Annotated in this window: 66 protein-coding genes (2 of these 66 running past the window's edge); 33 read left to right on the plus strand and 33 right to left on the minus strand. The window is 46.3% G+C overall.

Going from position 1 to position 54,865, the window contains the following annotated elements; all coding sequences use genetic code 11:
• Positions 1–251, minus strand: partial view of an ion transporter gene (locus ICN27_RS06155; protein WP_216269376.1) — the beginning only. 1,396 nt of this gene lie to the left of the window's left edge; 251 of the gene's 1,647 nt are visible here — the first part of the coding sequence; it begins with the start codon at positions 249–251; its stop codon lies beyond the left edge, outside the window.
• Positions 248–808 (minus strand): hypothetical protein, encoded by a 561-nt coding sequence (locus tag ICN27_RS06160; RefSeq protein WP_216269377.1) that lies wholly within the window; start codon positions 806–808, stop codon positions 248–250. Before ICN27_RS06160 ends, ICN27_RS06155 begins: the two co-directional genes overlap by 4 nt.
• A gap of 104 nt (positions 809–912) precedes the next feature.
• Here ICN27_RS06160 and ICN27_RS06165 point away from each other — a divergent pair, with 104 nt between their 5' ends.
• Positions 913–1,092, plus strand: coding sequence for a hypothetical protein (locus tag ICN27_RS06165; protein ID WP_215307544.1), 180 nt, complete (start codon positions 913–915; stop codon positions 1,090–1,092).
• A gap of 37 nt (positions 1,093–1,129) precedes the next feature.
• A complete protein-coding gene (locus tag ICN27_RS06170) occupies positions 1,130–1,786 on the plus strand; it encodes a putative quorum-sensing-regulated virulence factor (protein WP_215307546.1) in 657 nt (218 codons plus the stop codon).
• A gap of 19 nt (positions 1,787–1,805) precedes the next feature.
• Here ICN27_RS06170 and ICN27_RS06175 read toward each other — a convergent pair whose 3' ends face one another.
• The 4 genes from ICN27_RS06175 to ICN27_RS06185 form a co-directional block, all read right to left on the minus strand.
• Positions 1,806–2,348 (minus strand): TIGR00645 family protein, encoded by a 543-nt coding sequence (locus tag ICN27_RS06175; protein ID WP_215307548.1) that lies wholly within the window; start codon positions 2,346–2,348, stop codon positions 1,806–1,808.
• Between the two features lie 159 nt (positions 2,349–2,507).
• Positions 2,508–2,639, minus strand: a complete 132-nt coding sequence (locus ICN27_RS10440) for a hypothetical protein (RefSeq protein WP_255535042.1) — start codon at positions 2,637–2,639, stop codon at positions 2,508–2,510.
• Positions 2,640–2,823: 184 nt separating this feature from the next.
• On the minus strand, positions 2,824–4,125 hold the full coding sequence (locus ICN27_RS06180) for a Y-family DNA polymerase (RefSeq protein WP_215307550.1): 1,302 nt from the start codon (positions 4,123–4,125) through the stop codon (positions 2,824–2,826).
• Positions 4,122–4,610: a LexA family transcriptional regulator gene (locus ICN27_RS06185; RefSeq protein WP_216861253.1), complete on the minus strand. Its 489-nt coding sequence runs from the start codon at positions 4,608–4,610 to the stop codon at positions 4,122–4,124. The genes ICN27_RS06180 and ICN27_RS06185 overlap by 4 nt, the downstream gene beginning before the upstream one ends.
• A gap of 196 nt (positions 4,611–4,806) precedes the next feature.
• Here ICN27_RS06185 and ICN27_RS06190 point away from each other — a divergent pair, with 196 nt between their 5' ends.
• Positions 4,807–5,874: a tartrate dehydrogenase gene (locus ICN27_RS06190; RefSeq protein ID WP_216269378.1), complete on the plus strand. Its 1,068-nt coding sequence runs from the start codon at positions 4,807–4,809 to the stop codon at positions 5,872–5,874.
• The gene (locus ICN27_RS06195) at positions 5,871–6,821 is read left to right on the plus strand and encodes a tripartite tricarboxylate transporter substrate binding protein (protein ID WP_216269379.1); all 951 of its coding nucleotides are present in this window, start codon (positions 5,871–5,873) and stop codon (positions 6,819–6,821) included. Before ICN27_RS06190 ends, ICN27_RS06195 begins: the two co-directional genes overlap by 4 nt.
• A gap of 95 nt (positions 6,822–6,916) precedes the next feature.
• Here the strand turns inward: ICN27_RS06195 and ICN27_RS06200 are convergent, their stop codons facing one another.
• Positions 6,917–7,747 carry a tetratricopeptide repeat protein gene (locus tag ICN27_RS06200; protein ID WP_216269380.1) on the minus strand — a complete coding sequence of 277 codons (831 nt, stop codon included), beginning with the start codon at positions 7,745–7,747 and terminating at the stop codon, positions 6,917–6,919.
• A 132-nt stretch (positions 7,748–7,879) separates the two neighbouring features.
• On the opposite strand from ICN27_RS06200, the gene ICN27_RS06205 reads away from it, so the two are divergent.
• Entirely contained in the window at positions 7,880–8,080 is a 201-nt protein-coding gene (locus ICN27_RS06205; RefSeq protein ID WP_216269381.1) for a hypothetical protein, read from the plus strand.
• Here the strand turns inward: ICN27_RS06205 and ICN27_RS06210 are convergent.
• Entirely contained in the window at positions 8,042–11,569 is a 3,528-nt protein-coding gene (locus ICN27_RS06210) for a UvrD-helicase domain-containing protein (RefSeq protein WP_370624489.1), read from the minus strand. The two genes, ICN27_RS06205 and ICN27_RS06210, sit on opposite strands and share 39 nt — an antisense overlap.
• The gene (locus ICN27_RS06215) at positions 11,566–14,559 is read right to left on the minus strand and encodes a PD-(D/E)XK nuclease family protein (RefSeq protein WP_216269382.1); all 2,994 of its coding nucleotides are present in this window, start codon (positions 14,557–14,559) and stop codon (positions 11,566–11,568) included. Before ICN27_RS06215 ends, ICN27_RS06210 begins: the two co-directional genes overlap by 4 nt.
• Positions 14,560–14,700: 141 nt before the next feature.
• Here ICN27_RS06215 and trxA point away from each other — a divergent pair, with 141 nt between their 5' ends.
• From trxA to ICN27_RS06240, 5 genes are all read left to right on the plus strand, one after another.
• Positions 14,701–15,027, plus strand: a complete 327-nt coding sequence (trxA, locus tag ICN27_RS06220) for a thioredoxin TrxA (protein WP_062309025.1) — start codon at positions 14,701–14,703, stop codon at positions 15,025–15,027.
• 212 nt (positions 15,028–15,239) lie between these two features.
• Entirely contained in the window at positions 15,240–16,502 is a 1,263-nt protein-coding gene (rho, locus tag ICN27_RS06225) for a transcription termination factor Rho (RefSeq protein WP_046330324.1), read from the plus strand.
• Positions 16,503–16,660: 158 nt separating this feature from the next.
• Positions 16,661–17,005 carry a type B 50S ribosomal protein L31 gene (locus ICN27_RS06230; protein ID WP_215307558.1) on the plus strand — a complete coding sequence of 115 codons (345 nt, stop codon included), beginning with the start codon at positions 16,661–16,663 and terminating at the stop codon, positions 17,003–17,005.
• A gap of 96 nt (positions 17,006–17,101) precedes the next feature.
• A complete protein-coding gene (locus ICN27_RS06235; RefSeq protein ID WP_216269383.1) occupies positions 17,102–18,829 on the plus strand; it encodes a glycosyltransferase family 39 protein in 1,728 nt (575 codons plus the stop codon).
• 3 nt (positions 18,830–18,832) lie between these two features.
• Positions 18,833–20,224: an MATE family efflux transporter gene (locus ICN27_RS06240; RefSeq protein WP_216269384.1), complete on the plus strand. Its 1,392-nt coding sequence runs from the start codon at positions 18,833–18,835 to the stop codon at positions 20,222–20,224.
• A gap of 15 nt (positions 20,225–20,239) precedes the next feature.
• Here ICN27_RS06240 and ICN27_RS06245 read toward each other — a convergent pair whose 3' ends face one another.
• The 5 genes from ICN27_RS06245 to ICN27_RS06265 all read right to left on the minus strand — a co-directional run bounded on the left by ICN27_RS06245 (position 20,240) and on the right by ICN27_RS06265 (position 23,077).
• Positions 20,240–20,728, minus strand: a complete 489-nt coding sequence (locus ICN27_RS06245; RefSeq protein WP_215307564.1) for a glycine zipper family protein — start codon at positions 20,726–20,728, stop codon at positions 20,240–20,242.
• Positions 20,729–20,763: 35 nt separating this feature from the next.
• Positions 20,764–21,249 carry a hypothetical protein gene (locus ICN27_RS06250; RefSeq protein ID WP_216269385.1) on the minus strand — a complete coding sequence of 162 codons (486 nt, stop codon included), beginning with the start codon at positions 21,247–21,249 and terminating at the stop codon, positions 20,764–20,766.
• A 109-nt stretch (positions 21,250–21,358) separates the two neighbouring features.
• Positions 21,359–22,405, minus strand: a complete 1,047-nt coding sequence (locus ICN27_RS06255) for a tripartite tricarboxylate transporter substrate binding protein (RefSeq protein ID WP_255535045.1) — start codon at positions 22,403–22,405, stop codon at positions 21,359–21,361.
• Entirely contained in the window at positions 22,350–22,913 is a 564-nt protein-coding gene (locus tag ICN27_RS06260) for a disulfide bond formation protein B (protein ID WP_216269386.1), read from the minus strand. Before ICN27_RS06260 ends, ICN27_RS06255 begins: the two co-directional genes overlap by 56 nt.
• 5 nt (positions 22,914–22,918) lie before the next feature.
• The gene (locus ICN27_RS06265; RefSeq protein WP_216269387.1) at positions 22,919–23,077 is read right to left on the minus strand and encodes a DUF5993 family protein; all 159 of its coding nucleotides are present in this window, start codon (positions 23,075–23,077) and stop codon (positions 22,919–22,921) included.
• Positions 23,078–23,151: 74 nt separating this feature from the next.
• Between ICN27_RS06265 and ICN27_RS06270 the strand changes: the two genes are divergently transcribed.
• Positions 23,152–23,925: an enoyl-CoA hydratase/isomerase family protein gene (locus ICN27_RS06270; protein ID WP_216269388.1), complete on the plus strand. Its 774-nt coding sequence runs from the start codon at positions 23,152–23,154 to the stop codon at positions 23,923–23,925.
• Between the two features lie 31 nt (positions 23,926–23,956).
• On the opposite strand, the gene ICN27_RS06275 is transcribed toward ICN27_RS06270, so the two are convergent.
• The 5 genes from ICN27_RS06275 to ICN27_RS06295 all read right to left on the minus strand — a co-directional run bounded on the left by ICN27_RS06275 (position 23,957) and on the right by ICN27_RS06295 (position 27,588).
• Complete coding sequence (locus ICN27_RS06275) at positions 23,957–25,003, minus strand: alpha/beta fold hydrolase (RefSeq protein WP_255535046.1); 1,047 nt, start codon at positions 25,001–25,003, stop codon at positions 23,957–23,959.
• A gap of 36 nt (positions 25,004–25,039) precedes the next feature.
• The gene (locus ICN27_RS06280; protein ID WP_216269389.1) at positions 25,040–25,732 is read right to left on the minus strand and encodes a fumarylacetoacetate hydrolase family protein; all 693 of its coding nucleotides are present in this window, start codon (positions 25,730–25,732) and stop codon (positions 25,040–25,042) included.
• Between the two features lie 79 nt (positions 25,733–25,811).
• Positions 25,812–26,084: a SemiSWEET transporter gene (locus ICN27_RS06285; RefSeq protein ID WP_216269390.1), complete on the minus strand. Its 273-nt coding sequence runs from the start codon at positions 26,082–26,084 to the stop codon at positions 25,812–25,814.
• A gap of 4 nt (positions 26,085–26,088) precedes the next feature.
• Positions 26,089–26,481, minus strand: coding sequence for a cytochrome c5 family protein (locus tag ICN27_RS06290; RefSeq protein ID WP_216269391.1), 393 nt, complete (start codon positions 26,479–26,481; stop codon positions 26,089–26,091).
• Between the two features lie 81 nt (positions 26,482–26,562).
• Entirely contained in the window at positions 26,563–27,588 is a 1,026-nt protein-coding gene (locus ICN27_RS06295; protein ID WP_216269392.1) for a substrate-binding domain-containing protein, read from the minus strand.
• Positions 27,589–27,663: 75 nt separating this feature from the next.
• Between ICN27_RS06295 and ICN27_RS06300 the strand changes: the two genes are divergently transcribed.
• Genes ICN27_RS06300 through ICN27_RS06310 form a run of 3 tightly spaced genes read left to right on the plus strand, consistent with a single transcriptional unit; the run spans position 27,664 to position 29,599 of the window.
• Positions 27,664–28,485 (plus strand): substrate-binding domain-containing protein, encoded by an 822-nt coding sequence (locus ICN27_RS06300; RefSeq protein WP_216269393.1) that lies wholly within the window; start codon positions 27,664–27,666, stop codon positions 28,483–28,485.
• Positions 28,486–28,490: 5 nt separating this feature from the next.
• A complete protein-coding gene (locus ICN27_RS06305; RefSeq protein WP_216269394.1) occupies positions 28,491–29,366 on the plus strand; it encodes a substrate-binding domain-containing protein in 876 nt (291 codons plus the stop codon).
• Positions 29,367–29,374: 8 nt separating this feature from the next.
• Positions 29,375–29,599, plus strand: a complete 225-nt coding sequence (locus ICN27_RS06310; protein WP_046330336.1) for a molybdopterin-binding protein — start codon at positions 29,375–29,377, stop codon at positions 29,597–29,599.
• A gap of 89 nt (positions 29,600–29,688) precedes the next feature.
• Here the strand turns inward: ICN27_RS06310 and ICN27_RS06315 are convergent, their stop codons facing one another.
• Positions 29,689–30,270 carry a hypothetical protein gene (locus ICN27_RS06315; RefSeq protein ID WP_251370797.1) on the minus strand — a complete coding sequence of 194 codons (582 nt, stop codon included), beginning with the start codon at positions 30,268–30,270 and terminating at the stop codon, positions 29,689–29,691.
• Between the two features lie 176 nt (positions 30,271–30,446).
• On the opposite strand from ICN27_RS06315, the gene ICN27_RS06320 reads away from it, so the two are divergent.
• The 4 genes from ICN27_RS06320 to ICN27_RS06335 all read left to right on the plus strand — a co-directional run bounded on the left by ICN27_RS06320 (position 30,447) and on the right by ICN27_RS06335 (position 33,317).
• Positions 30,447–30,878, plus strand: coding sequence for a GNAT family N-acetyltransferase (locus ICN27_RS06320; protein ID WP_216269395.1), 432 nt, complete (start codon positions 30,447–30,449; stop codon positions 30,876–30,878).
• 16 nt (positions 30,879–30,894) lie between these two features.
• Positions 30,895–31,314 carry a YbgC/FadM family acyl-CoA thioesterase gene (locus tag ICN27_RS06325; protein WP_216269396.1) on the plus strand — a complete coding sequence of 140 codons (420 nt, stop codon included), beginning with the start codon at positions 30,895–30,897 and terminating at the stop codon, positions 31,312–31,314.
• A gap of 21 nt (positions 31,315–31,335) precedes the next feature.
• Positions 31,336–31,914, plus strand: coding sequence for a hypothetical protein (locus tag ICN27_RS06330; protein ID WP_216269397.1), 579 nt, complete (start codon positions 31,336–31,338; stop codon positions 31,912–31,914).
• A gap of 107 nt (positions 31,915–32,021) precedes the next feature.
• A complete protein-coding gene (locus ICN27_RS06335) occupies positions 32,022–33,317 on the plus strand; it encodes a DEAD/DEAH box helicase (RefSeq protein WP_216269398.1) in 1,296 nt (431 codons plus the stop codon).
• A 39-nt stretch (positions 33,318–33,356) separates the two neighbouring features.
• On the opposite strand, the gene mmsB is transcribed toward ICN27_RS06335, so the two are convergent.
• Positions 33,357–34,238, minus strand: a complete 882-nt coding sequence (gene mmsB, locus ICN27_RS06340; RefSeq protein ID WP_216269399.1) for a 3-hydroxyisobutyrate dehydrogenase — start codon at positions 34,236–34,238, stop codon at positions 33,357–33,359.
• 84 nt (positions 34,239–34,322) lie between these two features.
• Between mmsB and ICN27_RS06345 the strand changes: the two genes are divergently transcribed.
• Positions 34,323–34,616: a DUF1330 domain-containing protein gene (locus tag ICN27_RS06345; protein ID WP_215307590.1), complete on the plus strand. Its 294-nt coding sequence runs from the start codon at positions 34,323–34,325 to the stop codon at positions 34,614–34,616.
• A 57-nt stretch (positions 34,617–34,673) separates the two neighbouring features.
• On the opposite strand, the gene ICN27_RS06350 is transcribed toward ICN27_RS06345, so the two are convergent.
• Complete coding sequence (locus ICN27_RS06350) at positions 34,674–34,862, minus strand: hypothetical protein (RefSeq protein WP_173942993.1); 189 nt, start codon at positions 34,860–34,862, stop codon at positions 34,674–34,676.
• A 235-nt stretch (positions 34,863–35,097) separates the two neighbouring features.
• On the opposite strand from ICN27_RS06350, the gene ICN27_RS06355 reads away from it, so the two are divergent.
• The 3 genes from ICN27_RS06355 to ICN27_RS06365 are packed head-to-tail and all read left to right on the plus strand — an operon-like array spanning position 35,098 to position 37,221.
• The gene (locus ICN27_RS06355) at positions 35,098–36,693 is read left to right on the plus strand and encodes a rhodanese homology domain-containing protein (RefSeq protein WP_216269710.1); all 1,596 of its coding nucleotides are present in this window, start codon (positions 35,098–35,100) and stop codon (positions 36,691–36,693) included.
• Positions 36,694–36,698: 5 nt separating this feature from the next.
• A complete protein-coding gene (locus ICN27_RS06360) occupies positions 36,699–36,995 on the plus strand; it encodes a hypothetical protein (RefSeq protein WP_216269400.1) in 297 nt (98 codons plus the stop codon).
• Positions 36,985–37,221, plus strand: a complete 237-nt coding sequence (locus ICN27_RS06365) for a TIGR02450 family Trp-rich protein (protein ID WP_215307594.1) — start codon at positions 36,985–36,987, stop codon at positions 37,219–37,221. The genes ICN27_RS06360 and ICN27_RS06365 overlap by 11 nt, the downstream gene beginning before the upstream one ends.
• 45 nt (positions 37,222–37,266) lie before the next feature.
• Here the strand turns inward: ICN27_RS06365 and ICN27_RS06370 are convergent, their stop codons facing one another.
• Complete coding sequence (locus ICN27_RS06370; RefSeq protein WP_215307595.1) at positions 37,267–37,794, minus strand: hypothetical protein; 528 nt, start codon at positions 37,792–37,794, stop codon at positions 37,267–37,269.
• Positions 37,795–37,908: 114 nt separating this feature from the next.
• Between ICN27_RS06370 and ICN27_RS06375 the strand changes: the two genes are divergently transcribed.
• Positions 37,909–38,298 carry a group II truncated hemoglobin gene (locus tag ICN27_RS06375; RefSeq protein ID WP_216269401.1) on the plus strand — a complete coding sequence of 130 codons (390 nt, stop codon included), beginning with the start codon at positions 37,909–37,911 and terminating at the stop codon, positions 38,296–38,298.
• Here ICN27_RS06375 and ICN27_RS06380 read toward each other — a convergent pair.
• The 4 genes from ICN27_RS06380 to ICN27_RS06395 are packed head-to-tail and all read right to left on the minus strand — an operon-like array spanning position 38,295 to position 41,951.
• Positions 38,295–39,272: a tripartite tricarboxylate transporter substrate binding protein gene (locus ICN27_RS06380; protein WP_216269402.1), complete on the minus strand. Its 978-nt coding sequence runs from the start codon at positions 39,270–39,272 to the stop codon at positions 38,295–38,297. The genes ICN27_RS06375 and ICN27_RS06380 overlap by 4 nt on opposite strands.
• 32 nt (positions 39,273–39,304) lie before the next feature.
• Positions 39,305–40,522, minus strand: coding sequence for an aminoacetone oxidase family FAD-binding enzyme (locus tag ICN27_RS06385; RefSeq protein ID WP_216269403.1), 1,218 nt, complete (start codon positions 40,520–40,522; stop codon positions 39,305–39,307).
• Positions 40,523–40,536: 14 nt separating this feature from the next.
• A complete protein-coding gene (locus tag ICN27_RS06390; protein WP_215307602.1) occupies positions 40,537–41,052 on the minus strand; it encodes a hypothetical protein in 516 nt (171 codons plus the stop codon).
• 41 nt (positions 41,053–41,093) lie between these two features.
• Positions 41,094–41,951: a TIGR00730 family Rossman fold protein gene (locus ICN27_RS06395; RefSeq protein WP_216269404.1), complete on the minus strand. Its 858-nt coding sequence runs from the start codon at positions 41,949–41,951 to the stop codon at positions 41,094–41,096.
• Positions 41,952–42,148: 197 nt separating this feature from the next.
• On the opposite strand from ICN27_RS06395, the gene ICN27_RS06400 reads away from it, so the two are divergent.
• Entirely contained in the window at positions 42,149–42,358 is a 210-nt protein-coding gene (locus ICN27_RS06400; protein WP_215307606.1) for a hypothetical protein, read from the plus strand.
• 72 nt (positions 42,359–42,430) lie between these two features.
• Positions 42,431–43,246 (plus strand): ABC transporter substrate-binding protein, encoded by an 816-nt coding sequence (locus ICN27_RS06405; RefSeq protein ID WP_255535049.1) that lies wholly within the window; start codon positions 42,431–42,433, stop codon positions 43,244–43,246.
• A 4-nt stretch (positions 43,247–43,250) separates the two neighbouring features.
• Here ICN27_RS06405 and ICN27_RS06410 read toward each other — a convergent pair whose 3' ends face one another.
• Positions 43,251–44,666 carry an MBL fold metallo-hydrolase RNA specificity domain-containing protein gene (locus tag ICN27_RS06410; RefSeq protein WP_216269405.1) on the minus strand — a complete coding sequence of 472 codons (1,416 nt, stop codon included), beginning with the start codon at positions 44,664–44,666 and terminating at the stop codon, positions 43,251–43,253.
• A 62-nt stretch (positions 44,667–44,728) separates the two neighbouring features.
• On the opposite strand from ICN27_RS06410, the gene ICN27_RS06415 reads away from it, so the two are divergent.
• Both ICN27_RS06415 and ICN27_RS06420 read left to right on the plus strand, forming a co-directional pair.
• Positions 44,729–45,610 (plus strand): NAD(P)H-hydrate dehydratase, encoded by an 882-nt coding sequence (locus ICN27_RS06415; protein WP_216269406.1) that lies wholly within the window; start codon positions 44,729–44,731, stop codon positions 45,608–45,610.
• 6 nt (positions 45,611–45,616) lie between these two features.
• Positions 45,617–46,597 carry a DMT family transporter gene (locus tag ICN27_RS06420; protein WP_216269407.1) on the plus strand — a complete coding sequence of 327 codons (981 nt, stop codon included), beginning with the start codon at positions 45,617–45,619 and terminating at the stop codon, positions 46,595–46,597.
• 21 nt (positions 46,598–46,618) lie between these two features.
• Here the strand turns inward: ICN27_RS06420 and ICN27_RS06425 are convergent, their stop codons facing one another.
• From ICN27_RS06425 to ICN27_RS06435, 3 genes are all read right to left on the minus strand, one after another.
• Entirely contained in the window at positions 46,619–46,876 is a 258-nt protein-coding gene (locus tag ICN27_RS06425) for a protein tyrosine phosphatase (RefSeq protein ID WP_216269408.1), read from the minus strand.
• Between the two features lie 91 nt (positions 46,877–46,967).
• Positions 46,968–48,116, minus strand: a complete 1,149-nt coding sequence (locus ICN27_RS06430; protein ID WP_215307615.1) for an aminotransferase class V-fold PLP-dependent enzyme — start codon at positions 48,114–48,116, stop codon at positions 46,968–46,970.
• Positions 48,117–48,220: 104 nt separating this feature from the next.
• The gene (locus ICN27_RS06435) at positions 48,221–49,129 is read right to left on the minus strand and encodes a DMT family transporter (RefSeq protein ID WP_216269409.1); all 909 of its coding nucleotides are present in this window, start codon (positions 49,127–49,129) and stop codon (positions 48,221–48,223) included.
• A gap of 146 nt (positions 49,130–49,275) precedes the next feature.
• Between ICN27_RS06435 and ICN27_RS06440 the strand changes: the two genes are divergently transcribed.
• The 4 genes from ICN27_RS06440 (at position 49,276) to ICN27_RS06455 (ending at position 51,610) form a co-directional block, all read left to right on the plus strand.
• The gene (locus ICN27_RS06440) at positions 49,276–50,421 is read left to right on the plus strand and encodes an alpha-hydroxy acid oxidase (protein WP_215307618.1); all 1,146 of its coding nucleotides are present in this window, start codon (positions 49,276–49,278) and stop codon (positions 50,419–50,421) included.
• Between the two features lie 130 nt (positions 50,422–50,551).
• Positions 50,552–51,223, plus strand: coding sequence for a hypothetical protein (locus tag ICN27_RS06445; RefSeq protein WP_216269410.1), 672 nt, complete (start codon positions 50,552–50,554; stop codon positions 51,221–51,223).
• Positions 51,220–51,411, plus strand: a complete 192-nt coding sequence (locus ICN27_RS06450; protein WP_046330353.1) for a hypothetical protein — start codon at positions 51,220–51,222, stop codon at positions 51,409–51,411. The genes ICN27_RS06445 and ICN27_RS06450 overlap by 4 nt, the downstream gene beginning before the upstream one ends.
• A 22-nt stretch (positions 51,412–51,433) precedes the next feature.
• Positions 51,434–51,610, plus strand: a complete 177-nt coding sequence (locus ICN27_RS06455) for a hypothetical protein (RefSeq protein WP_170217000.1) — start codon at positions 51,434–51,436, stop codon at positions 51,608–51,610.
• A gap of 42 nt (positions 51,611–51,652) precedes the next feature.
• Here the strand turns inward: ICN27_RS06455 and ICN27_RS06460 are convergent, their stop codons facing one another.
• Both ICN27_RS06460 and ICN27_RS06465 read right to left on the minus strand, forming a co-directional pair.
• The gene (locus ICN27_RS06460; protein ID WP_216269411.1) at positions 51,653–52,753 is read right to left on the minus strand and encodes an alkene reductase; all 1,101 of its coding nucleotides are present in this window, start codon (positions 52,751–52,753) and stop codon (positions 51,653–51,655) included.
• A gap of 78 nt (positions 52,754–52,831) precedes the next feature.
• Positions 52,832–53,779, minus strand: a complete 948-nt coding sequence (locus ICN27_RS06465) for a hydrogen peroxide-inducible genes activator (protein WP_215307624.1) — start codon at positions 53,777–53,779, stop codon at positions 52,832–52,834.
• A 180-nt stretch (positions 53,780–53,959) separates the two neighbouring features.
• On the opposite strand from ICN27_RS06465, the gene ICN27_RS06470 reads away from it, so the two are divergent.
• Together ICN27_RS06470 and ICN27_RS06475 are read left to right on the plus strand one after the other, a co-directional pair.
• Positions 53,960–54,127, plus strand: coding sequence for a rubredoxin (locus ICN27_RS06470; RefSeq protein WP_215304339.1), 168 nt, complete (start codon positions 53,960–53,962; stop codon positions 54,125–54,127).
• Positions 54,128–54,175: 48 nt separating this feature from the next.
• Positions 54,176–54,865, plus strand: partial view of an NAD(P)/FAD-dependent oxidoreductase gene (locus ICN27_RS06475; protein ID WP_216269412.1) — the 5' portion only. Its footprint extends 477 nt past the window's final position; only the first 690 of its 1,167 coding nucleotides appear in the window; the start codon lies at positions 54,176–54,178; its stop codon lies off the right edge, out of view.

Consider the following 54,865-nt stretch of genomic DNA (forward strand, 5'->3'; position numbering starts at 1 on the left):
AAGACGTATTCAATCGAAAAGATAGCCAGCGAGACCACATCGAAAATATGAAAGAGGTGTTCGCGAGTTTCATAGAACACCGGAATATGCTCAAGCACTAAACCTGCCATATTCAGTACGATCATGTACGTAATAAAGCGCTCGAACTGGTTGCAATAATTTGCTTTAATGTGGTGATTAAACAATAAATCAAATATCCGCTTACGGATGTATAAGTTCAAACTAGATAATGAAATCGACTGGAGATTCATAATTTAAATTCTCCAATTCTGATGAGGTAAAAACCGGTATCACAAAGACTGAGGCGAATTTGCAAGCCGCTGACGAGCCGCTCCCCAGGCTCCAGTGGAGATGCCCCGGGAGGACCTGCCGGATTGGGGGTCAGTTTTTCAAAGACGAGAGCTCCGCTATTGAGCAGATCTGTTTTATTACACTTAGCTGTATACGCTGGGCCAGCCGGATTTAACAGATTGACATAGCTCTCAAAGGGGCCTTTGGCTGCAAAAAGTGCTTCAACACAATTTTTCCAGTGATTTGGCTTGACGCCTTTAATCAATTTTTCATCTTCATCGATGGGGGTGCATGCCGCAGGTTCAATGGGCTCATTGGCTTCGTTCTTGCTGGCAAGAGCCTCAAACCAGACAATGATCTCTTCGGCATTGTTTTGTGATGCTGCCACCTTCGCGGCATTTTGATAGTTTCCTATTCCGAGATAGATCACTAGAAGCACGTTGGCTATTACAGCCAAAATAAAGAAATAGTCTGAGACGCGCATGTCTCGAAATAGAACTTGGATATTCTTGCCCAATACGCTCTCCCAGCTTTTCTTTAGTTAAACGCGACTATCTTGCCGCTTTTAATTACTGTATATTTAGATTTTGAATTAATAAGACAGCCACTCGGGGATTATCAATGTTTTTCCAAACGCTTCTGCAAAGTTTAATCAAGAAAAAGAAGGTCAAACCAGCTGAGCCTACTCAAGAATTATCCCCAATGGCTCAAAACATACTGCAAAAACTGGCTGAACACGATAAAAACAAGGGTTTATCCCCGGATGATGCTAGTAAGTCAGGACCCCCAGGCAATCAGTAGCTAGCCTGGCTTTAAGCCATTCTCTTTGAAGAATTTTATGTCTCAAGCCATTATTTTCGATGTTGAAGCCACCGATAAGACGGATGCCGTCATTATTGAAGCCGCCGCTTTAGATGTCACTTCAATCAATCCATTATCTGTTGGCAACCCTTGGGTGCAACGGTATAACCCAGGCAAGCCAATTAGCTTAGGTGCACTGGCAACCCACCATATCTTGGATGAAGAGTTAGTCAATTGCCCTGCTAGCAGCTCTTTTAAATTACCTGCTGGCACCAAGTACATCATCGGTCATAGCGTGGATTTTGACTGGGAGGCCATTGGCAAACCCGAAGTGAAACGCATCTGCACCCTTGCCCTAGCTCGCAGTCTTTGGCCTGATCTCGATAGCCATACGCAAAGTGCCCTGCTCTATTACTTTGAACGTTCGACTGCTAGAGAGCAACTGCGTGATGCCCATAGTGCATTAGCGGATGTGTGGATTTGCTCCAAGATACTTGGGCAGATTATTGAGAAGCTCAAACCCGCTTCTCTGGACGCTTTATGGGAAATGTCTGAGAAGGCTCGTATTCCGACGATCATGCCTTTTGGCAAACACAAAGGTGAATTGATTAGCCAGGTGCCGTCAGACTATAAGCAGTGGATGCTACGTCAGGACAATGTTTCTGAATACCTTCGCAAAGCATTGCAGACTTAAAGCTTCGCTTCTGATTGCCTTAGTGCTGCTTATGTGTTGAGGTCACTAGCTTTTCTGTATACGCAATCGCTACTGCTGAAAATACAAAGGTCATGTGTATGACGGTTTGCCATAGTAAGGTTTTTTCATCGTGTGAGGACGCATTAATAAAGGTCTTTAGCAAATGAATTGATGAAATTCCAATGATGGCTGTTGCTAACTTCACCTTGAGCACACCGGCATTGACATGCGATAACCACTCAGGTTGATCTGGATGATTCTCCAGCTCTAACCTAGAAACAAAAGTTTCCCAACCGCCGACGATAACCATCACCAACAAATTAGAGATCATCACCACATCAATCAAGCCCAACACAATGAGCATGAGTGCAGTTTCTGTCATGCTTTTCTCTGACATCATGCTAATTAGATGGGCCAACTCCAACCAAAACTGCCATACATAAACGCCCTGGGCAACAATCAGGCCAATGTAGAGTGGCGCCTGCAACCAGCGGGACATAAATATCCAGCGTGGCAGTGGGCGTAATTTCTTATCTATGTAGGTTTGCTTATCATCGATCATGTTTGGATTTTATCCATATTTATGACTTTTTTATAATCTCATTACACATATCTTGTGTAGGGGGATTCTGATGACTCCCGCCTTGACTAGGGAATAAGGAATCCGTGATTTCCTTATTCCCCCTCTAGGCAGCTGCTGCTTTTTTACTGTTGCTTTTTCTTACTGATACTTACGGCTAAATACTGGAGTATTGCTACGCTCATTGCGCTTCGTATTTTTCAATACTGCGCAGTAGGACAAAACCATAATCACTGCGAGTGAGATGCCGTTAAAGTTATTTAATAGTTCCATTTGATTTCTCCTGGTGTTGATTTACGTTAATAAGGTTTTGTTACTATTGTTGATGACTGTTTTGTTTCTATGTATTCAGAATATGGGCTTACTAGCTCACGAAATGAGCTAGTAAAATTAGATTCATTATTTGTTGTTTTTTCTTCATTTGTTTCATCGTTTTTTTCATTTTTTTGCTTGCGCTTTAGCGCACTACCGGCAACTCATCCCACTGCGTGGTGTAGTTCGGCGACCGGTTGCTTGATCTCATTTGCCAATCTTGCTTCGTTCCAGATGCTGCAGTTTTAATGGCGGCATTACCAAAGCGGCTATTAATAGAGTCCATGGCCTTCATAAGTCCCGCGGACTTGCCTTTGACTTCCATGTCATCAAATAGGGATTGCTGCATCGTCGGCTTATCAGCCAAGAGATTGAGGATGACTCCTGCTTTCTTGTACTTAAAGCCTGCTTTGTAGATTTGCTTCAAACCTTTTAATGCAGCGCTAGTCAGCGTTAAGGTGTTATCACTAGGATCACTCAGCACTACTGTGATGCTTTGATGATGTTGTGGCTCAAATGGTTTATGCGGGTTAGTTTGCACAAAGATCGTCAGCGCGCCCGTGACTGACTTCTGACTTCTAAGCTTCTCAGCACCTCTTGCGGCATGAGTGGCAACAGACTCAGACAAATCTTCCATTGAAGTCACTGGCTTACCAAAACTTCTTGAGGAAATGATTTGTTGCTTAGCTGGTGCTACTTCTTCTAACTGCAGGCAAGATACTCCGCGCAACTCATAGCAAATACGCTCGATCACAACGCCAAACTGTTGACGCATAGCTTGTGGCGAGATTTGTACTAGATCAAATATGCTATTGATCTTGAGCTCTTTGAGTTTCTTGGCAGTCTTGCCGCCGATACCCCACACCTCACCTACTGCTGTCTCGGCCATCCACTGATAGAGCGCTGCTTTAGGCATGGAGCTGATGTCACACACGCCAGCAAACTGAGGGTGTTTTTTTGCCAAATGATTTGCTAACTTGGCAAGCGTCTTACTAGCCCCAATACCGACGCATACTGGCAAGCCTGTAGTGTCTTTAACATCTTGCTTAATAATTTGACCCAAGCTAGTGGGATCAGCATATTGCTTGAGCACTGTCTCGATTTGCAGAAAGCTCTCATCAATACTGTAGACCTCTAAATTGGGTGTGAACTTTCTTAAGACTTCTACTACCCTGCCACTCATATCGCCATACAAGGTGTAGTTTGATGAATAGGCTTGAATACCATGTTGCTGAGCCAGATCTTTCATCTGAAACCAGGGCGTGCCCATCTTCACACCCAGCGCTTTGACTTCAGCACTACGCGCTACGGCACAACCATCGTTATTCGATAGCACTACCATCGGCACATCTTCTAACTTGGGAGCAAATACACGCTCGCAAGATACATAGAAATTGTTTACATCGACCAGTGCGAAGAGTTGATTGGTTTGGCCGGCTTGGTTCATGCGGACCTTCCGTTTCTGCTGCTAGCGTGGCTGTACTTGCGCACCACCCCAACAACCACACCCCAGATTTGGAGTTCGCTGTTCTCATTAAAGGTAATGGGCTCGTAATTGACGTTCTCGGGCTGCAGCTCAGTTTTGCCACGCAGTTGATAGAGACGCTTGATGGTGTACTCATCATCGACTACGGCAACAACGATATCTTTGTGTTTTGGTTTGAGAGCCTTATCCACTACTACCTTGTCGCCGTCACAAATACCCGCGCCCATCATCGAGTCCCCTTTGACGGTAAACATGAAGGTGGCTGGCTTGTTTTGGACTAAGTAGCTATTAAGGTCTAGACCTTCCTCGGCATAATCGGCCGCTGGGCTCGGAAATCCCGCTGAAATTCGGTGACTTAATAGCTTGAACTCATACGCAGAATGCACCCCCAAGGCTTGTGGAGCCTGGCTGAGGGTCGATTTTGGGGAGATCAGCTGAGTCGTCATAGTGATTAATATACTGTATATCCATACAGTATATGTAAAAACCTTAAAAGTGACTCATTTTTTGTTGTTTTACTGCTGATCCCCCCTTTTTCTAGTCATAAACCCCAAGTTCTTTAGCAGGGGAAGCACCACATAATGATTATGGAAATGCATGTAAAAGCGCATGCACTCATTAGAAAATGGCAGTAGGAGACGAATGAAGACTTACAAAATAGCCTCGATTCCGGGTGATGGTATTGGCAAAGAAGTGATCCCTGAATGCGAGAAAGTATTAAACGCTTTAAGTAAAAAACATCCTCAAGTGGCCTTTGCATTTGAGCACTTTGATTGGGGTGGTGACTACTACCGCAAGCACGGCATCATGATGCCTCATGATGGCCTAGAACCCTTACGCTCTAAAGATGCCATCTTGTTTGGTTCAGCTGGCGACCCTGATATTCCGGATCACATTACGCTGTGGGGTTTACGTCTCAAAATTTGCCAAGGCTTTGATCAATATGCCAATGTGCGCCCCACTCGCATTCTTCCTGGCATCCAAACTCCCTTGCGCAATTGCAAGCCGGAACAATTGGACTGGGTGATTGTGCGGGAGAACTCAGAAGGTGAGTATTCCGGGGTAGGCGGCAGAGCCCACCAAGGTCACCCGATTGAAGTGGCGTCCGATATGAGCATCATGACGCGCGTTGGCGTAGAGCGTGTACAGCGCTTTGCCTTTCAGCTCGCGCAGTCTCGGCCCCGTAAACACCTCACCGTGATTACTAAGTCCAATGCCCAGCGACACGGTATGGTGATGTGGGATGAAATCGCTCAACTAGTGGCCAAAGATTTTCCAGGTGTGACTTGGGATAAAGAACTGGTCGATGCTGCTACTGCTCGCATGGTCAATCGTCCTGAGTCACTCGATACGATTGTGGCTACCAATTTGCATGCGGATGTCTTAAGTGATTTGGCAGCAGCGCTTGCCGGTAGCTTAGGCATTGCCCCTACCGCCAATCTTGATCCTGAAAGACGGTATCCATCGATGTTTGAGCCGATTCATGGTTCGGCATTTGACATTATGGGCCAGGGTTTAGCAAATCCCATTGGTACGTTTTGGTCTGCAGTCATGATGCTCGACTTCTTGGGAGAAAAGGAGCTTGGCAAGATACTCATGCATGCAATTGAAATCGTCACTGCTAATCCGAAATTACATACCCGTGATTTAGGAGGCTCTGCAATGATGAGTGATGTGACTAATGCAGTAATTCAGGAGATTTCAAAATGAAAGTGTTTTCACTAATTAAGCTTGCCGTACTCTCTTTCAGCTTTATCTCAGTTGTTAGTGCACAGCCATTCCCTGATAAAACCATCCAATACATCATCCCCTTTCCACCCGCTGGAGAGTCAGACTTAGTGGCACGCTATCAAGCCGATATTTCTGCCAAAAAGTTCAAACAACCCATGGTGGTCATGAATCGCGCAGGTGCCGGTGGCGCACTTGTCTGGAGCGCTCTTAATACCTATCCTGCCGATGGCACTACAGTAGTCGGCGTCAATATTCCCCATACGATCTTGCAGCCATTACAAGAAGGTATTCAGTACAAAACCGATGACATCAATGCAATCTACTACTACCACTTCACTCCAGATGCCCTCATGGTCTCCGCTGACAGTCCTTATAAGACCTATCAAGAGCTAATTGCTGCCGCTAAAAAGGATCCTGGCAAGATCAATCTTGCTGGCTCTGCGCAATACTCTGCAAACCATATGGCAGTAGAGCGCTTAAATAAATTAGCTGGCGTGAAAATTAATTACGTTCCTTTTAAAGGTACAGGAGATTTAATCACCGCCTTAATTGGGATGCACGTAGATGGCGCCATGGGTTATCTACCTTTGGCGATTCAACAAAAATCTAAGGTGCGCACACTGGCAATTGCTACTGAAAAACGTAATCCCGCCCTACCAGATGTGCCCACATTTAAAGAGTTGGGCCTGAACTGGGTAGATGGCGCCTACCGCGGCGTTGCAGTACCCAAGGCTACGCCACTAGTCTTGCAGCAAAAAATGTCTGATTATTTTGCACAGCTCAATGCCGACCCTGAGACTAAGAAAAAGTTAGAGGACTCGGGCTTTGTGATTGTCGATATCCCACTCTCCAAAATGCCGGCGTTTATGAAAGAGAAAATTCCTCAGGCAATGGAAGATGCAAAGAATGCTGGGATGATTAAATAATGACTGAGTAGGTTGATAAAGCAATACATTAATTTGTCTTCATAAAAACAAAAGCTACCATGTCGGTAGCTTTTGTTTTGTGAGCAGTGTAAAAATCAGACGTCACTCATAAAGTCACCGCCACCGCTGTCATCCCATGAGCTTGCACCACCATCATCCCAAGAGCCGGCATCACGTACACCAAAGTTAGGATCTAAAGATGCTGGGCCGCCAACTTGATTCAGATTGGGGTTAGAGCCAGCATTGGAATGTCCATTATCGTGACCACCCATGAGATTACTTGCTAATGCCTGGCCAGCATACATACCAGCACCCAATGCAGCGCCAGTGGCAAGACTACCCATCAAGCCGCTACCCATGCCACCTGCTGCTGGTGCTCCAGGATAGCCAGGGCCACCAGGACCGCCGGGATAGCCAGCGGGTCCACCTGGAGTTCCAGGGTATCCAGCGCTTGGGGCGTTATAGACTTGTACCGCTTCAGCCTTACGACGCCTCATCACAATGATGACGCCAACTACTAAGATAGCAATCAAACCCCAGAAAAGTGGGTTGCTGAAAATAGATGTCTGGCTAGCAGCAGGAGCGCTTGCACCACTTGCTAATTGCACTTGGAGTTTTTGCACAGACTCAGCTTGTGCAAACGGCAAACCTGGAGCTAAGTTTTGCGCTTTAATGAAATGATTGCGCGCCAGCTCTAACTTACCCTCTTTGAGGTAAAGCTCAGATGCTACATAGTGGGCTTTTGCACTGTTAGGATGGTTTTGCAGAACCTCTTTCATCATGACATCGGCTTTGGCCATCTGTCCAGATTGCACGGCTTGATACACCTCAGACAAAGTGGCCTCGGCAAATGCTGCATTGCTAGTTAGCAGTAATGCTGCTGCGAATACGCTAACGAATAAATGGGTTGCTTTACGAATGTTCATCAAGACTCCTTGTAGGATGTTTCGTGTGAATTTCATTATCCCTAGTTTGGGGATTTTTGCTATTCCCTACTTATATTGGGTCTTTAGGGGGGATTTCAAGGGCTAAGTCCTAGACTTAGCTATCCTAATCGCATGAAAAAGCTCATTAAACCCACTGCGGAAGAAGATGCCGCAATTACAAAAGCAGCGATGGCAGATCCAGACTCCATTCCATTTACCGATGAAGAGTGGGAAGCAGTTAAACATACTGCAGTTCGCGGTAGAAACAAGCTCTTAGATCAAAAAGTTAACAAATTAAGCAATTTCCCGAATCTCGCCCTTGGCGGAGATTAAATACGCCTTAGCAGGCTTATCTGGACGAATCCTACCGAGCTCTTGCTTGTAGTTATGAAGTTGCGTACGGTATTTGTTGTGCGCCTCACTACCCTCTTCTGGAATCGTGAGCTTGTAATCTAGGATGGCCAAGTGATCATCAAACTCCACTAGACGATCCATGCGATAGCTTTTACCCTGCTCCTCTGCTATATCAATCTCATTCCAGGCTTGGATCCATTGATTATCCGTAAGGTAGGGTTTGAGTATGGGCGCATCCATAACAAGCTGGACACGCTCCATGAGTTTTTTGGCGCGCTCTTGATCAATACCGAGCCAATTCATGAGCTCTTGCTCGCTTGGCATTGCAAGCGCAACTTGACTGCCAGAATGTGTGGTCAAGAACTCTAGCAGTTTATGGAAATGGGTACCCTCTTCCAAAATTTCTGGATCGGGCTGCACTAGCGCTTGTGCTTGCTCTTTTGCTTTTGTAGCAATGGCTAGTGCACCGCTTTCAATATTGGCAATGACTTCTTGATGAGATTGCTTGGCCGCATCCCATGACAGCTGGAAATGATCCATCTGAAATGGTTCGCTATCGCTGGAGATCGCCCTCTCTTGCTCTTGCGGGATTACTTCAAGCAATTGGGTGGGGTCTAAGATTTCCATCCCAGCTGCCAGCGCCCTGCCATACCAAGATTTTTGGCCAATGCCATCTTTGATGTGAGATTGCACACCGCTAATCCATAAGCCTTGCTGTGCACGAGTCATTGCAACGTAGAGAAGGTTCCAATTTTCATTCTCACTCACTTCATTTTCTTTTTGATAGATTGCTGCGCGCTTCTCGGTCAAAGACTTCGCGGTATATAGAGACAGATGGCTTGGGCTAGTCTCATCAGGAGACCAGTCGAGCAGCACTCCGCGCTTAGGCGCTTTCCACTCGGTATGGTTAGCATCCAACATGATCACAAATGGTGCCTCTAATCCCTTAGCGCCGTGAATAGTCATGAGGCGTACACGCTGATGCTGCTCTTCATCGGACATCTCGCTATCGAGATCCACCTCACCAATATCTTCGTCGGCTTCCGCCTCTACATCCCCCTCGTCAGGAGTCTCATCATCGTCACCCCGACGCATCGCATTAATCTCTTCGATAAAACGACTCAAACTTGGGTAGCGGCCACCATCTTGATTCAAGGCAAGCTCCAAGAACGCATCTAAATTAGCCAGCACCTGTGCACGCGCTAGATTTTGAGAGGCCACTGCATAACTAACTCGCAAATTGCTTTCTTGATAGATCAAGTCCAGCAGGTCATGTACAGGTAATACTTCGCCTAAACCTCTCCAACGTTCTAAATAGCGTGCCGCCTTTAGAATCTCTGCCTCAGAACTACTTTGCAATGCATCCCACCAAGAAGCTTGGGTTTGACCTTGGCGCTCGCTTTGGCTATCGCCTACATGACTACTGAGCTTTTGCATTTGTTGCTCAGTAAAACTAAAGATTGGGCTACGTAATACTTGCGCTAATGGCAAGTCATGTCTTGGGGATACCAAGACGGTAAGCAATGCAATTAAGTCATCAATCTCTAGAGTATTGAGAAGACCACCGAGGCGAGAACTGTCATAAGCTAGGCCCGCTTCACGCAGGGCTCGTTCAAATTGCGGTAAGTAGGCGCGTCGTTTCACGAGCAATATAAAGTCGCTAGCTCTTGCTGGGCGCCAATAGTCCTTACCATCTTTTTTATCAATTACTTGGCGTGTTGCTAATACATGATGAATCAAGCGACTGACTTGTTGACCTTCCCAATAGCGTTGCTGCACTCCGACAGTCAGTCCTGCATCCTCAATGGGGTTATCTAAAGCACTACCAGTACGCTCAGCTTGTTCTTGCTCTACACGCTCAATCAATGGCAATAACATCGCCTCACCCTTGGTAGCAAACTCATGCTGAGCGATACCTTCTATTGGCGCCTTCCAGTCAGTATCTTGTTTGGCAAACACATAACTTGGTGGAACTGCATCTGTTAAAAAGATATTGTTCACTGCATCGTTAATTGCATGTGCATTTCTGCGGGTAGTGTTTTTTTGGAGTGATTTAGCTTGTAAGTTAGCAGTTAGAAAATCTCTGGCGCTATCAAATAATCTAGGGTCGGCACGGCGGAAGCGATAGATTGACTGCTTGGGATCTCCTACAATAAAAACGCTGGGACGAGCGCCATCTTGTCCATAGCCCTCTAACCAGGATCGCAAAATCTGCCATTGCAGTGGATTGGTATCCTGAAACTCATCAATCAGAATGTGACTGTACTTCGCATCCAATCTAGCTTGTAGATAAGCGGCATTCGCCGGATCCGCCATGAGCTGGCTCACACCAATCTCTAAGTCATCAAAGTCGCGCACGCGCATGGACTCTTTCGCCTTTTGCATATGCCCTAGCATGGCTTCACTCATTGCAAACCAGGCGGTGTTAATCGCATCAGTATCTTGATCGTTTTGCCAGGCAAACCATGCCTCATATGCATCTACCCAGGCATTTCGAATGGCGGTGATCTGAGCTGGATCCCCACCAGTCGAAGCAAGGTACTTTTGCATGGGTGAAGACATGTTGGCAATATCGTCTGATGGTGTCAGCGTACTTTTAGCGTAGAAACAGCTTTGCCATTCATCTGCAATCTCCACGATAGATTGGCCTGCTTCGTGAAGAGCGATCGCCTTCTGTATCAATGGCACCCTTTTCTTTTGAGTGGCTGTGCCATTGCTAAAGCAATCTAGCATCACCTGCAAATCTTCTTTGGTGCCAGGGCGCCGCCAATATTCTTCTAGCGGGTTCGGTAAAGTTAGATTGGGCAAGCATTGCGCCAAAGCATCCACTGGCGAAATGCCCCTAGCCTTGCATGAAGCTAAAAAGAATGTCCAAGCACCTCTTTGCTTAAAGAGGCTGTAATTGCCCATCAAAAACTTCTCGGTCTCAAATGCGCCAAACGCTTTGAGTAAAACGTCATAGTGTTGCTTAAGATCAGCAGATAAATCTCCCCACCAATCTTGCATACACTCTTCTTGTAAACGCTTAGCATCTTCACGAAGACTAAATCCAGGCTGCACTTCTGCTGAAATTGGGGCTGCTCCAAGAAGCCTTCCGAACCAGCCATGGAAGGTGTCAATCACAATCGATTGGGGGCTCATCAATACTTTAAGGTAAAGCATTCTTGCTTGCGGTAATAAGTGCTTGGCTTGGGCACCATCTAAACCCCTGATGGTGAGCTCCTGCAGGAGTTGCCCATCAGTCATTTGAGAAAATTGTTCTAGCAATCCGTATAAGCGGTCACGCATTTCTTGTGCAGCTTTACGGGTAAAAGTCAGTGCTAGGATTTCTTGAGGCTTAGCGCCAGCAAGTAATAAGCGCACCATGCGCGCAACTAAGAGCCAAGTTTTGCCACTGCCCGCACAAGCAGAAACAATTACTGAGTTATTGGGGTTGCAGGCTACAGGGTAATCAAAATTATCTTTCACCACATCCCCTTTCTGCAAATGCCCCTAGCTTCGCAATACTGGCACACGCTATCTGGGGCAAAAGCTTTCATGGGCTTGCGCGCCCATAAGACTTCTAGATCTTCATGTAGCTGCTCTGAAAATTGCTCCATCATCTCTGGCATATTTTCAACTGGATGTGTTCTGACAATCTTGTCATCGGCTTTCTTGAGATCTGCCTTTAATGAAACCCACTCAGCCTGCTCAACAGTTCGCCTAGGAAGATGCGCAGCAATGGCATTTTCATTTACAGCGCGGGCATAGATTAATAGCTGTGGGTCATCTAAAAGACGCTCTGCCCGCTTCTTGATTTTGGTGATGCCTTGGTTCTTGTAATCAATGACTGCTGCGGCATTGGAATGATTGGTGTTGACATCAAAGCGGTCAGCACGCCCCGCAATCTCAATTTCCCTCTTGATGCCATCAGAGTCAATCAGGGTTAGGATGAAGCCGACTGCTAGCTCGGCATCGTGATATTGCCAACCCTCTGCCTCACGCTTGAGTTGCCAAGCTACAAAGCTAGGGATCTGTTTTTGCCAATCACGCAAAGTTCCGGTGACCCTAGCATCGCCCTTAATTAAGCGCTCAAACTCTTTTTCTGAATGCTTTGTGAGATGCTCTTGCATCCACAAACGACGAGCATCTTCGCCCTGATGAATGCTTGAATGGGATTTTTGCTCTTCTGTTTTTAATGCTTGGAAAAAGTTTTTTAATACAGCATGCAAAACCTGCCCTGCCAATGAGGCATCAAAGCCTTCCTCAAATTCTTTTGCCTTACGCAATCCCAAGATGCTGCGGACATAGTAGCGATAAGGGCAATCTCTCAAAGCCTTATATGCGCTAGGGGACATGCTCACTGGCAAAGCAATCCCTGGATTGACCGTAGTGACTGCCTCCTGCAAAGGACGAGAGTGATCTGCATGCGTATCGGGCTTCACTTCTAATATTGACCAATCTGGAAGTTGCGTACGCAGACGACTAATCCAGGCTGATGGTCTGAGTGGTTCACCGCTCTTACTTTTACTTTGCCAAAGTAACTCCACCTCAGGACAAGAAATTAATAATTGCGATAAATCTCTGGCTTGCTGAATATATTGCGCTGTAATGGTGGAGGCTTTTAATAATCGATTGAGCGTGTCCGAGAAAAATAATGGCGGCTCAGAAAACGCTGGCAATTGTTGCTCATCACAACCCACCAAGACAACAGCATCAAACTCTCGTAAACGTGTTGAGCTCAGAGGCAGGATGCTCAGGGTTGCTTCCGCTTGTTGCCCCACCTCCTGATACGAGGCTTCTTCAATCACTGTCTTGAGTAAGCTCAGCCATTCCGGCAAACGCATACTAACTTGCCGGTAAGCTCCCGCGCCCAGATCAAAGGTCTTGAGTACTTCAAGTAATTGTTTACCGGCAGAGTCTTTCTCAAGCTCTTGTGTCATACCCATCTCTTGTAGATTGGTATTTAGAAGCACATAAGCATTTTCACAATCGAGCTTGAGCTCCAACCACTGGGCATGATGCCGTTGTAAGAAAGTAAGTAGCTCTAAGAGTGATTCATAAGGCACGCTACCGCGTGATGATGAATAAGCGTTAGCTCGCTCAATCGCCATCCGAAAGGTTTCCCAACCAGACTTTGCTTGGCTTGCAATCAGAATATCCTCGAGCTGCGCAATCAGACTGACACAAGCCTGTGGCGGCTTTTGCAAGGTATGCGCAATATCAAAAAATGGATTTTGCAAAAACTCGAGCAAAGCACTGGCACTCGGTCCTTCTTTTGGTGAACGAATTAACTCTAACCAACTATTGAGCGAAGCAGCGGCGCGAGTAGTGGACAGCTTCCAACCGGTTTCATCCCGAATACGCAAACTAGGACCAAAGCGGGATAACAATGCCCGCGCCCTTCTTGCAGCCAAACGATCTTGTGCAACTAGAGCGATATTGGTCTTGCCCGCAATTAAGTGTGCCTCAATTGACTTAGCTGCTGCCCAAGCTAGTTCTTCAAAGCGTCTAGCTGCTAGCAACTTCCACCCATTGTGAAAGCTTGCTTGAACATTGCGATCAATCTGAATCTGTTGTTCGCTATCTACGGGTTTGAGTTGACCCTCAGCATTTTGACCGCTTAAGGCTTCAGACCACAGCGCTACTGAATGCCAATCTAATCCAATATTGACTACGGGTGCAAATTGCGAATACTCCTGCAAGTACTCCGAGATCGTCTCTTGATCGATTGGCTTAGGATCGGCAGTCTCTACCCAAATCAAAGGCCTAGCAAGAGCTTGATTCGCGCCGGCTGCTTGAAGATGGGCAGCCAAGGCGATATGTTTACGTATTACAGGATCACCAGGACTGCTGAGATAGCGCCAGAAGGCTAATAACACTGTGGATTCTTGATCAACAACCTGCCGAGATAAACCAACATAGGCTTTAGCGATTGCTTGATCTAACAGTGTTTCCACTTTTTTTACCCATAACTCTGCATCGAGGGTTGGGTTTTGCACTAAGGCATTAATCTCACTTTGCATGAGTGGTACGACTGCCTCTGATAAAGCATCGCATGCATCGATCACTGCCTGGGCTAATCCCCATGCACCCGCCTCATTCTCAGCCTTGAACCAGCTTTGCAATGTTTTATGTTTGCGCAGATTAATGTAAACAGATAACCAACGCTCTAGATTCGTTTGCTTCTTGGGGAACTTCCAAGCACCTGGCGCTGCTTCTAGCCAGTCGTTAAAACTCATGACTTGGGGTAGAAAGGCAATCTGACTTGGTAGATTCTGGGGTCGATACTTCTCTAAAGCGGCTCTCACCCCCATTAATGGGCCTGCCGTACTCAGCACTACTAAGGGGCGCTGGTTGGCCTGCCTTGCACAATCCCAAATACCCTCAGCTAGCGACTCAAGAGCATGAGCATCTGGCGCAATTGCCCAAGCATGTGGCTGCTTTTGCTGGTTTAGGGTCGGAAATGGGTGTGGCATTGAGTGTGGTGATGGGGCTGGCTTTGGGGCTAGTTGGTGAGCGATTTTTAGAAATTAGGCAGAAAATGTGGCTTATTGCTAATATAAGCGTTGTAAGGCAATAACTATATAAAACTAAATAAGACTAATTAAGGAATTTTCATGAGTGCCGGCATCAAATATGTAACTGACGCTTCTTTCGAGCAAGACGTTCTCAAGTCCGATAAACCTGTTCTCCTGGACTTCTGGGCTGAGTGGTGTGGCCCTTGCAAGATGATCGGCCCCATCCTTGAAGAGCTGGCTGGTGAATACGGCGACAAGATTCAAATCGCTAAGATGAATGTGGATGAGAACCAAGGCGTTCCTGCCCAGTTCAATATTCGTGGCATTCCGACGTTGATCCTCTTTAAGAACGGCACTGTTGCTGCTCAAAAAGTAGGCGCTTTGGCCAAATCGCAGTTGACCGCCTTTATTGATAGTCATCTGTAAATAGTCCCAGATCACAGGTTCACTGGGTGAGCCTGTGGTTTTTAGCTGTTTTTAGTGTAGTATCTGTTTCATTAGCAGTTCAACGCACTTCAAGTGCCCCTCTTTTTCTAGCAAACTCCCCCAAACATTCCGCTTTTCAATTCTGTCTGATGTCCATCTAGACAGCGATACCCCAAAACACATTTACACCCTTATCTACACCCGAGAACCACATGCAATTATCTGAACTCAAAGTACTCCACGTATCCGCCCTGCTTGAAATGGCAGCCAGCCTGGAGATTGAAAATACGCAACGTATGCGCAAACAGGAGTTGATGTTTGCCATCCTGAAGAAACGCGCTAAAGAAGGCGAATCCGTTTTCGGTGATGGTACTTTGGAAGTCTTGCCTGATGGCTTTGGTTTCTTGCGCTCCCCAGACGCCTCTTATATGGCTTCTCCGGACGATATCTATATTTCCCCTGCCCAAATCCGCCGCTTTAACCTACACACTGGTGACAGCGTTGAAGGCGAGGTTCGTACACCTAAGGATGGCGAGCGTTACTTTGCACTGGTTAAGGTAGACAAGATTAACGGTTTGGCTCCTGAGGCCTTGAAAAACCGCATCATGTTCGAGAACTTAACGCCTTTGCATCCAAATCGCGTGATTCAATTAGAACGTGATATCAAGGCGGAAGAGAATTTAACTGGCCGCATCATCGATATGATCTCCCCGATTGGCTATGGCCAGCGTGGCTTGATCGTGTCTTCACCAAAATCCGGTAAGACCGTGATGATGCAGCATATTGCGCATGCGATTTCTGCAAACAATCCCGATGCTATCTTGATCGTATTGTTAGTGGATGAGCGTCCTGAGGAAGTGACTGAAATGCAGCGCTCTGTTCGCGGCGAAGTTGTTGCATCGACCTTTGATGAGCCGGCTGTGCGTCACGTTCAAGTTGCCGAGATGGTGATTGAAAAAGCCAAGCGCTTAGTTGAGATGAAAAAAGACGTCATCATCTTGCTTGATTCGATTACCCGTCTAGCTCGCGCATACAACACCGTCATTCCTTCATCCGGAAAAGTACTCTCTGGCGGCGTGGATGCAAACGCATTGCAACGTCCAAAACGCTTCTTCGGTGCGGCGCGTAACGTAGAAGAAGGTGGCTCACTCACCATCATTGCTACTGCTCTGATTGAAACAGGCAGCCGTATGGATGACCTCATCTACGAAGAGTTCAAAGGTACCGGCAATATGGAAGTACACCTTGAGCGTCGCTTGGCTGAGCGCCGTGTTTACCCATCGATTAATCTCAACAAGTCCGGTACACGCCGTGAAGAGTTGCTGGTTAAAGCAGAAAATCTACAGAAAATCTGGGTATTACGTAAATTATTGGCCGATATGGATGATATTGAGGCAATGAACTTTATCGTTGATAAACTCAAATCCACTAAAAATAATGGCGAATTCTTCGATTTAATGCGTAAGGGTGGCTAATTTAGGCTCTCAGAGCTGGTAAAAATGCGCTTTGTTGTTGATTTCATGGCATAATTTCGCCTTTACCGCTTTAATCATTTGCATTTAACTTGGGTAAGTATTTAGGTCTCGTATTTTGTTACCTCTCCAAAACGGCTGCCCGCTAATAGGACTCAATAATGAAACCTGGCATTCACCCCGAATATCGTGAAATCGTCTTTGTAGACGTTTCCAATAACTTCAGCTTCAAGACTCGCTCCACCATGTCTACTAAAGAGACAATCAAGTGGGAAGATGGCAAGGAATATCCTTTGTCCAAGATCGAGACTTCATCTGAGTCACACCCTTTCTACACTGGTACCCAGAAGATTATGGATACTGCTGGTCGTGTTGAGAAATTCCGTCAGAAATTCGGCACCAAAGCAGTTGCTAAAGCTACTGGTGATGGCGCTGCTAAAACAGCTGAGAAAAAAGCAGCTGCTGCAGAAGCTAAAGCTGCTGAAAAGCCAGCTAAGAAGAAGTAATAGGCTTACTCGACAAAGGGTTGGGTATTCACTACTCACCCTCCCCTGCGAGATAATCAAGGCAGCGTTTGCTGCCTTTTTTATTGCTAGTTTTATATGGTCAAACTCACCGCCGCCGCCACTACCTCCATTCCACGCATCATTATTTTTGCGTTGACTTTAGTCTATGGTTTTGCCGGACTCTTTGCGCGTGACCCCTGGAAGAACGAAGATGCTATTGGATTTGGTGGCATGTGGACTTTGCACAGTGGCAAAGCAATCGAATGGATTGTGCCGCACCTTGCGGGGCGTGATGTTTCTCTTGGCGCACCCTTCCCCTACTGGCTAGGCGCCACCCTGATGGATTTGTTTGGTCCATTCATTGGCATGGCCAATGCGGCACGTCTTTATGCGGCAGTTTGCTTCTTTGCCGCTGCACTAGCCATTTGGTACGCAACCTATCTATTGGGGCGTCGTCCAGAAGTGCAGCCAATGGTACTGGCAGTTGGTGGTCAGCCTGGTCGTAAAAATTACGGCATGACTATGGCCGATGGTGCGCTACTAATTTTCTTAGCTTGCGTTGGACTTGCGCAACGTGCGCATGAGACTACGCCAATGATGGCGCAACTGATGGGCATCAGCATTGTCTTATACGGCACAGTACGTGGTTTGGATAAACCCTGGCAAGGCGGCCTTTGGACTGGTCTTGGTATTGCGATCGTGGCGCTCTCAAGCAATCTGACGCTCAGCCTCATCATCGTCAGCTCCACCATCATTGCAGTGATTGCCAGTAATGCGAAGTTACGCTTTCGCTGGACCTTAACTAGTACGGTCTTCGGTCTCATCGGTTTTGCGATTTGGCCGGCACTTTGGTATTTGGGTGACCTTACTCCCGAGTGGCGTCATATCGCACAAGAAGGTTGGCGCAACATGCCAGAAATGCGCGCAACACCTTCTATTGAATCCCTAGGATTTTTGAGTGTTAACTTTTGGGCCTACGCCTGGCCTGTTTGGCCCTTGGCTATCATCTCGCTCGCACATTGGGGTCGAGTAAAAGAGGCAGGCCAATGGCGCGCTCCTCATCTGTGCATTCCGCTGAGTTTGTTTATTGGTTGCTTGATTTATGTTCTGTTCCGCCTAGAGGCAAACGAACATGACCTCATCATTTTGATTCCCAGTTTATCGATCATTGCTGCATTTAGTTTGCCGATTCTCAAGCGCAACCTGATTAGCTTTATTGATTGGTTTGCGATGTTTAGCTTCACCATGATCGCTTTGGCTATTTGGATTATTTGGCTCGCTAAGGTGACTGGCTTCCCAGAATCAACCGCTGCAAATTTAGCAAGACTATTACCTGGCTTTCAGGCGCAATTTGATTACATCAGTTTTATTGTCGCCCTAGTGGTTACGGGTGTATGGTTGGCAATTGTGCGCTGGAGAACTTCTCGCGCCCCTAAAGAAATCTGGCGCTGCCTCATCATCTCCGCCTCTGGCACCACCTTGATGTGGGTTCTGCTAATGACCTTATGGTTGCCAACCATCAATTACGCTAAGACCTATCGCTATGTTTCTGATCGTCTGGAAACGATTATTGCCAATACACCAGGATGCATTGATACATCTAATCTGGGCCCAGCTCAATTAGCATCATTTAGCTATTTCACCAAACTACCTTTGCGTGATGATTCCAGCTGCAATCTGATGTTGACTCACAGTTCTTTAGAGGCCAAGGCATATGCCAGCCTCAATAAAAAGAAAATTGAATTACTCTGGGAAGATCGCCGTGCGTCTGATCGTGATGAGCGTCTGCGCCTCTATCAAATTACCCCTGCAGGTAAAGAATAAAACGTGTTGCACTTTAAATTATCGCGTTTGCGCGAGGATGTTCCCTCCCTTCTAAAACTCGCAGGCCCACTTCTCATTGGTCAACTAGCAGTCATTACCTTTGGTGTTTTAGATACTGCAATGACAGCGCGCTATTCTGCCGATGACTTAGCTGCTCTGGCAATGGCTTCAGCGATCTTTATTAGTATTTATGTTGGGCTCACTGGCGTAATCTCTGCCCTTGCCCCAATTGCCGGACAACTCTTTGGAGCCAAGCGTTTTGGTGAGATTGGCGAGGAAGTGCGCCAAGCCACCTGGCTCGCTCTTGGGCTGACCTTATTAGGCGCTGCGATCTTGCTCAATGCAGATCACTTACTAGAAATCTCTCAAGTAACACCAGATATTGAAGGTAAGGCCAAGTTGTATCTCAATATCCTAGCAATTGGTTTGCCGGCCAGCATGGCAATGCGCGTGCTCATGGCGCTTCACAATGCGGTTTCAAGGCCAACAGTTATTACCGTAGTGCAACTGATCGGCTTGGGCTTAAAACTGCCACTCAATCTTTTGTTTATTTATGGGGGCTTGGGCATTGAAGGTATGGGTGGACCAGGCTGCGCAGTTGCTACTGTCATCATCAACTGGTTCTGGCTCATCATCACGCTAGGCTTTGTGCTCTTTGATGGCTTCTATAAACCATTCAAAATATTTGTACGCTTTAGTTGGCCTGACTGGCATCGCATCTGGACCCTACTCAAATTGGGTGCGCCCATTGGCTTTAGTTATTTAATTGAAGTGACCTCTTTTACATTTATGTCACTCTTTATTGCGCGCTTAGGCACCACTGCTTTAGCTGGCCATCAAATTGTGGCGAATATGGGAACGGTAATTTACATGGTGCCCCTGTCCCTATCGATTGCCACGATGACTTTAGTATCTCAATCTATTGGCGCAGATAAACAAGAACGTGCAGAAGAAATTGGCTGGTCGTCGGTTTTCTTCACCACCACTTTATGTGTTTTCATTGGGGTGATGGTGTGGATTTTTAGAGTGGACTTACTAGATCTTTACGATCCACCGGACGAGGTGAAGGCATTCTCCATCCCCCTCTTTCTGTTTATTGCTTTTTACCAACTCTTTGATGCCTTGCAAGTGACTGCAGCATTTATTCTGCGTGCCTATCGTATTGCCTTCTGGCCTATGCTGATTTATGCAGGCTCACTTTGGGGTGTAGGTTTGGGTGGTGGATATTTGATGGGCTTTAATGTATTAGGCAATACGCCGGAGTTTTTACAAGGCGCTAACGGCTTTTGGGCTGGCAATAGTATGAGCCTAGGATTAGCTGCTCTACTCTTACTCTATCTCTTTAGAAGAACGGCAGCACGATTTGAGAAAACGCATCCGCCGGTTCAGGTTTAATTTCGGTAAATTGTTTTACTGAATCGGTTTAAATCCACTACTTGGAGGCCTGTAGTTAGGGTTGCCTCCCTGCGATGGATAACTTGGTACCTGATTGCCTTTGGAGTACATACACTGTTGGTAAGCGATGTTGTATTGCGCCTGCGCTTGGTTTTGTTTGCCAGATGCATTCATAGCACCCATGGCGGCACCACCGAGTAAGCCAACGCCTGCACCAGTACCAATGTTCTGACTACTGCCTCCCTGAATGACAGCACCAGCTGCCGCACCGATAGCTGCGCCGATTGCCGCACTGGTCGCGCCTTCTTTTAAGGCAGCATTACTAGTATCTTTGATTGCATTTGCAGCAAACTCACGGCACTGCTGATCTTCTTGCTGGAACACTTCAAAAGGTTTGCCTTCACGCGGCATGATGGCGATCGTTGGGCCAGTTGGCGCAGAGACACAAGCAGCTAAAGAGACTAAAGAGCTGATGATGACCAAAGTCAGTACGGCACGTTTCATATTCATTTCCTAAATTGAGTCACTTAGTTCATTGGTTAATTTTGTCTGTACTGCTTGGTAGGCGCGTTGCCCGACGGTGGCATTGCCGGCTGAGTCTGCCAGCCTGACGCACAACTTTGTACGTATGGAAAGTATTGCCCACTTGCTTCACAGTAATACCAAACTGGAGCCTGGGGCTGAGAAGCCAATACCATAGGCTGCTGCGGAGTCGCATAGCTCACCACGGGTGGCGCTGCATAAACTACGGGTGGTGCATAGTAGCCAGCAGCATAAGGGTAGCCATAGCCAGGACCATAATATCCACCACGCCAGCCTGGGCCCCATCCGCCGCCATAGCCTGGCCCATATGCTGCAGGACGCCAACCGCCACCATAGCCACCCCCAACAGAGACCGCCCAGCCGACATTACCCGCCTGAGCTGGTGCCGACGCCGATATAAGCGCTAATAGTCCTGCTATCGTGAGGAGCATCATCATCACTTTAGAGATGCTGTATTTGTATTGCAGTTGAGCTGTATTCATAGTGGACCCCTTTAAATGGTCGCCTCCTACTACCTTTAACGCATCAGCTAAATCCAAGCTGACAGGAATAGGGCTTTTATTAAGATATTTATTACTTTGCCGCATTGTGCTACTGCTCTAATTTTGCGCCTGATTTGTAAATAACCCTACCCCATTTATTCGTCTCGGATTGGATCAGCTTCTGAAGGTCTTGGGGACTTCCTGGCGCTGGTTCCAAACCACTGGCACGAAGCTTATTTTTGACTTCGGTCTGATTGAGGGTTTGGCGAGTTAGGGTATTTAAACGCTTTTGTAGATCTGGAGGTAGATTTGCTGGCGCCATGAGAGAAAACCACGAGGTTGCCTCAAATCCAGGTAAGCCTTGCTCTGCCATGGTCGGAATCTCTGGAGCTACTGGAGAGCGTTTTAGAGTCGTTACTCCCAAAGCCTGAACCTCACCCGCCTTAATCAAAGGCAAGGATGAAGACAGGTTGTCAAACAACATAGAAATACGACCACTGATGAGATCAGGCAAGGATTGGGCTCTTCCTTTATATGGAATATGCCGAATCTGAACACCAGTCATCTCTTTAAAGAGTTCGCCAGACATATGCAATGAAGTGCCGACACCAGATGAGCCAAAAGTAAGCTCATTCGGTTTGGCTTTGGCGAGCTCAATGAGTTCGTGAAGATTATTGACGCCCAACCTCTTATTGACCACCAGTACATTGGGGGTGCTCGCTAAAAAACTAATGGGCGTGAAATCATTGATCGGATGAAAAGACATCTTGTCATAAAGGGCGCCGTTGATTGCATGAATACCTACAGTACCGATCAGGAGTGTGTAGCCATCCGGTTCACTCTTGGCTACCAGCTCAGCGCCAATATTGCCGCCATAGCCGGGACGATTTTCTACCAGCACTGGCACACCTAGACTTTTCTGCCAACTTTCAGCTAGTACACGCGCCAAAATATCGGGCGCACCACCGGGGGTAAATGTCACCACAATTTTGATGGCTTGTTTAGGCCAAGCAGTATCGGTTTTAATTGTTTGGGATTGGGCGAAATTAGTGAGGCCCAAGAAAACCAGTAAGGTTAGAAGACACTTCACAGGCGCCGACTTAAAAACCAAAACGCGTACGCAGCCAAATCCATCCCTCATATTGAACAGGATCATCAGCACAAGGGCCAATGCCGCATTCCAGCAAAGTAGAAGCTAGGTTAGCAAAGACTAAAACAATAAATAGAATGATTAATGTATTGGCCAACAAGGATCGTGAGCGTACTTCTCGATTAGGTAACATCAAAAGAATCGCAAGCCCTGCGATGAGGCCAAGGTAAGCTACGAAAGCCCAGGTATAAAAATGCAGCTCCAGAAAAGTGGCACCAAATCCCTTGTCTCCCGGTAAAACATGCAAGAGTACTTGGCGCAAAGATACCGTCATGCCTACTAAGCCACCAATGATGCCCCAGCCATAGTGAGCAGAATGCGCACCACAACGAATATTGAGCACTAGTGCAAAGCCGATAATCACAAAACCCATACGCTGCATAAGACACAGTGGGCATGGCAGTTCACCGAAATACAGTTGATCGACAAAGGCATAGGACAACATGCCAATAATCGCAGTCAAAGCCAACTGATTACCAAGACCTGCCAAAGAAGGAAAAGAGTGCTTACTCATCTTCTTTAGAAATTGAGATTGAGATGACTGTTCGCATGAATGCGGAACCAGAACATCAAGATGCCAACGGTAATAGCCAGTAGCACTAAACCTGCCAGTCGTTTCTCAAACCACACAAGGACAAGACCGATAAAGGCTGTCAGGAAAGGTAGAAACATATACATAAATGAATTCTATCGCAGGTCGATCTATACCGAAAAACAAGCGCCTCAAAGGGTCTTTTGTATAGAATGAGGCAATGAACTCCGCCCCACCCTGCATCGACCTTCAGCTTGATGGATCTACAGCCCGAATCACCTTCAATAATCCTAGTGCACGCAATGCCTTGACATGGCCTATGTATGAAGAACTCAAGCGAATTTGCGATGCGATCGCAAACATGCCAGAGATCAAGGTAGCTATTTTTAGAGGCGCCGGTGATAAAGCCTTTGTATCGGGCAGCGACATACAGCAATTTGTAGATCTCAAAAAAGATGAGCCTTATGAAGTTGCCGTAGATGCTATTTTTCACTCCCTTCAACATTTGCCGATTCCGACAATTGCACTCATCGAAGGATTAGCAGTAGGTAGCGGCTTACTCATTGCTACTGCATGTGATTTCAGAATATCGACCAATGATGCGCGCTTTGGTATTCCAGTCGCCAAGACCTTGGGTAACTGTTTATCGCCCAGCAATCTATCTTGGATTGCTTATCACTTAGGCGTGCCAATGGTAAAGCGCATGTTACTCAGTGCAGAACTGATTACAGCACCCGAGTTACTTGGCTCAGGCTACCTCTACCAAACTACTACCCCTGATGCTATTGCAGAAGTAACTGAAGTTTTAGCTGGGAAATTAGCGACCCTCGCACCCATGACACAAAAGGCGAGCAAAGTCACTTTGGCACGCTTGATGGAGAGTAACTTACCGGATTGCACCGAGCTCATGAGGCAGACTTACAACAGCCTTGACTTCAAAGAAGGGGTCAATGCCTTCCTTGAAGGACGCCCGCCTCAGTGGCTTGGTAAATAAAGATCGACCACCATTTCGATGACCGCCTGATTTAGGATTTCGAGTTTAAGAAATCCACTACCGTCTGAACAAAAACATCCGGCGCTTCAATGTGCGGAATATGCCCGACATTATCTAGGGGAACTAACTTTGCATTCGGAATGACCTGCGCTGCTTTACGACCTAACTCAGGAAAATTACCTAAAGACTTGACCGCTTCGGGTGGAGCAAAGCGGCGACCAAATACGGTTCTGTCTTTCTGGCCAATAACCAGCAATACCGGCATCTTCAGTTGAGGCAAGTCACCCACTACTGGTTTTTCAGCAATCATCTGATAAGTTAACACTGAGGTCTTTGCATAGGCTGGGTAGTCAGGTCCTTTTTGAATCCTGACATAGACCTCTACAAACTGCTCAAAGCTTGGCTGCCACACTGGAAAGTACGATTGCAAGAAACGGCGATAACTAGTTTCTGTTTGCGCCATCTCCAACTTCAGTAAGTTGTCATTGGTCTGTGGCGGAATATCTTTGCTGTAGTCTTCAAGACCCAATGGGTTTTCCAAGATCAGTTTCTGGACAGTTTTAGGATAAAGGCGCGCAAACCGGATACCCACCATACCGCCCATCGAGTTGGCAATCACTGAAGTCTTACTCACGCCAAGCGATTTCAACAAAACTTGTGTGTTCTGGGCAAGATCATCGAAATGGTATGCCACGTCTGGTTTAGAAGATTTGCCAAAGCCAATCTGATCCGGGGCAATGACTCGGTAGCCTGCCGCAGTCAATCCTTTGATCGTAGGCGCCCAATAATCACTGGAGAAATTTTTCCCATGAAACAAAACTACGACACCCTTCTGCTTGCCAACTGCAGGCACATCCATATAAATCATGCTGGCGGGCTGCCCTTGAAGAGAGGTTTTAAATTCTTTAGTGGGATAGGGATAAGGCCAAGTACTCAGGCGTAAATCTAAAGGACTTGCATTGGCATAGCGACTGGGTGGTGGAGCTTCAACTTTGGGCTGATCAACCGATGTACAAGCTGAGATAAAAACTCCTCCCACGCACATCACCAAAGCGATACCCAGTGCCTTCATTTTCATCTCCACCCCTTTGTCTGTCTGAACTGCTTAAACTATTTATACGATCTTGATTTTCAGAGGACTTAAACCTTCAACTGATCCCTCAAGTACATCACCTTTTTTCACAGGACCCACGCCTGCAGGCGTGCCAGACATAATCAAATCGCCTGGCTCAAGCGTAAACAAGGTAGAGAGATAAGCAATGGTGTCAGGAACATTCCAAATCAATTGATTTAAGTCACCCTCTTGGCGCACTTCTCCGTTCACCAAAAGCTTCACTGTGCCTTTAGTTGGATGACCAAACTGAGTAGCAGGGGTCAGCGCAGCGCAGGGGGCGGATTGATCAAATGCTTTGCCAGTATCCCAAGGACGACCCATTTTTTTGGCCTCACCTTGCAAGTCACGACGAGTCATATCAAGACCAACTCCGTAACCATAGACATGCTCGAGCGCTTTATCCGCAGAAATATTGACACCACCTTTACCAATAGCAACGACCATCTCAATCTCATGATGAACATCATTTGATAGATTTGGATATTGCATATCTTTACCATCGGTAACGATCGAGTTAGCTGGCTTCATAAAAAAGAATGGCGGCTCACGATCGGGATCATGACCCATCTCACGAGCATGATCAGCATAGTTACGACCCACACAATAAATGCGATTCACAGCAAAACGACGGGTATCGCCCACTACGGGTAGCGATGGAACAATGGGTGGATCGATAACGTATGTCGTGCTCATAAATGGCCTTTCTAATAAGTGTCTAATGTTTTAATCATTCTGATCTAAATGAATTATGACACTACTTGAATCAATGGCATTACTGACCCTTGCTACGGAGTTTGAGCACTAAGATGCTCAGAGCTAAGGCAAAGGTCAAGGCATTTGCCAGAATCAAAGGCCACTTCTCAATAATGAGTCCGTAGATAAGCCACAAACCTACCCCAGCAGTAAATAAGCTATACATTCCCACCGAGATTCCAGAGAGATCTCGGGTGCGCCAGGATTGAACAGCTTGAGGCAAAAAGGCAATCGTGGTTAAAAATGCAGCGCAGTAGCCAATGAGCTCAATCTGATGTGGCAGTAAATTCATGTCATTACTGCTTTTTATTCAAGCCGGCCTTACGCGATTCAATTTCTTTATTAATAGCTGCTAGAGTTTTTGCGTCAGGAGACTTCCAGTTTCCACCCGCCTTATTAGCCATATAAGCCACTGCATCTGAGAAACCTTCAACTGTGAGATTGGGGTTACCACCTTTAGCAGGCATTCCTCTCACACCAACATAAGCGTGTGCAGTCAAGGTGACCTGGCCTTCAGCAATCAATGGAGCCCATTGAGCTTTATCCCCGAACTTGGGAGCCTTGAGAACGCCAGCGCCATGGCAGGCTGCGCAGACTTGCTTATACGTATTCTCACCGGGTTCAGCAAGGGCAGCGAATGGGGAGAGGAAACAAGCAACAAGAATAAAGGGGCGGAAGAATGATTTCATGGGCAAGTTCTCTGAGGTCAGTGGGTATGACTCATAATTTATCTCATTTTCAGATGGTGCACTCTTTTAGGCTCGCACTACTTAAAGCCAGCCTTCAATCTGCCGGTTTAACCCAATCGACTTATAGCCTGGACTAGCGCTAGAGAGAACACGAATTTTCCGAATGAGTTTTGCAAGATCACCATTGATACTCAGATCCTCATTCATCGCCAGAAAGAAGATCTCGTCTTTAAGCTGAATAAAATCCAGGCCATTTTCTAAGGCAATACTTTTAACACCCATACCTACGTCTGCCTTTTTAGCCAATATCGCCGTAGCAATTGCGGAGTGAGTGAACTCTTCAGTTTCATAGCCCTTAATGCCATGTGTATCAATACCCTCTTTAGACAAAATGGTATCTAAGAGCAAGCGCGTACCAGATCCTTTCTGACGATTAATAAAGCGCACTTTGGGTCTTAGCAAGTCTTTGGCTGAAATGATATTGAGAGGATTTCCCTTGGCTACTAATAGGCCCTGCACACGCTTCATCACAGGGAATATTTTCATACCCTCTTTTTGCAGTCTCCTAGAAATGATCAGAGAACTCTGCGCATCGGAAACATGGAAGCCAGCAATATCGACTTCATAATTCAGTAGACGTTCCAAAGCCTCACCCGATCCAGCAGTAATGAGTTCAATACCATCAAAATTGAATACTGCTTTTTGAATAATCAGGTCACTACTACTAGCAAGGCGTAATTGTTTTTTGGCCTTCACTCTGAATTGAGCAAACCCCTCTTCTAGATGCGCGAGACTAGATTGCCCCAATCGCATCGTCTTTTGATCAAAGTCTTCGGTAAATTGAATCAAGTATCTTGCGTATTCCGATAACTGAGAGCCATGCCCCCTCACTCGATCAATTAATTTAAAGCCCAGCGCCATTTCCACCTCATTGAGCTTTTGCCAAACATTTCTATAAGAAAGCCCCATTTTTTTACAGGCAGACATCAGTGTTTTGCCGTGATCAATATCCTTTAATAAGGCAGTCAACCACACCAAATCGACTACAGCGGGATCTTTTGCATTCTTACTTCCAAAAACTAGGGTTGGTCGAATCTGAATTCTCATATGTAATTTTTTGCATATTGATGTTTTGTAATATGACAAATCTTAACCGAACCTAACTGATGGAGCTCAATTCAAATGACATTCTCATTTAACCGATTAATGGCAAGCGCCATTGCTGCACTGCTGCTTGTAGGAAGCTCAGCTTACGCACAAGAGAAAAGCATTATCCTTTCTTCTACTACCTCCACAGAGCAGTCTGGTCTTTTTGGCTTCATCCTGCCGATCTTCAAAATGAAGAGTGGAATTGAAGTCAAAGTAGTTGCTGTTGGAACTGGACAAGCCCTAGACATTGGACGTCGTGGCGATGCAGATGTCGTGTTTGTTCATGACAAACCTGCCGAAGAAAAGTTTGTTGCTGAGGGCTTTGCCACAAAACGTATTGAAGTTATGTACAACGACTTTGTCTTGATTGGACCTAAGTCAGATCCAGCCAAAATTGGCGGTGGCAAGGACATCAAAGTCGCATTTCAAAAGATCGCTACAGCACAGGCACCTTTTGTATCCCGTGGTGACAAGAGCGGTACACACGCTGCTGAATTGCGTTACTGGAAAGATGCCGCTGTCACAGTGGCTCCAAGTGCTTGGTATAAAGAAACTGGCTCAGGCATGGGTCCAGCATTAAATACTGCTTCAGCAATGAATGGCTACATCTTGGCTGATCGTGCTACTTGGCTTTCATTTAAGAACCGTGGTGATTTGACAATCTTGGTTCAAGGTGATCCAAAGCTATTTAATCAATATGGCGTGATGTTAGTCAACCCAGCTAAGTTCTCGCATGTGAAAAAATCTGAAGGCCAAGAATTCATTGATTGGATTACTTCCAAAAATGGTCAAGACGTGATTGCCAGCTATCAAATTGGTGGCGAACAACTCTTCTTCCCGAATGCCAAGAAATAATGCATATGAAATATCCACATCTATTCACTAGTACCCTACTCACCACTTTGCTATTAGGACTTGGAATGCAAACGTCGACAGCGCAATCCAATCCGCCAAAAGTAGAGGCTACTTATGGTCAAGGTGCTAAGAGCTTTAAATTAGCCACTGGTAGCCCTGGTGAGTTGGGTTTACTACAACAACTTGGTGAGGCCTTTGATAAAAAAGAAGGTGCGCGCTTGGTGTGGATTAAGGCAGGAAGCGGCGCTTCCCTCAACTTGCTGAAAACGAAGCAAGTTGACATGATCATGGTGCATGCACCAGATGGGGTTAACAAAGCAATTGCTGAAGGATGGGCAACTGGTAGAACGCTGATTGGATCTAATGAGTTTTATATAGTGGGCCCCAAAGCCGATAAGGCCAAGATCCAATCTGCAAGTAGTGGTGCAGATGCTTATACAAAGATTGCGAAGACCCAAGCCAACTTTATCTCTCGAGGTGATAAATCGGGTACGCACCAAAAAGAAATGGATATTTGGAAAAAAGCGGGGGTCGCGCCAGAGGGTAATTGGTATATCGTGACTAATGACTTTATGACAGCATCACTCAAAAGAGCGAATGCAGATAAAGCGTATTTCATGACAGATAGCAGCACTTGGGTGGCGGAGAAAAATATCGCTCCTGAGTTGCAAATTCTGTATCGAGGGGATCCTTACTTAGTCAATACCTATGATGCTTTAGTAGCACCTGTAGGTGCAACTGAAAATCGCGATATTGCTGCTAAGTTCATTCAGTTTGTAGCATCTGATGAAGGTCAGGCCATCATTCGCAATTATGGAAAAGCTCAGTACAAAGAAGCCCTCTACAATGATGCCGTCTACGCCAAACAATACGTCCAATAGGAGAAATCATGGAACTTAAAGTCAAACTTAGCGCACGCAATACTCTTAGCGGAAAAGTAGTTGAACTCAAAATGGGTCAAACTACCTCTCACGTTAAATTAGATATCGGTGCCGGTCATATTGTCACCGCATCCATTACCAATGAGGCAGTTGACGAGTTAAATCTCAAGGTTGGAGATCAGGCTTGGGCGGTCATTAAAGCCTCTGATGTCATGATTGCTAAAGACGCTTAAGTGATTAGCTGGTATGCAAAAGGCCCGCAATGCGGGCCTTTTTCTTTAGTACATCAGCACTAAGTCATGCTGAATACATTATTAAATGCTTACTTCTTTGGTGTTACGAAACCAATTGCAGTGTCGTCAACGAACTCCACCATCACGTCATCACCAGCCTTGAATTTCTCAAGACCTAAAACGCTTTGATCCACTTTCACTTTTTGCTTCTCACCTGATGGCAATGTGAATGTCACAACACGGGTTTTTGCATCGATTGTGCTAATTTTGACGGTTGCATAAACAGTATCAGTAGTCTCTTCAAATGGCTTAGCTGAACCTTTGCCAGAGATGACAACTGCACGGACACCTGAAACGCCAGGCTTAGCATCCTTAGGGGCTGCAACCAAACCAACTGCAATCGCTTGAGCATGTTCAACTACAAACAGATCGCCCTTCTTCACTTTATCCAAATCATTGACCTGCTTGGATACATTCATTTGAGCCAAGTTACCGTTAGCGTCTTTTAGCACTACGATGCGCTTCTTTACGTCGACTGAATCAACAGTAGCAGTCAATACAACTGCTTCGGCTGCCAAAGGCAACATTTTTGCAGGGGCTTGAGCAAATACTGAGCCTGCAACAACTAAACCGAGTGAGGCAACTAATGTAGCTAGTAAAGATTTCTTCAAAATAACTCCTAAATAAAGGTTTTAAGGGGCAATGCTAAGCAAAGCCTCCGATTTATTCTAACCTTAGAGCTCACATTTAAACCTTAAATGAGTGCAATTTGCTAAATTAGGAGCCTCGATGAGTTATTTACCCCCTCTACTTTCAATAACAGATCGCTATTGTTATGGCACTGGTTATGGCTATGGTGATCCTGATTAAAACCTGGCAGGATGCCGAGCTAGATGCTTACCCCATTCGAAAGCGCGTCTTTATCGAGGAGCAAGGTGTTCCAGAAGAGATGGAGATAGATGAATTCGATCTTAATGCCCTGCATGCTCTTGCCTATGCAGACTCAGAATGTATAGGTACTGCTCGCTTAGTGACTCTATTTGGGGGCATTGGAAGAATTGGACGTATGGCGGTACTGCCAAAGTATCGAGGGCACGGCATTGGTAAACAACTACTAGGGGCTTTACTAAAAGCATGTCAATCTCAGGGTATTAAGCAAATAGAGCTGCATGCCCAAGTAACAGTAATCCCGTTTTATGAGCAATTTGGGTTTATTGCCCAAGGCGATGTTTATGATGAAGCCGGCATCCCACATCGCGATATGATTCTACGTATCTAACAGTATTGAAATGATCATGACTCAGACCAATCATCCACCTTTCCTTTTTCGCGTTTGCTACTCCGATACCGATGCGGCAGGCTTCGTGTATCACGCTCGTTATCTAGAGATCTTTGAGCGTAGTCGCTCAGAATGGCTTCAGCAACGAGGCTTAAGCCCAACAAAATTGGTGAATGAGTTTGGCATTCTTCTTCCAGTTCGAGAAATCACCATGAACTTTCATAGGCCAGGACGTTTGGATGATCTGTTCAGTATTGATCAAATCATTGAGCATCGTGGTCGCACTCAAATTGCAGTAAAACAAACTGCTAAACGAATTGTTGCGGGTAGCGAGCCTGAGCTGATTGCCAGTGCCGTTCTTCATATCGTTTGTGTTGACACTACCACCCTTAAGCCCAAGGGACTTCCTGATTGGCTATTTGCAGTTGATCAATAAGACTTCCATTTAGGAACCTATATGCAAGAAGGAAAATTACTGAGCTTTGTGAAGGGTCTCGCAAGCTTGCTGGAAACTAAGCCCAGTGAGGAGATCATTTTTTCCAAGGGTAAAAAACTCTTAGAAAACTTAATTGCGTTTGATGATTGGTTGCCAGAGGAGTTTTGCAAACCACATCCACAGTATTACCAGCAATACTTGCTATATGCAGACCCGTTGGATCGCTTTTCAGTAGTGAGTTTTGTGTGGGGTTCTGGTCAAAAGACGCCACTGCATAACCATACCGTCTGGGGAATGATTGGTCAGTTACGCGGGCAAGAACGTAGTGCCAACTATTACCGCCAGTCTGATGGCAGCTATCAAGCTGATGGAGCTTTTATTTGCAATCCAGGTCAAGTAGCCACTGTCTCCCCCGATACACATGACATTCATGTAGTTGAGAACGCCTTGAGCGACCAAACTTCCATCAGCATCCATGTTTATGGTGGAAATATTGGCCGCATCGAACGAGCTGTGTTTGACCCGATTACAGGTTCTGAAAAATTATTTATCTCGGGATATGCCAATTCTGTAACGCCAAATCTTTGGAATGCGGCCTGATAGCTTAAAATAGCAACTCTTTCTGCAAACACTGCAAGTGTGGCAGCTCACCCCATTGGCCGGGATAGTCGTTTAATTGAATACGGGCCAATATTTATTTGGCTCCTATGTTATTTACAGATCTTGGTTTATCAGAACCCATTCTTCGCGCGATTAGCGAGGAAGGTTATACCAGCCCTACCCCCATTCAAGAAAAATCAATCCCTGCAGTATTAAAGGGTGGAGATTTACTAGCAGCAGCTCAAACCGGCACCGGTAAAACTGCCGGCTTTACACTGCCGATTCTTCAACGCTTAAGCAGTACAGCTAAGGCTGGTGGCAAGCGTCAATTACGCGTATTGATTTTGACTCCCACCCGTGAACTCGCTGCTCAGGTTCAAGAATCCGTTGTTACCTACGGCAAATATACGGGCCTTAAATCGACTGTTATTTTTGGTGGGGTCGGCGCTAATCCCCAAATTAAAGCCATTGCTGCAGGGCTCGATATTTTGGTGGCAACACCAGGTCGCTTGCTCGACTTAATGTCACAGAACTGTGTCTCACTTGCCAACATAGAAATTCTGGTGCTTGATGAAGCAGATCGTATGTTAGATATGGGCTTCTTGCGAGATATTAAAAAGATCCTGGCAGTATTGCCAAAGCAACGACAGAACTTACTGTTTTCAGCGACCTTCTCTACCGAGATTAAAGCCTTAGCAGATGGCTTGTTAAATTCACCAGCATTAATTGAGGTGGCACGGAGTAATAGCACCAATGATGCTATTGCCCAGCTCATCCACCCAGTAGATAGAAACCAAAAACATCCTCTGTTAGCGCATCTGATTAAATCAAATCAGTGGCAGCAGGTCCTCGTATTTACTCGTACAAAACATGGCGCCAATAAATTAGTTACCCAACTTGAGAAAGATGGCATTACCGCCATGGCTATTCATGGTAATAAGAGCCAAAGTGCTCGCACCAAAGCTTTAGCAGAATTTAAGGATGGCAAGATCACTGTTCTAGTAGCTACTGATATTGCTGCGCGCGGTATCGACATTGATCAACTACCTCACGTTGTGAACTACGATCTGCCAAATGTCTCTGAGGATTATGTTCACCGCATTGGCAGGACTGGTAGAGCTGGTTCAAACGGAGTTGCCGTTTCTTTAGTCTGCGTTGACGAACATCAGATGCTCCGAGATATTGAAAAACTCATCAAGCAAAAGCTGCCGCAAGAAGTCATTACTGGATTTGAACCAGATCCGAATGCCGTAGCACAACCAATCCAATTGAGAAGCCAACAGCACCAACAATCCAGAAAGCCTCGGGCAGGCAATGCTGGCGGTGGTAATAGTAGTGGTAACGGCGGAGCCAGGCCTGCAGCTAAGCGTAGTAACCCACCCAAGCGCAGCTTTAATCGATAGACATCGGGTTTGAAACGGGCTGCATTGAAGAGCCCGCTCTCAATCTAGCTTTAGATCAAATACACTAGAAAAATCGAGCTGTCCATTACCGGCTTGACTGTGGGCCTCGTAGAGTCTGCGGGATAAGTCGCCGAGTGGAATGCTCGCATCCAAATCACTTGCGTTCTCAGTAGCTAAACCTAAATCTTTTAACATCAGATCTACGCCAAAGCCACCCGCATAGCCCTTTGAGGATGGCACGTTTTCCATTACCCCAGGACAAGGGTTGTAGAGCTCTAATACCCAGTTACGCCCAGAGCTCTTAGACATGATGTCGGAGAGTACCTTCGGGTCCATGCCATTAGCGATACCCAGGCGCAATGCCTCGCTCGTACCGAGCATCTGGATGCCCAAGAGCATGTTATTGCAGACCTTCACGGTTTGACCACTGCCGCTTGGACCTGCATGAAAGATATTCTTACCCATCTTCTCTAGCAATGGTCGAGCTCGATCAACATCATTGCCGTCCCCACCCACCATAAAGGTTAAGGTCGCAGCCTGCGCACCGGCTGTTCCTCCGGATACGGGCGCATCAATCATGGCAAAGCCCTTGGCTTTTGCTTGGGCAGCCACCGCCTGCGATACCTTGGGAGAAATCGTGGAGCAGTCGATTAATAAGGTCTTCGGATTGGCCACGGCAAGCAAGCCAGAATCGCCCAAGTACAAAGCCTCGACATGTCGTGAGGCCGGCAGCATGCTAATAATGACATCTGCATCAGGAACAGCGTCGGCTGCACTCGACGCAGGAACTCCTCCGCCAGCCTTAAAGGCATCCAGCTGAGCCTGAACCAGATCAAATCCCCGAACCTGGTGACCTGCTGTAACTAAATTGAGGGCCATCGGAAGACCCATATTGCCCAAACCTAAAAATGCGACTTTCATATACGCCCCGTATGCAATAGTAAAGTTCTAACATCTCACTATAGCTTGCTAATAAACTAGTTTGATCAATTATTGGGGAATGAAATGACTATTAAGGTAATTGGCCTTATTCAGCTAAATGATCTTGAGGCATTTGAGGAGTACCGGTCGCAAGTAGGAGATACCGTGAGCCTCTATCAGGGCAAGATCCTCTCTCGTGGATCGTTCAGTACATTTTTATGGAATGAACTGAAATGTGATTCCTTTAACGCCGTTGTAGAGCTAGAGTTCCCAGATCTAGAACACTCTGAATCCTGGGCTAATAGCCCTGAGTATCAAAACTTACTAGCGATTCGCAGTAAAGCGATGAAGCTCACTTTATTTTCTGTCAGCTTATAAAAATAAAGCCCGGCTCCTTGTGGGGGCCAGGCTGAATTCAGTTTGGAATCAGAAGAGTTACTTCTTAGCTTCCATAGCCTCTTTGGCAGCAGTAATTTCTTTACGACGCTCTTTGCATGCACCAGCAATTTCTTGCAAAGCTTTACGGGCACGAGCAGCGGATGCCTTGACACCCTTTTCAATAAACTTTTCGTTTTCTGCTTTGTAAGTTTCAAATGCAGCCAACAATGTATCGTGTTGTGACATCCTGTCTCCTAGATCTTTAATAAAAGTTTGAGTACTAAGCTCGGAAATAGTATATCCCCATAAAAAGCAGGGAATTACAGGTCTAGCCCTAGGGATAACTCTTATATTGCCCAAATCCACCAAAATATGAAAAATGCCCTATTTACGGCTTTTAGTCCGATATCGTGCGTGAAAATTGAAGATTTCCTTAGATGAATACCTAAATTAACCACCCCAACCAATACAGAAAAGAATGATGTCCATCAAAAATCAAGACTATGCATTTGTACGCAATAAGCTCCTTAAAAAAGAGGAGATTGCACTACTAGATGTTCGCGAAGAAGATCCTCATGCACAAGAACATCCTTTATTTGCTGCCAACCTTCCACTATCACGTATTGAGCTTGATGCATTCAGTAAGCTCCCCAGAAAAGATGTACCAATTGTCACGCTAGATGATGGCGAGGGGCTAGCGCAATTAGCAGCGGAAAGACTCTCCAAGCTTGGCTATTTAGATGTTTCAGTGTTTAAAGGCGGCGTTACAGAATGGAAGGCTGCTGGCGGAGAGGTGTTTAAAGATGTGAATGTTCCTAGCAAATCTTTCGGCGAATTTGTGGAATCCAAACGGCACACGCCTTCCCTGTCGGCACAAGAAGTAAAGAAGTTAATTGATGATAAGGAAGATGTGGTGGTGGTGGATGTGCGTCGCTTTGATGAATATCAAACCATGAGCATTCCTACGGGCATTAGCGTCCCTGGTGCCGAGTTGGTTTTGCGCCTGCCAGAATTAGCACCAAATCCTAAGACCAAGATCATCGTCAATTGCGCAGGAAGAACGCGCAGCATCATCGGTACGCAATCACTCATCAATGCCGGCATCCCAAATGAAGTGAATGCATTACGCAATGGCACGATTGGTTGGACCTTAGCCGGTCAGGAACTAGATAAAGGTCAAAGTCGTAAATTCAAAGACGTTAGCGAGAGTACTGCTGCCAAGGCTGCTGAGCGTGCACGGAACGTTGCCGATCAGGCTGGGGTGAAGCGAGTGAAGCTCGCCGATATCGAGCAATGGAAGTCTCAGACTGAACGCACCACGTATTTTTTTGATCCAAGAACGCCTGAAGAATATGAAGCAGGCCACCTGCCTGGATTTAGATCAACGCCAGGCGGGCAATTGGTCCAAGAAACAGAAATGGTAGCGCCCGTTCGCGGTGCGCGCATTGTGTTATCCGATCCCGCTAGCGTGAGAGCAAATATGCCAGCTTCATGGCTCGCACAGATGGCTTGGGATGTTTATGTAATTGATGACATCAAAGCAAGTGATCTGACTGAGAAAGGGCCTTGGATTGCACCTCAGCCGCAAACACCTCAGATTCAAATGGTGGATGTGAATACTGCTTCATCATGGTTAAAGAGTGATGCCAAGACGATTTTCATTGATCTGAGTACCCATGCAAATTATGTCAAAGGCCATATTCCTGGCAGTTGGTTTGCACTACGCTCCCAATTTGCGAGCGCCTTGAAGAATCTTCCTGCAGGAAATCGCTATGTACTCACCAGCACTACGGGTGATTTAGCTGTATTTGCTGCACAAGAAATTCAAGCGCTCATTCAATCTCTCGCTCAGGCAGAAGTACTTGTATTGACTGGAGGCAATGCTGCCTGGGTCAAGGCTGGCCTTGATATTGAAAAAGGGGCGACTCATTTGGCATCACCCCCAATGGATCGCTACAAGCGACCATATGAAGGGACCAGCGTTGATCCCGCAGCGATGCAGGCCTACCTAGATTGGGAATTTGGTTTAGTAGAACAGCTTGGCAAGGATGGAACTCATCACTTCTGGGTGCTTTGATAAAAGTGATCTATAAAACAATTGCCCTCTTGATATTGGCCTTAGGACTCTCAGCTTGTGGGCGAGAAACTTACACTACCTGGTCGTGTACAGATAGCACTGGAACCAAATCTTCTCTGATTCTTAAAAAAGCACAGATGCAGTTTCAGGATCGTCAATACGATTATTGTGGAAGCCTGGGTCCACTCAGTTATTTTGATCTGAAATGTCCCGCTCAAATTCAGGACTCTAGCAATATCTTTACTACGGGCTCGGGCAAACTCGTCAGTAACACCAATGAATTTCAGTGCAATGAACTCTAAAGAACAAAATCTCCTCAGCCCCAAAAAGCTACTACTAACTAAATGGACGGCTGTGAAACCCTTACATAAGCGTAAGCACTTTTTAGTGAGTAAGGTCATTCTTCCGGAGTTGGCTGAGCAGGCGATTGAGTTTGTGGAGCTAGAGGCCGTCTTTGATCAACACATTCGGATCATTCCCTGGCGTGAACTAAAAGATGCTGAGATCTGGCTTCAGGGCTGGGTATAAAAAAGCCACCCATCTGGGTGGCTGCCAATCCTGCGTAGTGTCTGGCTATTTAGAGGTCTTCTTTGAATCCGAAGATTTTCTCAGATGCTCATCGATATTTTTCTCGGCCGCATCAGCAACTTGATTCACAATTTTACGGCCCTCTTTAAACATCTTCTGCCCAGCAGTTGACATGTCATGAACCACCTTAGATAACTTGTCAGCATGTCCTGGTATTTTGCCTTCAACATCCTCCAGCCAAGTCACCAAAGAACTACGAACTTTCTCTAAATGCTTTTCAGTTCCATCAGCCGCATCATCCCCAATGTCCTTAAGAACAGATTTCACTTTCTTTTGATAAACAGTCGCGCGTTTTGCGGCTTCCTTGGTAGCCAGATCCTGAAGCTCTTTGAGCTTAGCAAGATCATTTTTGGCGGCAGACTTTGCGCTCTCCATCGCATTTTTCATCCCCCACTGAATCTCTTCAAGGTGGTGGGCACTGAGATCTTTGGCGGCATCCAATAATTTATGGGAATAGGCAAATAGCTCCTTCGCCTTTTCTTGTTGCCATGCTTGAATATCCTTGTTGTCCATTGCATCTCTCCTTGAGTTAAATAAACATTCTGATCAATTAAAAAGCACACTTCTACTCTATACCCAAATCAGATTCTTGCCAATTCCCTACTGTCTTAGCATTAAAATTAGGGTATGAGCGAGAGAAAAAACCCTTATGAAATAATTGGTGGTACGGCGAAGATTGAGGAGCTGGTGGATCGTTTCTACGATTTAATGGCGCTAGAAGAACCCTTCGAAGCATTGAGAGCCATTCACCCCCAAGACCTATCGAGCTCCCGAGAAAAGCTCAAACTCTTTTTATCAGGCTGGCTAGGCGGTCCAGATATCTACTCCCCCAAGCATGGTCATCCAATGTTACGTGCCAGGCATCTACCCTTCAAGATTGGCCTCAAAGAACGCAACCAATGGCTAGCTTGCATGTATCGCGCGATGGAAGACTGCGGAATTGATAGTCAAATTGGCGCACAGCTAGAAGAATCTTTTTTTAATACTGCTGACTGGATGAGAAACCAGGCTAATTAGTCTAGCTTAGCTCCAGCTTGCTTTACGGCTTTAGCCCAGCGCGGCATCTCCGCTGCTAGAAATTTAGTAAATTGATCTGCGCTCAGATAAGCTGGGTCGGCGCCTTGCTCAAGCATCCTTTTTTGAATATCGGCAGACTCCAAGGTCTCCTTAAAAGCCTGACTCAGTTTATTAACCACTTCTGCTGGAGTCCCTTTAGGTGCTAAGACTCCATAAAAGCCAACAACCTCTAAGTTTGCAATACCTGTTTCGATCACTGTTGGTGTATTTGCTAGTGCCGGGTTTCTCTTTGCGCTTGTTACGGCGAGCGCCCTCACCTTCCCTAGCTTGGCATAGTTAGCTGCTTGAGGAACTGACTCTGCCATAAACTGCACATGTCCCGCTATAAGATCGGTGAAGGCTGGAGCGCTGCCCTTAAATGGAATATGCACCATAAAAATACCGGTTTCATTTTTTAACATTTCCGGGACCAGATGGGAAATGCCGCCATTACCAGCCGAGCCATAATTTAATTTACCGGGATTGGCTTTGGCATAGACTATAAATTCTTTTAGCGTTTGTGCTGGCACATCCTTGTTCACTATCAAGGCTAAGGGCTGTTGTGCCGTCCTTGCTATCGGTTGAAATTCTTTTAAAGTCTCATAAGAAGTTTTGGTGTAAACCGCAGGATTAATTACCATCGTACCGGTATTAGCCAATAGCAAGGTGTATCCATCAGCGGGAGATTGAGCCACAAATTGCGCTCCTACCGTACCACCCGCCCCCGCTTTGTAATCTACGATCACGGGTTGGCCTAAGATGGCTTGTAGCTTTTCAACCAACAAGCGCATGTGCGCATCAAGCGGTCCACCCGCTGGAAAACCAATAATGACTTTGATTGGCTTATCTGGGAATGCAGCTTGGGCGCCAAGAGAGAACCAGAAAGCTAATAAGCTTATGAAGAGGATGACTGCTTTATGGAATAGTTTGTACATGATTGAGAAAAATGAATTAAAGCTACATTAGTCTAAAGAGAGTTAGCACAAGCAAAGCCGCTAGCCCAAGCCCACTGGAAGTTATGGCCCCCAAGATGCCCCGTGACATCGACACACTCACCTATGAAATACAAGTCCGGATGATTGCGGGCCATCATTGTTTGACCGTCAAGCTCTTTGGTATCAACACCGCCCAACATCACCTCAGATTTTTTCCAACCCAGCGTTCCAGCTGGCTTTACCGACCAATTGCTAATGAGCTCTTTGAGTGAATGACGATCCTTTTTAGAAACCTCTGCCCATTTTTTACCTAGAAGGTTTTTCTGCTCAGCAAATGCTTTTGCTAGGCGCAGTGGCATTACTGAAGCTAAGATATTTTCTGTTAACTTAAGGCGGTTATCCTCGTGATTGAATAATTCATCACAACTAAATTGACCATGAGCCTCTACTGCACCTAACCAATCAACGTGAATTTCCTCACCTTCGGCCCAATAGCTACTAGCCTGAAGAACTGCAGGCCCGGAGAGGCCTTTATGCGTTAAGAGCAGATCCTCGTTAAAGCGACATGCTCCATAACGCTTTCCCTTGGAGCCTGCCGCAATACGCACCGGTAGACTTAGACCAGATAATTCAATGAGGTTATCAAATTCACCAGATGTGAATGAGAGCGGCACCAGTGCGGGACGCGGATCAACAATCTTCAATCCGAATTGCTTTGCGATATCTAAGGAATATGCCGTTGCGCCAATTGCAGGGACCGGTAAACCACCTGTTGCCATTACTAATGATCTAGCTCGTTCTTCACCAGCATTGGTTTTAACAAGCCACTCCCCCGCCATATTCGAGACTGACTGCACTGAGACTGGATGGCGAATATCAACATGTCCTTTAGCGCATTCAGCAAGCAACATCTCGATAATTTGCTTTGCTGAATCATCGCAAAATAACTGGCCTTGATGTTTCTCATGATAGGCAATGCGGTAAGACTGCACTAGCTTTATAAATTCCTTTGCGGGATAACGCGCTAGAGCACTTTTTACAAAATGGGGGTTTAGGGATAAAAAATTTGCTGGGCTGCTATGCACATTGGTGAAGTTGCATCTACCACCACCACTAATCCGAATTTTCTCGCACAAGACATCAGCATGGTCAAGCACCAAGACCCGCTTACCCAGCTGACCGGCAACACCAGCGCAAAAGAGTCCAGCAGCTCCACCGCCAACAACAATGGCATCCCATGCCTTACTCATGTTTTACGCATGCCTTACTTAAAACGCTCAATGACTTCAGTCGGTAGCTTAAGCTTTTGCATATGTAAACGGGTATAGGCTTGACGGAAATTTTTTGTCATAGAGATCATGACTGATGCAGTCCAAGCAAAAGCAAACATCCCTGAAAAGGCAATGATGATTGCCAGCATCTTCCAGCCACTCGGCAGAAGATCATCCATAAAACCCATAGCAGTATAGGTGCTGCCACTAAATAAGATGCTCTCACCCAAATTTGGCAGAAGATTAAAAACTCGAAGTGAGATTCCCCAAAGAATAATCTCAAAGATATGGGTCAGAAATAAACACAGCACACTGATATAAAACACGAGAGCCACGGAAGAGTACTTATGCTCTGACAAATATAAAAATGACTTCACTTCATAGCGCTTTGCTATTTGGAGCAAGGCAAATCCATGTACCAGCATCACAATGAGGAGCATAGCGATGCCAAACAAGTAGGCCGCTAAATCTAGCTCGGAAGTAAGGGTAACTGTATTGGTAATAGACATGATCTTTAGGAGATTATTTTACAGGTCTTATAAGTATTCTCTTAGGCCAATTGATACCAATTCCGAATCACCGCCCAGGCCTCATCGGCAGTCTCTACAAAATGGATTAAATCCATATCTGCTTGATCTATTACGCCATGATCCAGCATCTGCTTGAAGTTGATCACCTCTTGCCAGAATGTCTTTCCAACCAAGATGATTGGGAAGCGTTCAACTTTTTTGGTCTGCATCAAGGTGAGGACCTCGAACAGCTCATCAAATGAACCAAAGCCACCGGGGTAGGCCACAATTGCTCTTGCCCTCAGCATGAAATGCATTTTACGAATCGCAAAATAATGAAAGCGAAAACTTAAACCTGGGGTCAGGTAAGGATTGGGATGCTGCTCTCTTGGCAGGCTAATATTAAAACCAATGGCTTTATCCCCAGCCTCAAATGCACCGCGATTAGCGGCTTCCATAATCCCAGGGCCACCACCAGTGGCGATATATAACTTATTGCGATCTTCTGATTGACTGGCGTTATAGCCCGCAACGATTGCCCCGAATTCTCTAGCAGAGTCATAGTACTTGCAATGCAGTAAAGCTCGTTTAGCATCGGCTTGGGCTTCTGGTGTTTTGGCACTCTTCTCTAATTCCTGAGCTGTTTGGCAACTTACAAAACGGGTTGAACCAAATACGGTAATCGTGTGCTCAACACCATGTTCATGCAATAAGATCTCTGGCTTGAGTAACTCGAGCTGAAAGCGTAGACCTAGAGTTTCACGGCGTGCTAAAAAGGCCTGATCATCGAATGCAAATCGATAAGAATCATCGGAACCACTTTCTGCCAACTGGTTTTTTTGAAGTTTCAGAAAATCAGTAATGGTTTGAGAGTTATTCAGAGGAAGTTTTGGGCTCATATTTGCACCTTTATTTCAAGCTTTAAAAAATGGCATATCGTCAGTTCGGTAGACAGGCAAGCCCTAGGATACAAGGTCAGAATTAGTATTACTACCTAGAATATTGCATTAATTTTGTATCTAGGGCTGATTCGGATTTACCGGGAGCGCTTCAGGCATTAATATAAGAGGATATTAACCAAACCGAAGGAAATGCAATGAGCAACCGTTCAATCATCATCATGGTACTAGTATTAATCGCTGCTACAGCCTATTTACTCATCAAAGGTGACGGCGACATTGATATGGGTGGCGAGAAGCATGGTGCTGAAGCTGCTCACATGGAAGAGGCTAAGAAAAATGCTCCTGCGGCTCCAGCTGCACCTGCAGAAGCTCCTGCGGCTCCAGCAGCTGATGCCAAGAAGTAATTTCTCCCCGAGATAAATAAGCCGCGGTTCGCCGCGGTTTTTTTATACCGATTTATTTACCTTTGCCTTTTCATGAAAAATATACTTGGATGCAGTCTGCTGTTGATGTGCCAATTCATTTTGGCTCAGACACCCAATGCGGCACTGAATAAACCCATCGATAAGACTATGATGCAATCTTTCGCACCGACTGGCACTCTTCGTGTTGGTATCAATCTAGGTAATCCCGTTTTAGCAGGTTCAATTGATCAGAGTGAACCTCAACCCAAGGGAGTGACGATAGATATTGCTAAAGAAATTGGAAGGCGATCTCATCTACCAGTTGAGCTAATCTCCTTTAAAAGTGCAGGAGCAATAGTGGAGGCCCTTAAAGCCAATCAGCTTGACATCATCTTTGTAGCCATCGATCCAGTACGTGGAGCAGATATTAGCTATACCCCAGCTTATATAGAAATTGAGGGTGCGTATATGGTCAAAGCTACTTCTCCAATCAAGAGTCATGATGAGGTTGATGTTGCTGGCAACGAGATTGTGGTTGGTAAAGCCAGCGCCTATGATCTTTACCTTACGCGTGAAATTCAAAAAGCCACCCTGCTTCGGTCAATGAACTCTCAATCGGTTGTTGATGACTTTATGAGCGGAAAAGGCAATGTTGCTGCAGGAGTGAAGCAGCAGTTAGAGGCAGATGCCAAGCGATATAACAATTTACGGATGCTGCCAGGCAGATTTATGGTGATTCATCAGGCAATTGGAGTCCCAAAATCACGCGCAGAATTCGAAAAAATCACGCTCTATTTGAGTGGCATCGTTGAAGAATTAAAGACTTCAGGCTTTATCGCCAACTCCATGAAAAAGCATGGCATCGAAGGCGCCAAGGTAGCCGAGTAAAAAGCTAGCAAGCGTAGGAGTGGAGACGCTCTGGAATAGTGACATTCTTCCACTCCAGCTCTTCACGGATAGTCTGCGCTAGAACTGCAGAGGCTTCAGGTTCACCATGAACCACGAAGACCAATTGAGGCTCAGATTGAAAACCTCTCAACCACTCCAATAGGCCAGCTTGATCCGCGTGGGCGGAAAGTCCACCGATAGTATGAATGGATGCTCGCACTGGAACCTCCTCACCAAAAAGACGTACTTTTGCGGCCCTATCTACCAGACGACGACCTAAACTGCCATAGGCCTGAAACCCGGTAATTACGATCGCATTTTGCGCCCGAGGCAAATTGTTCTGAAGATGGTGAACAATACGACCCGCATCACACATACCACTCGCAGAAATAATGATGGCACCACCTTTAATTTTATTGAGCGCTTTCGATTCCTCAACGTCGGCAATAAATCGTAGATCAACTGCACTGGGATTTTTTTTAAACCATTCAAAAGTAGATTGTGACTCTTTGTCTAATTGCGCGAAAAAGTGCTGAGTGAGGTGGGTAGCTGCTGTTGCCATTGGTGAGTCGACCCAAATACTGAGATGGGGCAATAAATTACGTTTAACCAAGTCAATGAGCAGGAACAAAATTTCCTGGGTGCGTCCTACCGCAAATGCAGGGATCACAATATTTCCACGGCCATCTAAAGTCTCAGTCACGACTTTGATTAATTCGGTCTCAGTATCCGCCAATGTTTTATGCAATCGATCGCCATAGGTTGATTCGACCACGACAATATCGGCTTGAGCAATGATGGCGGGATCGGGCATCAAGAGCTTGCCCTTCATGCCAATATCTCCCGAAAAAACGCAACGCTTTTTCTTGGCATGGTCTTCGCTGATATCCATGATCGCAATTGCCGATCCCAAAATATGGCCTGCATTCTGAAACTCAAGCCCAATACCCTGACAGAGCTCTATGGATTTTCCATAAGCAAGCACTTCGCATTGTCCAAGCGCAAGCTCCGCTTCTTCAATCGAGTAAAGCGCAACTGGTAAGTCCCCGCGCCACTTGCCTGCTTTTTTTCTACGTACTGCACGGTCCACATCGGAGCGCTGTAAATGCGCACTATCGGGTAGCATGATTTTTAACAACTCAAATGTGGCATCTGTACAGTAGATAGGTCCCGTAAATCCTTGGGCACAGAGTCTTGGTAACAGACCGCTGTGGTCAATATGTGCATGCGTCAACACAACAAAATCAATTTCCTTAGGGGAAAACGGAAGTGGCTCCAAGTTTTTTGTGGTGGCCTCGCGCCCACCTTGGAACATACCAAAGTCAACCATGAATCGGATATCTCGACCACCCACAGCAGCCTGTACGGAATGCCTTGATCCCGTAACCTCACCCGCCGCACCCAGAAATTGTATTTTCATGACTTAAGCATACTCCCGATAAAATTCCTTGTTAAGACACGTAGAAGAGCGATACTATTTAAATGAACCCTCCTACTGAACTGAGATCACTCGAGCTTATTAGCCGCCTCAAGCGAGCACCCTCAGAACATAAAGGGAATGCCGGTAAAGTTCTGCTCGTTGGTGGCGCACCAGGTATGGCCGGCGCCCTCCTCTTGGCAGGCAGTGCCGCACTGCACTTAGGAGCGGGTTGGACTATGCTTGAGATGCTAGATCCCACAGCTGCCCATGCAATACCAGAACAAGCTGAGTTGATGATCCGGCTAGCCAGTTTTAACGCTCAAGAGCAATTAGAAACTACAGCGCCAGATGTGATTGCGATTGGACCGGGCCTTGGTTTCTCTGTCCTTGCTAAAGATTGGTTAATAGCCTCACTACGTTATCCAAAAGTGCCACTCGTGATTGATGCTGATGCACTCAATCTGATTGCCGATAACCCTGAATTGTTAGATCTCCTCAAGCAGCGCAATCAAGCATTCCCGGGCATGACTGTGCTCACCCCACATCCTGGAGAGGCAGCACATCTTCTCAACACCAGTGCAGCTGCTATACAAGCAAATCGCACCGAAGCACTTGCTGACTTAAAAAAACTCACTAATTCGATTGTTGTGCTGAAAGGCCAACATACGCTAATTGCCTCCCCTCTTCACCCTGCAGAACAGTGCGCTCAAGGAAATCCCGGTATGGCTGTTGGCGGAATGGGCGATGTCTTAACTGGCACTATCGCAGCCATTGCAGCCCAAGGTCTTCACCACAATCTCAATTTATGGGAATCTACTTGTATTGGGGTGCAACTGCACGCCTCGGCAGCGGATAGCTTAGTAGCTAAGCAAATTGGCCCCATTGGACTTACTCCAACAGAGGTCATTTTGGAAATGCGGAGTCTACTCAACAAGCTGTTATAAAACATCATGCAATCAGCCAGTAGAACTCTTCATCATCGTCGTTACGTTTACGGTCTCTTAATGGCCGGACTGGGCTCCATACTATTTTCCGGCAAGGCCATTCTGGTCAAGCTCGCTTTTGGCTACGGCGCGAATGCTGAGACGCTCATTGCCTTACGGATGCTGATGGCGCTTCCCCTCTTCTGGGGAATTTATTGGTGGCAAGCATGCAGGCAAGTCATGAGTCCACTGATATTCAAAGACAAAATGAAAATATTTTCTTTGGGATTTATGGGCTACTTTCTTTCCAGCTATCTTGACTTTTTAGGGCTTCAATATATTTCTGTTGGACTGGAGCGTATCGTACTTTACCTAACGCCCACCATCGTGTTGTTGATTTCTTATTTTGTATTAAACAAATCCATTAGTCGACTGCAGTGGTATGCGCTAGCGGTGGGGTATCTTGGCGTGATCGTCGTATTTATCCAAGATGCTAGCTCGACCGGATCGATGGCATTACTCGGCATGGTATTGGTCTTTGCTAGCGCGTGTTCGTATGCAATTTACATGATTGGCTCAGGAGAAATGGTAAGGCGCGTGGGGAGCGTGCGCTTAGTTGTTTATGCCAGTTCCGCATCGGCATTCATGAGCGTCATTCAAATTCTGATTTACGATCCTGCAGCTGTTTTTGTACAAGTACCGCAAATCTACTGGCTTAGCCTACTCAATGCAAGCCTATGCACCGTCATTCCGATGTTGTTAATCATGATTGCCATTAATCGCATTGGCTCACCTCTAGTTGCTCAAGCCGGAATACTAGGCCCCGTCTCCACCCTATTTATGGGCTGGATCGTGTTATCCGAACCTATTACCTGGATGCAGATGGGCGGGATGAGTTTGGTGATGGGGGCGATGTGGTTGCTGGTACGAAATGATGCGCCAAACAAACAACAGGGTCAGGGCTCTACAAAGCCCTTAGATCTTGAGGGATCTGACCCGCTAAATTAAATAGTGAAATAAGCAAATTCCTTACTGAGAAGCAGACTCTTGGGCTGCTGGTTTCTTCTTAGCTTTTTTCTTAGCTTTCTTGTCCGCTTTTTTGTCTTTCTTAGACTTCTTCGCAGTCTTTTTTGCAGCCTTCTCTGTTTGAGCATCAGGCATCGTTGCAGGAGCGGCCACAGGTGCTCCGGCTGGGGCTGGATCCGCCGCCATTGCAGTTAATGGAGATAAAGCAACTGAGGCAGAAACGAAGGTGGCTAAGATCAATTTTGCAAAGGGGCTATTCATTTGAAGTTCCGATAGGTTCATGGGTAGTTTAATGATACTCAATTAAAAAGCCGTCCTAAGACGGCCTTTTGTGAAAACCAATTACAGAATCTTAAGCTGGCTGCGCTTCAGTCTCGGTAATTTTTTCTAATGCTGTTGCAAGGTGATCTACAGTTCGGTCAACATGCGCCAACTTCTCTAGACCAAATAAACCAAGGCGGAACGTACGGAAGTCTGGACGCTCATCGCACTGCAAAGGCACACCAGCCGCTGTTTGCATACCAAGAGCAATAAACTTTTTGCCTGACTGGATATCTGGATCCTTGGTATAGCTCACGACTACACCAGGAGACTGGAAGCCTTTTGCAGCAACTGAGTGGTAACCGTTAGATACCAATAAGGCACGAACCTTATCACCCAACTCTTGTTGCTTTGCTTTGAGTGCAGCAAAACCTAAGGACTGAGTTTCCTTCATCACGTTACGCAAGATTTTAAGCGCATCGGTTGGCATAGTGGTGTGATAAACGTGACCACCCTTTTCATAGGCTTCCATAATTTGCAACCACTTCTTCAGATCCATTGAGAAGCTGCTGCTTTGAGTTGATTCAATGCGCTCGCGTGCTCTCTCACCCATAGCCACCATTGCGCAGCAAGGTGAACTACTCCAACCTTTTTGAGGCGCAGTGATTAACAAGTCCACATTGCAAGCCTTCATATCTACCCATGTTGCACCTGATGCAATGCAATCCAGTACAAACAAACCATTGACAGAGCGTACTGCTTCACCAACTGCCTTGAGATAGGCATCCGGCAAGATAATGCCCGCAGAGGTTTCTACGTGAGGAGCGAAAACAACTGCTGGCTTTTCCTTTTTAATAAAAGCCACCACTTCTTCGATCGGCGCAGGAGCAAATACACCCTGCGTAGCATCTTCCAATTGCCGACCTTTGATAACGGAAATGTCCTTGGTGATGTTGGCTAAATCAAAAATCTGAGTCCAGCGATAGCTAAACCAGCCGTTGCGCAAAATAAGACATTTTTCATTATTGGCAAATTGGCGAGCAACAGCTTCCATACCAAATGTGCCACTACCAGGAACGATGACTGCAGAACTTGCGTTGTAAGCATCTTTCAGAACACTAGAAATATCCACGATGACTTTTTTGAATTCTTCAGACATGTGATTTAGCGAGCGGTCGGTGTAAACAACCGAGAACTCTAAGAGACCGTCTGGATCAACATTCGGGAGTAAGCCTGGCATAGTAATTTCCTAGTAAATCGTGTGATTAGCCCTAAATGATACTGATTTAGTGCTGTTTGGGTACTTAGGCTTTGAAAACAGCCATTTTGACCAAATAAAGGGGGTTAGGCGCTTTTCTGCGTTGTGGAAGAAACCAGTATTCCGACCACAATCAGGACAAAAGCGAGACCATGAAAAAGCTGGGGTGGATCCCCCAAGATTGCGGCAGAGAGCAGCGCTGTAAATAAGGGAATGAGATTGGCAAAGAATGCTGCTACCGTAGGTCCGGCACCATTCACCCCCAAACCCCAGCACCGATAGGCAATTAAAGAGGGGCCAATGGCTACAAATAAGATCAATGCCCCAGTCCAGTAATTGAGGTCGATAAAAGCGTGCCCTGTGGCAATTTCCGCACCCTCAAACAACATCGTCCACAAGAATCCAATCAACACTTGTGCCATTAAAAACTCAGCCCATGGCCACTGCCGCTCAGTACTCTCTCCTGGGCGACTAATCATCCAGCTGTAAAAGGCCCAGAGAATCGTAGCCAACATAATGAGTAAATCGCCCATGACTACTTCCATGCTCAAGAGGCTGGCAGGCTCACCTCGTGTGAGCACTACGGTCACGCCGATCAGGGAGACGACTGCACCCAAGAGCTGCAAAAGCCTCGGCTTAACCTCATAAAAGACGGCACCGATCAAAAGCATCCAGATAGGCATACTCGCCCCAATGAGGGTGACATTAATAGCCGTTGAGGTTTGCAAAGCAAGATACAAGAGCACGTTATAGCTACCTACCCCCAACAATCCCAAGACGAGGAAGCGACTCTTGTTTTGCCACAGGGCGCTAGCTGGCTTTAGGATCCGCCAGCCAAGAGGGAGCAGTAGCAAGGCTGCCAGACCCCAGCGAACAGCACTTAAGGTGATCGGCGAAATACTTCCTACCAAGACCCGTCCAGCGATTGCATTGCCTGCCCAGAGGAAGGTTGCAAGCGATAAATAAAAGACGGTCGACAGGGGTATTTGAGGCATTCGGGGTATGTAGGTGAATGAGTAGCTGTTTTAAGCCTCAAGAAGGGCTTTGCCTAGGCATTGTAGAAACAAATGCTCGGTATTGCTAAGATAGAGCTTAAATTAGCGTCAGACATCTGGCATTAGCAACATACCGAGGGGTTTTAGTGGCGATCATCACCAATATTGAAGATTTACGAGTTCTGCATCAGAAACGCACCCCCAAGATGTTTTATGACTATGCAGACTCCGGGTCATGGACTGAATCCACCTACCGCGCGAATGAGTCGGATTTTCAGAAAATCAAATTGCGTCAACGTGTTGCCGTCAACATGGTCAACCGCACCACCAAAACAACCATGATTGGTCAAGAGGTTGCCATGCCAGTCGCATTAGCCCCTACAGGACTAACCGGCATGCAACATGCTGATGGTGAAATTCTGGCGGCACGTGCTGCAGAAAAATTTGGTGTCCCCTTCTGCCTTTCTACGATGAGTATTTGCTCGATTGAAGATGTGGCAGAACGCACTACTAAACCCTTTTGGTTTCAGCTCTATGTCATGAAAGACCGCGGCTTTATTGAGCGCCTCATTGAACGCGCCAAAGCAGCTAAATGCTCCGCCCTGGTTCTCACCTTAGATTTACAGATTCTGGGTCAGCGCCATAAAGATTTGAAAAATGGTTTATCTGCACCTCCAAAGCTGACGATTGCTAACATCATCAATATGATGACTAAGCCCCGTTGGTGCATGGGTATGGCGATGACACCCCGCAGAACCTTTCGCAACATTGTTGGTCACGCTACTGGTGTTGGCAATATGTCTTCCCTCTCCTCTTGGACCGCCGAGCAGTTCGACCCAGGTCTGAGCTGGGATGATGTGGAGTGGATTAAAAAACTTTGGGGTGGCAAGTTAATTATTAAAGGCATCTTGGATGAAGAAGATGCCCGCTTTGCTGCTAATTCTGGTGCAGATGCCCTGATCGTTTCTAATCATGGTGGTCGTCAGCTCGATGGCGCGATCTCCAGCATCAAAGCATTGCCAGGCATCGTAAATGCTGTTGGCAAAGATATTGAGGTATGGATGGACGGCGGCATTCGTTCCGGACAAGATGTATTGAAAGCATGGGCATTAGGTGCACGTGGCACGATGATCGGTCGCCCCTTTCTTTATGGCTTGGGTGCTATGGGCGAGGCCGGCGTTACTAAATGCCTAGAGCTTATTCACAATGAATTGGATATCACCATGGCGTTTACAGGACACCGTGACATCCAGAATGTGACTAAAGATATTTTGTATCCAGGAACTTTTTAATATTCCACACTTAGCCAATTCCCCTGAACTGGTATTTGCAATTTCTGCTGTAGCCCTCTCGGGCTCAGTATGGTTTGGCAATGCCGTACTAAGCAAATACCGCACCAAGGACACTGAGACCTCGGCAGACTTGGGGATCATTCAGAGCGCAACACTCACATTGCTTGGCCTGATTATTGGATTTACCTTCTCCATGGCTATTGCTCGGTATGACTTGCGGCAGACTTATGAGGAGGCTGAGGCCAATGCAATTGGTACGGAGTTCTTAAGAGCCGATCTACTGCCGAGCAAAACCGCAGAGAGTGTCAAGGACCTTCTTCGTGAATACCTAGATCAGCGCATCTTGTTTTACTCTAAGCAAGATCACGAGACGGCCATGCAAATTATGAAACGCACCCTTGCTTTAGAGAGCGCAATGTGGAATGAATTACTCCCTGTAGCACGAACACAATCAACCCCCACTATTGCACTCGTAATCTCTGGTATGAATGATGTGATTAACTCCCAAGGCTATACCCAAGCAGCTTGGTGGAACCGCATCCCCACTGCGGCCTGGTGGCTGATGGCTGCAATCGCTATTGCTGCCAATATGCTAGTGGGCTTTGGTGCGCGGAACTTTCAACGTAATGTCGGCCTGTTTATGATTTTCCCAACCATGATTGCCATTGCCTTCTTTCTGATTGCAGACATTGATAGCCCTCGTGGTGGTGTTATTCGTATCGATCCACGTAATCTGATTGATTTAAAAAACAATATGAGTCCCGCAAATGGCTCAGCTCCCACCAGAGGCATTAATAAATGAAGCGCATTGTTGATGTATATAAAGATAGGGGTCGAGAGCTTGTGTGGACTTATGTCATTCACCTTGGCAATCTTGAGTTTCACCCAGCCCAAATTGATTTTGAGCAAGAAGCGTTGCGACTTTCTCAACTAGATAAGCGTGGTACACCAAACGAGTTGAGCGCCAAAGCTAGACTTACCGTTCGATAATTTTTCACCTGAGTTCTGAAATATGAAACCTTTAAGCAAAAAAGCCAAGATGGCAGTGGGATGGACAATCTTAATGACCGTCACTGGTACTGCCATGCTTCATCAATGGGAATTCTTTGCAATGGGATGTGCCTCTATTGCCATGCTACTCGTTGCGAATCACTATGGCCTACTAAAAGACCCCGAAGACAAAAAATAAGGTCTCTATCTTTCGATAGAGACCCTGATTGTTCTGCAGCAATTAGAGTGTTGGGTAGTCCGTGTATCCGACTTCTGCTCCACCGTAAAACGTTGCGCGGTTATAAGCATTGAGTGCTGCACCCTGCTTAAAGCGCTCAGCCAAATCCGGATTAGAAATATACAAACGTCCATAGGCCACTGCATCTGCTAAGCCAGCCTCCAAAACAGCTTCACCCATAGCCTGATCATATCCACCGGCACTAATAAATTGACCTTGATATGCCGATCGGAACATCTCTGATGTAATGGGTGCCCCTACGTTCACTTGATCATTGCCACCTGCACTTGTAGAACGCGGTTCGATCATATGCACATAAGATAAGTGATAGCCATTGAGTTTTTGAATGACCGCAGTGAACAAGGCAACTGGATCGCTGTCAGCCATATCATTAAAGCTACCGTATGGTGATAAGCGCACACCGATACGATCGCTTGGATAGACCTTGGTGATAGATTCAATCACTTCACCCAATAGGCGCATGCGATTTTCAATTGATCCGCCATAGCCGTCATTGCGTTGATTGGTTTTGTCTTGCAAAAACTGATCGAGTAAGTAGCCATTCGCAGAATGAATTTCCACGCCATCAAAACCTGCGGCTTTTGCGTTAGCGGCAGCCAATTCAAAATCTTTCAAGAGACCAGCAATATCTTCAGTAGTCATTGCCTTAGGAGTTTCGTAATCGTGCAACTTCCAATCAGCGCCATAAGTTTGGCCAGCAGGCGCAATCGCAGATGGAGCCTCAGGGATACCCTGCTCAGGATGTAAAGAGGAATGAGAAATGCGTCCAACATGCCATAACTGCGCGATCATCTTGCCGCCTTTGGCATGCACTGCACTCACGATCTCCTTCCAAGCCGCTGTTTGCTCAGCAGAATAAATACCAGGCGTTGCGGGATAGCCTTTGCCAATAGCAGAAATTTGCGTTGCTTCACTGATGATGAGGCCAGCACTTGCCCTTTGTTCATAGTAAGTTTTTGCGAGAGGGTGTGGCACATCCCCATCGATGGCACGCATTCTGGTGAGAGGCGCCATCACAAGGCGATTCTTTAATTCAATAGCGCCAAGCTTGACGGGGGTAAACATGATTTCTTTTCCAGACATGAACTACTTTCTTTGAGAGTGAATACATCAATTGATGCGCAACTTTAGCAGGGATATTAAAGTCCCGCCAATACCATACTAGACTTTTTGAAAACTCTTTCGACTGCCCCGACTAATTCTTGGACTAGATTTAAATCTTGACTCAATACTTTGGGCAAGTGCTTGGAACTCATCCTGATGTGCGGTTGACAAGCGAGCAACAAGCGCAATCACTCTATTGGGAGCGGGTGGCGCTAAGGGCCGAGCAATCAATGAGCTGCCATTCAAAATCCCACCTTTTACCGCCATCTCAGGAAGGAGCGCAATGCCCATGCCAGACTCCACCATTTGCAATAAAGTGAGCAAGCTAGTTGCCTCCATGCCTTCGGCATTGCGGATATCAGAATGCTTACAAGCTTGCATAGTGTGATCGCGTAGGCAATGGCCCTCCTCTAGCAAAAGCAATCTCTCTGCCATTTTGGTGGGCAAATGAATTTCCTTACCTTTTAATGCTGGATCATTTGCACCTGCAACCAACCAAAATTCATCAACAAAAAGCTCCTTGACCAATAGGCCGGCTGTGTCATAGGGCAATGCAATTAATGCAAAATCAAGTTGATGGTCCGCTAAGCGCGCCAGTAGATTAGCGGTTAAATCTTCACGCAAGACAATTTTTAGCTTAGGGTAATGCTCCCGAATATCAGGCAACACATTTGGCAATAAAAATGGTGTGATGGTTGGGATTACTCCCAATCGAATTGTTCCCACCATTGGCTCGCCCGAGGCGCTCGCATACTCCACCAGGTCTTGAGACGAGGCTAAGATAGCCTTAGCCCTTTCCAAAATCTCTACACCGATAGGCGTGATGGCTACATTTTGTCTATCCCGCTCTACTAAGCAGACTCCCAAAACATCTTCCAGCTCTTTTAAACCAGCACTCAGGGTAGATTGACCTACAAAGCAGGCCTCTGCAGCCCTTGTAAAATTGAGCTCTTGAGCAACTGCTACAAAATAGCGAAGTTGTCGTAATGAAGGTAGAGCCGCCATGAGTTGTAGTTATCCCTATAATCTATTTATCAGATAAATAATATCATTCCTATTTACCTTATAAATCATTGTTTGCTTACCTACTTGCTTGCTGGATACAAAACGAACAGACCTTTGGTAAGCAGGTGAATTTGAAATTCAATTTAAACTGTCTTTAATCTCTTGCAGCAAGGAATCCCTATGAAATCTTGGCAATGTATCGTATGCGGTTTCGTCTATGACGAGGCCAAAGGCTTACCTGAAGATGGCATTCCTGCCGGCACTGCTTGGGCCGATGTCCCTGAAGATTGGGAATGCCCAGATTGTGGTGTATCCAAATCTGATTTTGAAATGGTACAAGTTTCCTAACTCAAGCCAAACGCAACACCTTTCAACGCATTATTAGGGAGTCCAGTTTTGGATCATCAGAATCATTCATCCCCATCAGGGATTGTCATCATTGGTAGCGGCCTAGCTGGCTACACTGTCATTCGCGAGCTTCGCAAAATAGATAAGGCGATTCCCATTACCCTAGTAACAAGAGAACCAGGCTACTTTTACTCAAAGCCGATGCTCTCTACAGCATTGGCCAGCAATAAGTCTGCAGAGCAATTGGTCTCTACTAATGCAGAGGGTATGGCAACACAGCTAGACATGACGGTTCTGGGTGATGCTGATGTCACTGCAATTGATACCGCCGCACAAACAGTCACTACTTCTAAAGGCAGTATTTCCTATGGAAAGTTAGTGCTAGGATTAGGCGCCGATCAAATTCGCTTACCTTTAGAGGGTAATGCAGCTCGTGAGGTCATTACCGTTAATGATCTGGAAGACTATGCCCAATTTCGCAAGACAATTAAAGGCAAAAAACGCGTTGCCATTTTAGGTGCCGGCCTCATTGGATGCGAATTTGCGAATGATTTAGTTTTAGGCTCATATGAAGTAGATGTCATCGACTTAGCGCCGCAGGCTTTGGGTAGATTACTTCCCGAGGCGGCAGCCCAAGCACTACAAGCGAAGCTCAGTGCGGCAGGCGTACGTTGGCACTTTGCCACTACCGTGCAATCGGTTGATCGAAGCGGCGACTCTCTCTCGATTGCCCTTTCC

This window comes from Polynucleobacter sp. Nonnen-W13 (assembly GCF_018881735.1).
GTDB lineage: Bacteria > Pseudomonadota > Gammaproteobacteria > Burkholderiales > Burkholderiaceae > Polynucleobacter.

Bases quoted from the DNA above. Each gene is read 5' to 3' on its own strand.
- ICN27_RS06165 (WP_215307544.1), top strand. From the start codon at position 913: ATGTTTTTCCAAACGCTTCTGCAAAGTTTAATCAAGAAAAAGAAGGTC.
- ICN27_RS06170 (WP_215307546.1), top strand. From the start codon at position 1,130: ATGTCTCAAGCCATTATTTTCGATGTTGAAGCCACCGATAAGACGGAT.
- ICN27_RS06175 (WP_215307548.1), bottom strand. From the start codon at position 2,348: ATGATCGATGATAAGCAAACCTACATAGATAAGAAATTACGCCCACTG.
- ICN27_RS10440 (WP_255535042.1), bottom strand. From the start codon at position 2,639: ATGGAACTATTAAATAACTTTAACGGCATCTCACTCGCAGTGATTATG.
- ICN27_RS06180 (WP_215307550.1), bottom strand. From the start codon at position 4,125: ATGAACCAAGCCGGCCAAACCAATCAACTCTTCGCACTGGTCGATGTA.
- ICN27_RS06185 (WP_216861253.1), bottom strand. From the start codon at position 4,610: ATGACGACTCAGCTGATCTCCCCAAAATCGACCCTCAGCCAGGCTCCA.
- ICN27_RS06190 (WP_216269378.1), top strand. From the start codon at position 4,807: ATGAAGACTTACAAAATAGCCTCGATTCCGGGTGATGGTATTGGCAAA.
- ICN27_RS06195 (WP_216269379.1), top strand. From the start codon at position 5,871: ATGAAAGTGTTTTCACTAATTAAGCTTGCCGTACTCTCTTTCAGCTTT.
- ICN27_RS06200 (WP_216269380.1), bottom strand. From the start codon at position 7,747: ATGAACATTCGTAAAGCAACCCATTTATTCGTTAGCGTATTCGCAGCA.
- ICN27_RS06205 (WP_216269381.1), top strand. From the start codon at position 7,880: ATGAAAAAGCTCATTAAACCCACTGCGGAAGAAGATGCCGCAATTACA.
- ICN27_RS06215 (WP_216269382.1), bottom strand. From the start codon at position 14,559: ATGCCACACCCATTTCCGACCCTAAACCAGCAAAAGCAGCCACATGCT.
- trxA (WP_062309025.1), top strand. From the start codon at position 14,701: ATGAGTGCCGGCATCAAATATGTAACTGACGCTTCTTTCGAGCAAGAC.
- rho (WP_046330324.1), top strand. From the start codon at position 15,240: ATGCAATTATCTGAACTCAAAGTACTCCACGTATCCGCCCTGCTTGAA.
- ICN27_RS06230 (WP_215307558.1), top strand. From the start codon at position 16,661: ATGAAACCTGGCATTCACCCCGAATATCGTGAAATCGTCTTTGTAGAC.
- ICN27_RS06235 (WP_216269383.1), top strand. From the start codon at position 17,102: ATGGTCAAACTCACCGCCGCCGCCACTACCTCCATTCCACGCATCATT.
- ICN27_RS06245 (WP_215307564.1), bottom strand. From the start codon at position 20,728: ATGAAACGTGCCGTACTGACTTTGGTCATCATCAGCTCTTTAGTCTCT.
- ICN27_RS06250 (WP_216269385.1), bottom strand. From the start codon at position 21,249: ATGAATACAGCTCAACTGCAATACAAATACAGCATCTCTAAAGTGATG.
- ICN27_RS06255 (WP_255535045.1), bottom strand. From the start codon at position 22,405: ATGATCCTGTTCAATATGAGGGATGGATTTGGCTGCGTACGCGTTTTG.
- ICN27_RS06260 (WP_216269386.1), bottom strand. From the start codon at position 22,913: ATGAGTAAGCACTCTTTTCCTTCTTTGGCAGGTCTTGGTAATCAGTTG.
- ICN27_RS06265 (WP_216269387.1), bottom strand. From the start codon at position 23,077: ATGTATATGTTTCTACCTTTCCTGACAGCCTTTATCGGTCTTGTCCTT.
- ICN27_RS06270 (WP_216269388.1), top strand. From the start codon at position 23,152: ATGAACTCCGCCCCACCCTGCATCGACCTTCAGCTTGATGGATCTACA.
- ICN27_RS06275 (WP_255535046.1), bottom strand. From the start codon at position 25,003: ATGAAAATGAAGGCACTGGGTATCGCTTTGGTGATGTGCGTGGGAGGA.
- ICN27_RS06280 (WP_216269389.1), bottom strand. From the start codon at position 25,732: ATGAGCACGACATACGTTATCGATCCACCCATTGTTCCATCGCTACCC.
- ICN27_RS06285 (WP_216269390.1), bottom strand. From the start codon at position 26,084: ATGAATTTACTGCCACATCAGATTGAGCTCATTGGCTACTGCGCTGCA.
- ICN27_RS06290 (WP_216269391.1), bottom strand. From the start codon at position 26,481: ATGAAATCATTCTTCCGCCCCTTTATTCTTGTTGCTTGTTTCCTCTCC.
- ICN27_RS06295 (WP_216269392.1), bottom strand. From the start codon at position 27,588: ATGAGAATTCAGATTCGACCAACCCTAGTTTTTGGAAGTAAGAATGCA.
- ICN27_RS06300 (WP_216269393.1), top strand. From the start codon at position 27,664: ATGACATTCTCATTTAACCGATTAATGGCAAGCGCCATTGCTGCACTG.
- ICN27_RS06305 (WP_216269394.1), top strand. From the start codon at position 28,491: ATGAAATATCCACATCTATTCACTAGTACCCTACTCACCACTTTGCTA.
- ICN27_RS06310 (WP_046330336.1), top strand. From the start codon at position 29,375: ATGGAACTTAAAGTCAAACTTAGCGCACGCAATACTCTTAGCGGAAAA.
- ICN27_RS06320 (WP_216269395.1), top strand. From the start codon at position 30,447: ATGGCTATGGTGATCCTGATTAAAACCTGGCAGGATGCCGAGCTAGAT.
- ICN27_RS06325 (WP_216269396.1), top strand. From the start codon at position 30,895: ATGACTCAGACCAATCATCCACCTTTCCTTTTTCGCGTTTGCTACTCC.
- ICN27_RS06330 (WP_216269397.1), top strand. From the start codon at position 31,336: ATGCAAGAAGGAAAATTACTGAGCTTTGTGAAGGGTCTCGCAAGCTTG.
- ICN27_RS06335 (WP_216269398.1), top strand. From the start codon at position 32,022: ATGTTATTTACAGATCTTGGTTTATCAGAACCCATTCTTCGCGCGATT.
- mmsB (WP_216269399.1), bottom strand. From the start codon at position 34,238: ATGAAAGTCGCATTTTTAGGTTTGGGCAATATGGGTCTTCCGATGGCC.
- ICN27_RS06345 (WP_215307590.1), top strand. From the start codon at position 34,323: ATGACTATTAAGGTAATTGGCCTTATTCAGCTAAATGATCTTGAGGCA.
- ICN27_RS06350 (WP_173942993.1), bottom strand. From the start codon at position 34,862: ATGTCACAACACGATACATTGTTGGCTGCATTTGAAACTTACAAAGCA.
- ICN27_RS06355 (WP_216269710.1), top strand. From the start codon at position 35,098: ATGTCCATCAAAAATCAAGACTATGCATTTGTACGCAATAAGCTCCTT.
- ICN27_RS06365 (WP_215307594.1), top strand. From the start codon at position 36,985: ATGAACTCTAAAGAACAAAATCTCCTCAGCCCCAAAAAGCTACTACTA.
- ICN27_RS06370 (WP_215307595.1), bottom strand. From the start codon at position 37,794: ATGGACAACAAGGATATTCAAGCATGGCAACAAGAAAAGGCGAAGGAG.
- ICN27_RS06375 (WP_216269401.1), top strand. From the start codon at position 37,909: ATGAGCGAGAGAAAAAACCCTTATGAAATAATTGGTGGTACGGCGAAG.
- ICN27_RS06380 (WP_216269402.1), bottom strand. From the start codon at position 39,272: ATGTACAAACTATTCCATAAAGCAGTCATCCTCTTCATAAGCTTATTA.
- ICN27_RS06385 (WP_216269403.1), bottom strand. From the start codon at position 40,522: ATGAGTAAGGCATGGGATGCCATTGTTGTTGGCGGTGGAGCTGCTGGA.
- ICN27_RS06390 (WP_215307602.1), bottom strand. From the start codon at position 41,052: ATGTCTATTACCAATACAGTTACCCTTACTTCCGAGCTAGATTTAGCG.
- ICN27_RS06395 (WP_216269404.1), bottom strand. From the start codon at position 41,951: ATGAGCCCAAAACTTCCTCTGAATAACTCTCAAACCATTACTGATTTT.
- ICN27_RS06400 (WP_215307606.1), top strand. From the start codon at position 42,149: ATGAGCAACCGTTCAATCATCATCATGGTACTAGTATTAATCGCTGCT.
- ICN27_RS06405 (WP_255535049.1), top strand. From the start codon at position 42,431: ATGAAAAATATACTTGGATGCAGTCTGCTGTTGATGTGCCAATTCATT.
- ICN27_RS06410 (WP_216269405.1), bottom strand. From the start codon at position 44,666: ATGAAAATACAATTTCTGGGTGCGGCGGGTGAGGTTACGGGATCAAGG.
- ICN27_RS06415 (WP_216269406.1), top strand. From the start codon at position 44,729: ATGAACCCTCCTACTGAACTGAGATCACTCGAGCTTATTAGCCGCCTC.
- ICN27_RS06420 (WP_216269407.1), top strand. From the start codon at position 45,617: ATGCAATCAGCCAGTAGAACTCTTCATCATCGTCGTTACGTTTACGGT.
- ICN27_RS06425 (WP_216269408.1), bottom strand. From the start codon at position 46,876: ATGAATAGCCCCTTTGCAAAATTGATCTTAGCCACCTTCGTTTCTGCC.
- ICN27_RS06430 (WP_215307615.1), bottom strand. From the start codon at position 48,116: ATGCCAGGCTTACTCCCGAATGTTGATCCAGACGGTCTCTTAGAGTTC.
- ICN27_RS06435 (WP_216269409.1), bottom strand. From the start codon at position 49,129: ATGCCTCAAATACCCCTGTCGACCGTCTTTTATTTATCGCTTGCAACC.
- ICN27_RS06450 (WP_046330353.1), top strand. From the start codon at position 51,220: ATGAAGCGCATTGTTGATGTATATAAAGATAGGGGTCGAGAGCTTGTG.
- ICN27_RS06455 (WP_170217000.1), top strand. From the start codon at position 51,434: ATGAAACCTTTAAGCAAAAAAGCCAAGATGGCAGTGGGATGGACAATC.
- ICN27_RS06460 (WP_216269411.1), bottom strand. From the start codon at position 52,753: ATGTCTGGAAAAGAAATCATGTTTACCCCCGTCAAGCTTGGCGCTATT.
- ICN27_RS06465 (WP_215307624.1), bottom strand. From the start codon at position 53,779: ATGGCGGCTCTACCTTCATTACGACAACTTCGCTATTTTGTAGCAGTT.
- ICN27_RS06470 (WP_215304339.1), top strand. From the start codon at position 53,960: ATGAAATCTTGGCAATGTATCGTATGCGGTTTCGTCTATGACGAGGCC.